Below are 42,955 nucleotides of genomic sequence, written 5' to 3' on the forward strand. Positions count from 1 at the left end.
GAGTGATGGGAGAGAATGTTCAAGAGTGGATTCTAAATGTTCAGATAAAGACATAAAAAAATGAGCGTATTTACATACACTCATTTTTACTACATTTTACTAAAATTTGCTTAACTGACTGGCATTACCCAAATGGGCGGTTTTTATTAACATATGAGAGTTTTATAAGTAAAAATAACATATTGTTTAATAAATAGAATAATGAGGAAATTTGATATTTTGATAAAATTGTACAAATTTTGAAATAATTTAATTAAAATAAATTTGTATACTCGTCATATCCTAACCAAGTCTTTTAGATGCAAAAGCATACAACTCTGAAAAGTTTATAACTTACTGTAAATACTAAGGAATACAGTTTGATGCTTAACATTCCAATCCATTCCAAACTCGGTGGATTCTACTTTTTCTATTATTCAATAGTGGGTACATTCATGCCGTATTGGAGTTTGTATTTAGAGGATCAAGGGTTTAATTATCAAGAAATAGGTGTTTTATCTTCGATTGCAATTGTGACACGTTTTTTTGCGCCATTTATTTGGGGGTGGATTGCAGATAAATCCGGAAAGCGCATGCTTTTAGTTCGAATCGCAACATGGATGGAAGCCTGTATTTGGTTTCTGATTTTTATAATTCCAAACAGTTTTCAGTCTGTTGCATTACTCATGTTGGTATTCAGTTTCTTTCAAAATGCCATTTTAGCTCAGTTTGAAGGGGTAACTTTATTTTGGTTGGCTGAGCGTCGTGCAGAACTTTATGGAAAAGTCAGAAAATGGGGATCAGTTGGTTTCATTGTTGGTGTATTTGGAATAGGGGCTTTGCTAGAAATAATACCTGTTTCAATGCTGCCTATCATGTTGTTATGCATTGCATTTCTCGCATTTATTTGGTCATTTACGATTAAAGAGCCCGCTACTGCACCATCTTCACAGAAAAAACTTGAACCACTTTGGCCTATTTTAAAGCGTCCAGTTGTAGCGAGTTTTTTTATCATTGAATTTTTTCTGCTCTTCTCACATGCGCCTTTTTATAGTTTTTATAGCAATTACCTTAAGCAGGCTGATTTTTCGACGAGCCAAATCGGTTTTTTATGGTCTGTCGGAGTCATTGCAGAAATCATTATGTTTGCCTATGCCAATGTATTTTTTAATCGATATTCTTGGCGAAACTTAGTGCTCATGTGTCTGGGACTAACAGGAATGCGATGGTTGATTGTGGGCTTATATCCGACGGTGTTTATCACTCAATTTGCTGCGCAAACGATTCATGCCTTTAGTTTTGGATTATTCCACTTAATCGCGATGCGAATCATTTTTCAAAATTTCACCGCGAGTCAACAAGGACGTGGTCAAGCGCTATACAGTACCATGTGGGGTTTAGGTGTTGCGAGTGGCAGTATTTTAGCAGGTCGATATTGGGACGTGCTTTCGGGGCCAGTTATTTTTATGATCGCAGGACTGGCTGTTATACCTGCCATGTTTTTGGTTTTGGGCTTGCCTAAGACGATCCAAAAACCAACGTGACACTTAAGTATTTATAAGTCTCAATGGACTAAAATTACCTGATTACGGCCTAACTCTTTGGCTTGATATAAAGCCTGATCAGCTTGATTGATCATACTTTGCAAACTTGGAGATTCGGGCAAAGACTGGTGTATTAGGCCGATACTCACAGTAATATATATTGTATTTTGTTCATCGATACTAATTGGCGTGGTTTCAACGACTTTTCGGATACGTTCAGCGATACCTTGGGCTTCAGATGCTGCAATGTTGGTAAGTAATATACTAAACTCTTCACCACCTATACGTGCAAATAAATCTGTTTCACGCAAATTCTTACGTACAATACCAGAAAATTCCTGTAAAACTTGGTCACCGACATAATGCCCATATTGATCATTCAATTGTTTAAAATGATCAATATCTATCATGATAATGGAAAAATTGAGCTGAATTTGGTTTTGTAGGTAAAGCTCACCTTGCTCGAAAAAATATCGACGATTCATCGCATGCGTTAAACTATCATGATTTGCAAGGTATAAAACTTCTTTATACAGTTCGTGCCGATTGCGGCTAATAATACAAAGAATTAATGGAGCGATTATCAGCATGGCAAGGCCAATGCGTACAGAAATGGCTGTAGACAAGTAGGTGAGTGATGAATCATGTAAATAGAAGGCATTTAAATTGTAATAGGTCGCTAAAATGACTACGGCATTAATCAGAGATAGGGTAAATAATCGATAGGTTAAAGCTGCCCAAATCAGAGCCGCTAAAGGGTAGAGAATTGCGCCCGGACCAGTAGTCACTGTCGTTAAAAATACGCAGAAGATAACCGCAATAGCTGGAAATATCTTGTTGATTTGAAAGCTTTGATTGCGTCGGTCTTTGCAATACAGTTTAAGATCGGCCAGTTTAGGAAATGACAGAATAAGCGGTAAAACAATGAGAGCATTTAATATTTCGGTAATCCACCACATACTAAAATCAATCGATAAACGATTGGTCGACATAAAGGTATTGGGTAAATAAGGCACAGTGAAAATTGCAAAAAGAGCACCTGCAAGGCATCCACCGCAGGCGATGATGGCAATCATGGTCAGAAAGGTGAAACCTTTATTGTAGTTTTGATAGTTCACCTGAAAATATCGCATAAAAAATAGCGATACCATGCTGTTGATTAAATTTGAAAAAGTAAGGAATAGAGTGAGTTGGAAATAATTACCCGTCACTAAATCTGCGAGCATATAACCGGTAAATGCACCTAACCATCCCCCCAGATTACTCAGTTTGGGAAACCTTAAGAATATTGCTAACAATACTGCATTGGCAGGCCAAAAAATCGCTAAATAGCTTAATGGGCGGCTGAAAATACCGACTAAGCAGCAGCAAAAAATAACTGCAGCGACTATGACAAAAGCCATGCTGTGGCGTGTATTAAGCGGAGCAAGACTATTCGAATGCAGTTTCATTAGCTTATGTAAGCCTAAGTTAAATATGGGAGAATTCGTTTTTTTCGTATATTAAACGATAAAAAAGATTTTATATTATTTTATTGTAAATAGTGTGATTTGTTTGGCATTTAGCTGATTTGTAGTTTCGTTAACCGAGATTGATTTTCTGGATAAAGATGAAAAATGATTGTTATGAAAATGTGATAAACCGCGGATTTGTAAAAAAATGTGTTACTTTAAGAGCATGATTTATATGACTGATTAAATGTATGAAAATAGCATATCTTACAGTTTTACTCATGTTGAGTTCATCGTTGGTGATGGCGGCAGATAATAAGAATACAACTCAAAATTCAGAGGCTAAAAATCAAGTTGAAGCGGTGAATAGCTTTAGGGTGACAACACGTTCTGAATTGGTTGGCTTATGGGGCATGGAAATTCCGACCAATAAAAAGTGCGTCGAATATTATAATTTTAAGAGTAATAATGATGTTGTGATCAAAAGCGGTGAAGAGTGGTCATCTGGGGTATATGACTATCAACCTGCGCAAGATCCGAATGTGCAAATTCCAGCACTGATTTTGCAAGTGAAATATGACAATAATCAGATGGATTGTTCGGGCAATATTCAAGATCAAACCGGCGAAATTTCACAGTACTTTGTAAAGTGGAAAAGTCCATCTGTTATTAATTTCTGTGCCAATGATCAGGGTCAACAGTGTTTTGCGACATTGCGTCGAGTTTTACCTTAAGTATGACTATAGATCTTTCTTATGAAAATAAAAAAACCACTCATTTGAGTGGTTTTTTTGACACTGAAGTTTTATTTCTCTTCATGTCCTTCGACTTTCTTTAATAGATGCTTTTCAAGATAGTGAATATCCATTGCTTGTTCGCAGAAATTTGTATCTTGAAGAATCAAATCTTTATGTAGCGGAATATTGGTTTTCACGCCAGTTAAGATAATCTCTTCGAGAGCTTGTTTCATACGCGCAATAGAGGTGTCACGGTCTTTACCATGCGCAATGAGTTTTGCAATCATTGAATCATAGTATGGTGGGATGCTATATCCTTGATAGATATGAGAATCTAGTCGGATACCTGCGCCACCCGGTGCATAGAAATGGTCGATTTTACCCGGTGAAGGCATAAATGTAGATGGATCTTCTGCATTAATACGACATTCAATCGCATGACCTTTAAGTTGAATATCTTCTTGTTGAAGATCCAAACCTAAGCCAGCAGCAATGCGTAATTGTTGCTCGATAATATCTACGCCAGTCACTTGCTCAGTAACAGGATGTTCTACTTGTACACGAGTATTCATTTCAATAAAGAAGAATTCACCTTCTTCAAATAAGAACTCGAATGTACCAGCACCACGGTATTGCATTAATTTACAAGCATTTACACACGCTTCAAGAATATGCGCACGTGCTTCTTCAGGTAAACCCGGTGCAGGCGCTTCTTCAAGCACTTTTTGATGGCGACGTTGCAATGAACAGTCACGATCATAAAGGTGAATTGCATGGCCATTACCATCTGCAAGAACTTGCACTTCGACATGGCGTGGCTTTTGAAGGAAACGTTCCATATAAACGGTGTCGTCACCAAACCACATTTCCGCATCACGTTGAGCAGCTTGTACAGATTCGAGTAGCGTGTCTACACGTTCAACGATACGCATACCACGACCACCACCACCAGAGGCAGCTTTTACGATCAATGGAAATCCAATTTCTTTGGCTTCTGCCAATGCATTGTGAATCGTTACAGCATGGTCACAACCCGGAACAGTCGGTACACCAGCTTTTTTCATCGCAATAATGGCAGAAACTTTGTTCCCCATTAAGCGAATGTGTTCAGGACGCGGACCGATAAAGATAAAACCTGAGTTTTCTACAATTTCTGCAAACTCAGCGTTTTCAGATAAGAAACCATAACCTGGATGGATGGCATCTGCACCGGTGATTTCAGCCGCTGTAATAATGGCAGGGATATTGAGATAACTTTCGCTGCTGGCACCTGGTCCAATGCACACAGCTTCGTCACAGAAGCGTAAGTGCATTAGGTCTTTGTCGGCATCGGAATAAATCCCTACGGTTTTAATTCCTAAAGTTTTGCAAGCGCGGGTGATGCGGAGCGCAATCTCACCACGGTTTGCAATTAAAACTTTTTGCAACATTGTGATTCCCCGTGGTCTTAAGCGCGATAGCGGAATAATGGTTGACCGAATTGGATCACTTCGCCATTTTTAACCAAAATTTCTTCAATTACACCGCTTTGAGTTGCTTCAATTGGGTTCATGATTTTCATTGCTTCGATGATACCGAGTGTTTCACCAGCAGATACAGTTTGACCAACTTTCACAAATGGTGCTTCACCTGGATTTGGCGCAGCATAGAACACACCAACCATAGGAGACGGCTCAACAGCACCACGTGGTGAACGAGGTGCAGCAGGCGCAGCGGCAGGAGCAGCCATAGCAGGCGCAGCGGCAGCAACTACTGGATTGCGACGAGTTAGAGCAATCGATTGATCGCCTTCTTTAACTTCAATCGCCTGTAAGTCAGATTCAATCATCAAATCGATGAGTTTCTTGATTTTACGGATATCCATGAACAGTATTCCTAATTAAGATTGAGAAGTTGGTTGAATTTTTTCGATGGCGAAGTCTAGTGCTGCGGCATAGCCTTTTGCACCTAAACCACAAATAACGCCAACGGCTTTATCAGATAGATAGGAGTGATGTCTAAATGCTTCGCGAGCGTGGACATTTGATAGATGTACTTCGATAAACGGAATGGCTACACCAAGAAGGGCATCACGCACAGCAACCGAAGTATGTGTTAGGGCTGCTGGGTTAATAATGATGAATTGAACGCCTTCTTGTTGCGCTTGATGAATTCGGTCGACGACAGCGCCTTCCCAATTACTTTGGAAAGTGTCGAGAGAAATGGAAGCGTTTTGAGCCTGTGAAATCAGTTTTTGGTTAATATCTTCGAGTGTTAGATAGCCATAAACTTCGGGTTCACGTTTTCCCAGTAAGTTGAGATTCGGTCCATGAATGACCAAAATGGTCGAGCTCATTTAGCCTGCTCCAATAAAAAGTTGCAAATTTACTTTGCAAGATACCTACAAAGTTTGCTCATTATGGCATAAAATTCCACATTTTTTTTATAATTTCTTTGAATTGACGTGAAAAGCATGTGCCGAGAATGGGCTATATAATGCGAACTTTGCAGAGAATTGGCAATGTTAAAAGATTACATTTTTTATCATTATATTGTAGGGCATCATTTTAAACCCAATTGGCTAAAACTGTTGATATCTTTTATGTAAAGGAAACGATGTAAAAAATTTTCAATGATGCGCAATGAATAAATTTGATGTTGGTAGAAAAAGCTGTGCGGTATCGTTTATTTTATATAATTAGCCTTATTTTATCGGTTAGCTAGCAGCCGCTTTTTTCCTGTACCTGAGCGATGTTTAAGAATACTGTTATTTAGAAATGTTTTAAAGCGGATCATTTAAGGAACAAAATAAGCCATTTTTAAACTTTTAATCTTATAAATATTTTATAAAACAATTGGATATGGATTTTGTGTTTTTTGCCTAAGTGTTTTTATTCCTTTGGTGTGTTATTGGGCATATTGGGTTTGGGCTAAATAAAAAGAATAGCGCCATGGTTTTTGATCAGGGATCTTTCTTGTATTTATATACCGTTATTGATTTGTCTAAATGAAAGGATACTTATAATCTAATATTTAGGAAGCAGGGCATAAATACTGATAATTCACGATGATAAACTTTTGTCTAAAGTTCAGCATTGAAGTGAATGACTATTTCTTTCAATTCTGTAGGCAAAATGCGTAATGAAGCTGCACATATGTACAAGCTTATAGTGGCAAAAGTTTTTGAAATAGATTGTAAAGTGAACAATCGTTAAATACAGCCTCAAGACGTGCCTTACACTTAAGCAAGAGATTGTTAGCCAAAAGTGAGCATGCTACTCCAATGATTTTTCGGAACTTATGTTATGCTCAAAACCTGATATGTTTTTATAGATAAAACTTGATAATATCGGGTTTTATGGGATAACAAAGCGCTGGCATGAAAATGTGTTAGCCGTCAAATGGATAATAAGAGAGAGCTTTATGAAAAAATGGTTCATATGCGGTATGGGGTTGGCTGTATCTGCGGTAGTTCTAAGCGGATGTAATACGTTGCAAACGGAGAGCGCAACAGCAGGTTTATTGATTTGCGAACCTAATGAATTATGTCCTGTGGTGACTGTGGCTTGGAATGAACAGTTGAAAGATACAGCCAGTATTTACGTGGCATTAAACAGTGCGAATAAAAATTATGACATTCAAAAAATTTCTCTAAGCAATGCTCAAAAAAATATTGAGTATGCTGCAGTGCAAAAAACTGAATATGATATATTTTTAGGCATGCATCGTTCAAAAAACAGCATAACTGTGCCTAGTAAAATTTTTACAGAATTGAATAGCGGTAAAAATATTTCTCTTACGGTTCATACTGATCAAGGTGCATTAAAACGTTATATCTATAAAGATGGCAAACAGTCTTTGCTGTATCAGCAACTAAAATCAATTGCTCAAAAATAAGCCGAATAGCAATATTGTTTTATAAGCTTTGGACTTGAATTCCTGTGATTTTTTATTATCTATTCTAAGCTTTATTGCGTTGTAACTAGGCTTTGAAAGCCTTAAACTGATTTTGAACTTAACACCCGTAGAATGATTGCAATGGTATTGGACAAAGACTTAATTGAAGAACAGCAGCTTTTGTGTGAAGAGTTTGACTCTGCATATCGCGCTGTAAAAGAGACGGATATCATTGCCATTGCTTTGCATACCTTAAATAAAGAACCGATTGTTGGCTTGCGTAAACTGCCAGATGAAAACAATGTTTCTTGGTTTATCTACGGCGGTGAATTGGATGGAGCTGAGGACTTCTTTGAATTAATCAGCGTTCAGGAATTAGCGAAAGAATTTCCTGAAGCACTGCCATACTTAGCTTTAGACACGGGTTACCGCTTTATGATTGACTCAGATGATTATGAAGATGTTTGGAAAGAGGGTGATGAGGCTTAATTTATGCATTCTCCGATGATGTATAAAATTTATGTCCTTATTTTCTCTGTGTTTATTGCATCTGTAATACATGCAAATGTGAATGAAGCGTTTACTCCACAACTGACTCAAGCTGAATATAATGCTCAGATACAAGCATATACTGAGCAAATTAATTCAACCAAAGCCATTTTGGATGACCCAGCCTCTACAGCAACTGGTCAGCAGCAAACTCAAGCTTTTTGTTTAAGATTGAATGCATATCGACAGATTTTAGAAATCTCTCAACAAAATTCAGCTCTTGAAATGGCCAATCTAATGCAAGTGGCTTCACAGCATTATTTACAACAACAGCAACAAAGTATGCAGTCGTCTGGACTAAACGAAAGTGCGTTTTGTTCGAGTCCTACAAAATAAATTGAGACGTAAACTTTTTCTTCTAAAACTTTTTGGATTCTATTCGGTGATAAATCTAACGTGGATAACCTTTACATGATTCATGATGTAGCATCCGCACACATTTACTCATATACGACATTCTATTCGAGTACGATAATCAAATGATTTAATCACTTTGAATTTTTATCGAGTTTCTCTCAGTATGGTTGATGGATAAATAGACAAATATTGCGAGTATGATAAGATGATTGAACACATTATTTTTGATGTTTGAGGAGTTGTTTACATGACAGCTTATACTTCAGTAATGAAAGCAAGCCAATATGAGGATGATATGATCCCGGGCCTTGCTATACATGCATTTCGCCATGCTTTTGAACAAGCAAGTGCGTCATCCACTGTGGTTTATGTAAAAGGTCTACAACTGGTTCAACGTCTGCAAAATGGTCAAGAAGTACAAATAAAAGATGTTTCAGCCGACTTTGTACAAGTGGATGATCTACCTAAAATTTTAAAACGTAAAAAGAAAATAGAGGAAATTGTTTAATACATGCCTCCACAGCCTCGCATTAGAATGTTCGCGGGTCCAAATGGTTCAGGTAAAAGCACAGTTAAAGAATATTTATTGCCCCATCATATTGGGGCATATTTAAACGCGGATGAACTTGAAGCTCAACTGAAACATTCACACCGGCTCAATTTGTTGGATTATCATCCCGCTTTAAAATCAGAAGCATTAATTAACTTTCTCGATACGAAAAAACGTCCCGCTGATGGAGACTTTATTCCGCTATTAGCACGTAAACCTCAGATATTAGATCCCTGGAAAATTGAATTTCATCCAGATCAGATTGATTCATATCTTTGTGCAAGAATTATTGATTACATCCGTTTGCAGTTTTTAGAGTTAAAAATTAGTTTTACGTTTGAAACGGTGATGTCCCATATTTCAAAGGTGGAATTTCTACGCGAAGCAAAAAGAAAAGGCTTTCGAACCTATCTGTATTATGTTTCCACTATTGATCCTGTTATCAATATTTCACGTGTTCAGTACCGAGTGAAAACGGGTGGACATGGCGTGCCAGAACAAAAAATTCGTGAACGTTATTATCGAAGTATGGATTTGTTAATGCAGGCGGTAGAAGCAACGGATCGAAGTTATTTATTTGATAACTCTGCCGATGGACAGCATGCGTCTTTCATTGCGGAAATTGAACAAGCTGAAATTTTAAAGATGAATTCGGGTATTCAGCGTTTACCGTGGTGGTTTGTAGATAAGGTGCTCAAAGAGTTTGAACCGAAGTAATATCAATCGTAAGTGATATAAAAAACAACAGGATAACTCTATGCAAAATATAGACAATGAATTACAACAACATTCAAACTCATCTCCATTAGATCAAACGGATCTAGATCAAGTCATTGAGCAGCAAGCTGAACAAGAACAGCAAAAAAACAATTCATCATTTGATCCTTTATCTTCTCTAGATTTGACCGACTTAGCTGAAATTGGTTCGAATATTATAGAATTGGGTTCAGATGCTTTAACGTGGGTGAGCGATGCACTCAGCGATATCAGTATTGATCTATAAACTATCTATTATTTCAATTAACTTCATAATAAACAGCCTTTATTGAAAAATCTCCGAGGATATATTTCGTGATTTTTCAAGTTTATAAATTATTTCTAAATAAATTAATCAAACACTCTTGAAACGTTGAATTTTTCAATCAGGAAAAGGCAAGTCAGAACGAATATTTCGGTTGGAGAGCTTGCATCTTTTTTTAAATAACATATTATAAAAACATATATTGTTTTTGTGGCTGATGAATATGCATCCATTTCTAACCGCTTTTCTCGGCGGGACCTTATTGGGCCTAGCCGCAGTTGGCTACCTATACGTACATGGTCGAATCGCCGGTATCAGTGGTTTAATTGCGCAAATGTTGAATCCTCAAACGATTTTAAAAACACCTGCGATATGGTTTTTAGCGGGACTTTTTATTGTGCCTTTTATCTACGGGAAAATGACCTCTGTGACAATTGAACTGGATGCAAGCCCATGGATGATGATCATTGCCGGGGTATTGGTTGGATTCGGAACTCGATTAGGTTCAGGTTGTACTAGCGGTCATGGCATTTGCGGTAATAGTCGTCTTTCTAAGCGTTCATTCGTTGCAACTGCTAGTTTTATGTTGGCAGGGATTATCACAGTTTATGTAATGAGACATGTAATCGGAGCTTAATGATGAAAAATATATTGGCTTTTATTTTTGGTGGAATTTTTTCATTAGGTTTAATGATTTCGGGCATGTCTAATCCAGAAAAGGTCTTAAGTTTCCTTGATATAACAGGGCAGTGGGATGCGAGTTTAGCTTTTGTGATGATGGGAGCCATTGCAGTTGCATTTATTCCATTTCAAATGGTAGTTCGTCAATCAAAACCGACAACCTTTGATGGGACGGCGATTGAATTACCGAGTAATAATCAAATTGATGCAAAACTCATCATGGGGAGTGTTATCTTTGGAATAGGTTGGGGAATTGCAGGAATCTGTCCAGCGCCAGCCTTTACTTTGATTGGACTTGGCTACTATCAAGCAATTTATTTTGTTGTGGCGATGTTTGCAGGCGTCTATCTACATCGAAAATTTGCGGGAGCAAATTAATGTCAAAGCGTGCACAGGTACAACCTTTTTTTGATGAAAATACCAATACATTCAGTTATGTGGTATCTGATCTACAAACAAAACGATGTGCGATTATAGACAGTGTATTGGATTATGATGCTGCTTCTGCAACTACTCAAACGAAGCATGCAGATTTGATTGTTCGCTATATTCAAGAAAATAGCCTAAGCGTAGAATGGATTTTAGAAACGCATGTGCACGCAGATCACTTAACGGCATCACAATATTTAAAACAGGTTCTTGGTGGCAAAATTGCGATGAGCCATAACATCAAGATTGTGCAGGAAACATTCAGTGCCATTTATAATTTTGATGTGAAATATTTTAATTCACATCAGTCTTTTGATTATTTATTTGCAGATCATGAAGCATTTAAAATCGGCGAGTTAAATGCGTATAACATTCCAACGCCTGGACACACACCTGCTTGTCTGAGCTATGTGGTTGGTGATGATGCTGTGTTTGTCGGTGATACCTTATTTATGCCTGATTATGGCACAGCACGCTGTGATTTTCCTAAGGGCAGTGCAGCAGTATTATTCGATTCAGTACAAAAGATTTATCAGTTAGCACCTGAAATGCGCTTGTTTTTATGCCATGACTATTTACCAGAAAATCGGTCAGAATACTGCTGTGAAAGCAGTGTACATGCACAAAAGGAGCAGAATATTCATATTCACGTTGGTACGAAAAAAGAAGATTTTGTCACAATGCGAACTCAGCGTGATGCAAATTTGGCTATGCCAAAACTGATTTTACCTGCAATACAAATCAATATGGATGCAGGTAAATTTCCAAAACCAGAAGGGAATGGTATTCGCTATTTAAAAATTCCTTTTAATCACTTTAAATCTGCAAATTAAAGACAAAAATCCTTTAGGTTGAATGTAGCTCGCTATTTCATTTTATTAAATAGCCTAAGCAAATTAAATAGTTGTTACATAAAATAGCCTAAGTGTGATTAATAAATTTTAACGGTCATTTGATTTCATTCCATCAACTAGGCATCATAATGTCAATTTAACATAGTATTCAGAAATGATCCTAAATTACGAATATCATCAAAAATTAGAAGGCGAAACGCATCCACTAGTCTTTATTCACGGTTTATTTGGCAGCCTGAGCAACTTAGGGATGCTTGCCAGAGCTTTTCAAAATTCACATTCAGTGATTCAGCTCGATTTACGAAATCATGGTAAATCACCTCAAAGTACAGAAATGAATTATCGTGAAATGGCAAACGATGTACTTGAGACATTAGATGTAATTGGCATCGATAAGTTTTCAGTGATTGGCCATTCCATGGGAGGAAAGGTCGCAATGCAATTGGCTTTAATCTCAGAGCGGGTAGTGCAACTTGTTGTACTGGATATCGCGCCCTTTGCATATCAAGAACGTCATCATGATGAAATATTTAAAGCTTTGATCGCTGTACAAAATGCACAAATTCAATCTAGACAACAAGCGGTTGAAATTATGCGTGAGTATATTCATTTCGATATGGTGATACAGTTTCTGCTCAAGTCTTTTAGCAAAGGACAATGGTTGTTTAATGTAGATGCGTTGTATAAACAATATGACCAGATTATTGGTTGGGAAAATATTGAAAATACTTGGCAACAGCCTGTATTGTTCATCAAAGGTGGAGAGTCACCTTATATTTCAAAAGTGGAACATACCAATACGATAGAACAACAATTTCCAAATGCGAAAATTGTAGAGATAGAAGGCGCAGGCCATTGGTTACATGCAGAAAAAACAACTGAAGTAATAGAGCAAATACAAAATTATCTAGAATAATACAATGTGCCTTCAATTATATTTTGAAGGCACAACATCGAAATATTACTCAATTGAAATATTATTGGCTTGAAGCTGACCTTCAGAGGTGAGTAGTGCCGCCATCTCTGCAGTTTTTTTCAGGCCTGGCATACGATATTCTGTATGGCCATAATCTTGAATGGATTTCCAGCGTCCGCCCCATGTTAAACCGACAGACTCAGCGGCTTGACCGTAAAGTTGATAACCACGCATAGCCCAAGGGTCTCGTTCAGTAATGACCACTTTTCCATTGCGTTTAAAGGCGACATCGGCTGCTAAACCAAACTGATGATAACTTTGGAAGCCACGCGCACGAGTGGTATTTTTATTGGTGGCTAAATTATTTTGACGTTCTGGACTACGATAACCTTCAAGCAAAATCATTTCATAGCCATGTTGTTCACGCATGATTTTGAACACCATCAATAAACGCTGCTTATAACGAGGGTTCATTTTATGCCATTTACGATCTGCTGAAGGCACATCCGTAGAGTATGAATGCGTATGGATATCTTGAACTTCTGGATTAAAGCTTGAGGCCATAACAGATGGCTGCTCAATCATTGCAGCTTCTTCTGCAATTGCTTCTTGAACAAGATATTCTTCGACTTCAGGAGGTGCATCTAAAACTTGCCCATCGAGCATCGAGTAAATTTGAGGATCGACTTTGCGTAAATAATCTGCTTCTACTTTACTTGCAGTAATCGGGCGAGTAAAAGCAAATAATAAAATACTGGCAAACAGTAAAAAGCCTGCAAATAAAATCCACCATTGTTGTAAATGCCAGTGTGATTGAATCTGTTGTGGTGCTGCAGCATAGTTCAGTTCATAAGCAAAATTTTTGGCGTGTTGAATTCTTTTTTTACTTTGTGGAATGATTTGAAAGAAAAAATCTTGAACTTTAATTCTTAGCTCATAAGAAAAGCAAAGCACTGTCACCAGTGCTAAGACAAAGAAACAACTAACCAAAAAAATGATCATGGAGAAACTGTAGCGCTCACAGTCGCATTGGCAGTGCTTGTTGCAGCAACCACTTTTGGACGTTTGGTTTCAGAAATTTGCGTTCCGCCCATCGGTTCTTCGAAGTGCTCATCTTCTTTCACTACTTTCGTAGATGGCTCTGTAGGCTTGGTCACCTTGGCCGTTGTTGGCGAAGCTTTTGGTTTCGCTATAGTATTTGGAATATGTGATTTAACGGTTGTTGTAGCAGCTACAACAGGGCGCTGCGGTTGGGTAATTTCAAAAGGTGAACGGTTATTCGCCACAGCTTGAACAGGCTGAGTTGCCTTAGCCGTGTTACCATGATTGAAAGCAGTAGCTAAATCATTCGAATATAAGTCATTATCCGGATCTTTTTCTTCAGTTGCATGAACGGTTTGCTGCGCTTTTTCAGCTGAAGCTTGCTCATTTTCGTTTTGACGAGGTACAGCGGATGCCTCAGTTTCAACTTTATCTTCAGTTGGGGCAGAAGTAGTCATTTCTGCATTTGTAGGCTGATCGTCAGAATTTAGATAAAAATATCCCAGGCCAACAACAATAATCACCGCTGCACCAACAAGAAAGCCGATAGCAGCATGAGCTAAAGGCGGTAAATTATTTTTTTGAGTCGACTGTAAAATTCTAACGTTATTCGATTTTTCGTTTGCCATGGTGTCTAAGTCTTATGGTAAATGAATGGTGATATAAGCCTGTTCCGATGGGGCAGTTATGACGTTTTGATATTGTGATAACGCCTGATTATTTTGGCTAGATAACATATATCTCAGTCCACCAAATGCTAATACAGCAAACAAAGCCCAAAAGATAATGATCCAAAAAAATGGTAATTCACGGTGAATAATGTTTTTAATTTGATCCGGTAATGCCGCGAAAGGCGAAAACGCCTTTTTACCTTTCATATAATCAATTTCATCGCCGACACGTGCAACGAGTGAATTGAGCATTTCAATCGATTCAAGGCGGTATTTACCATGAAAACCAAGGAGCATGCAGTAATGATAAACTTCAAGTGCAGCTAATCGATCTTTATTTTTAGAACGAATTTGCTCTAAATTTTCAAAAAAACGATAACCTGCTAGCTGTGAACCAAAAAGACTTAATTGCAGTGGATTCATCATCCAATTGTTTTGTAAATCAAAAAAGCGTGCATCTTGTTGGGTGACAATGGTTTCATCTAATAAAGCACAATAGGCATATTTTGCGTCCGTGATATCTTCATTGCTGAATTGAAGCTTACGGGCTTGGCTTTCAAATCGGTTTAATAGATCCATAATTTTTGTCCTGAAACTTTCAGGGCTGGATGGAACATATTGATTTTTGAGTAAGAAAACAATGTAAAACCCATCATGCAGTAGATCAACTAAATTGGTTGAACTGTTGATTGTCGGTTCAGCACTTGGTTTTGAAGAGCCTAATCCTATTTGACCGTCGTCAAAAAGTGAAGGGGCATTATTTGAAATATTCATGATTGCTCCTTAACCATTCATCACAGCAATAAGTTCAATCGAGATATCTTGGAAGCCAGCTGGTATGTAAACGCAGATGGATTCAGAATCAAGCATACGTTGATACAAATCATTATTTGGCTCAACTTCAAAATAACTCACACCTGAACGTACCGGAATTGCTGTTGGCACTTGCATCATATGTTGCAATGGCACAGCCGGTAATGCCGCCATGACTCGCTGTTCAACATCGACAGTATTGCCGACTTTAAAGCGCAGCGGTACATAAGAAATAATGTCATGTGTAGGCATCACGCTACTTGAAACAGCTAAATACAGGCGAGAATCACGAGTAATTTTATCACTTTCAAGACTGCCCACCCAGTAGGATTGACGGGTTTCTTTCAAATTAATACTGATATATCGATTTGAAATAATCGTATCGAGCAACTCACGTAAAATCACATCTAATTGAGTAAAACTTTCTTGCAAATTATGATGTTGATACTGTGGAAGCTGATCTACTTCGTAAGCTGTCGAGAAGGTGAGCAAGGAACCTGTCAGACGCAATAATTCAAAATACAAACGTTCAGGATGAATCAGTGGATATTGCAATAAATGATTTAAGGTCGCATGCGCAGTATTTAGCGCATTAACCAACCAAAATGACACGATATCACCTGAACGGAATTCAATTAACTTTTGTTCGTTTTCACGATTATTCGATTGAATGGTTTTAATTTTAGCTTTGATAATATTGAGCGTTCGTTTAAGCCCAGTAATCAGCGAATCACACGAACTAATATGTAATATTGGTGGGATAAATTGATAATCTAAAACAAAATTACCAGAGCTTTGGCGCTTGATGCGGCCTATTGGCATATAAAGAAAACCATCAAGATTGTGCTGTGGTTCTTGGCCTAATTCAAAGATTTTGAACTCTGCACGGCGGCGTAATAAGGTAATTTCAGCAGCCGTTGCATCTGTAAACAAATCATGAGTTTCAGTCAAATGTGAATGATAGCGACTCGATTGGGTATTTTCTTCAAAATTGACGTTTCGTTTATTCGGTTGAACGATTGGTAATGCTAAATAAATTTGCATTTCACCGCGTAAATTTAATGAATCAAGTAGTACAGGCTCAGGTAATAAGTCTTGTGCAGGTGCTTGATAAATCTCGCCATCTTGCCAAATCATTTCAACTTTATTCAAAGCTAATGTGTTGGTACTGAGTTGCGATTCATCAAAAATTAAACTTTGAATACCATAAGCGAACGGTATCGTTGCGCGAACCGTATGGTTTAAACGCTGTTCATGATAAGCATCTTGTAATTGAAAGTGTTGTGGGCGTAAAAATAATCCTTCACCCCATAAAATTTTTTCTGCTTTAAACATTGTTTTTACCAGTCGCTATTCGATTCATTACTTTGTTGCTGAACACCTAACATTTCTTGTACAGCTTCAAGAGGGTTTTCATCCTTAATCACATGAGTTAACCATTCATGCAGTGGCATTTGTGACCATTTAATGGTTTTTTGCAGCATATAACTGACAGGGCTATGCGGCTCATTCACTTGGAAATAGTCAGCAATATCTTGCAAGACTTTCATGGCTTGTTCACGGTTTTCAAGATGATTTTGCACTTGAGGTTTAAATTGCTGTGTATGCTGTTGTTGTATTATTTGCATATCATTTTGCACGGAATTTACAGTGGAAAGTGTCGGGCTTTCAATTGGAGAATTTGATTGAACAGGTTCAGCACTTGATGAATTGATAAAAGCATCTGCTTTATAGATTTTTTTCAAGCTCAAGTGAATCATTTCGATTTGAGAGTCAATACCAGCAAAGCTTGGCGCATCTAACCCCATCAAACCATCAAGAGTCGTTTTTAAGTTTTCCCAATGATTTAAAATATCTAAAAACTGTTGGTAATACTGGTATTGAATTGATTTTGACGTATTGAACAAGGCATGTTCAAACTGTTCCATACCATTAAACGACTCTTCTTGATCATCATCTTCATGGTTAGATTTACGTCTTTGGTTTTGAACATGCAGCAGTCGATCATAGTCGGACAGGGAATACGCTGCCGTACCATGAACGATTGAAACTGATTTAATTAATGTTGGGATTTGATTAATTATCCCTTGTAATAGACCTAGACGTTGATCAAGGTCATCATCCTCAATTTCAGGATGAAGCTGCAGCCAAAAGTCTTGCAAACTTTTTTGTGTAAGTTCAATCCCTTTGGCAATCCCTTCAAAACCATGAATGTGAGTCCACGCTTCAAGCAACCAACCATATAAGCGAATATCTTTAGTTTGTTCGCGAAGTAGATCTGACGATTTTTGGTGCACAAAGCCCCAATCTGCCTGTTTAGGTTCTGCGATCCAGTCGCCTTGATCCAAGAGCGGGTCATCTTGTGTTTTAGCTTTTTTAATTGCATGAAAATCATTTGAAAATGAAAAATCATGACCGCAAGGTAAATCATCCGTAATCGGTTGCAATAAAGCGTCGAGCTCTAAACTCATATTCTACATCGTTCCTAACTTATGCTTCTAAGGTTTTGGTCTTTTTGCTGCTGCGTTTTTTCGCAGGTTTACTTTTAGGATCTAAAACATAAATAATTTCATCGTCTTTGACATCGATTTCAATGATCGATGGAATCTTTTGCTCGCTCATTGCCATGAGTAATTCAGTGGCTAAAGCAGGCAAGACCGTCGCATTTAAAATGTTATCGACATTACGCGCACCACTATCGACCTCAGTACAACGGCTTAATAATAATTCAACTAAATCATCGGTATAACGTGTTTGCGTAGCATATTGTTTTTCAATACGCGCGGTGATTTTTCCTAATTTATGCTGAATAATGCGTACGAGCAGATCATCGTGTAAAGGAAAATACGGCACAATACGCATACGACCTAAAAATGCCGGCTTAAATTGTTTATATAAAGCTGGTTTTAATACATCTAAAAGTTCTTCTGCTGACGGCCATTCTTCTACTGGCTGATTTAAACAGGCCTGCATAATGGCACTAGAGCCTGCATTTGAAGTCAATAAGATCGTAGTATTTTTAAAGTCAATGACACGACCTTCGCCATCTTCCAAAGTACCTTTATCGAATACTTGGTAGAATAGCTCTTGAACATCGCTGTGTGCTTTTTCAATCTCATCGAGTAAAACCACACTATATGGGTTACGGCGAACTGCTTCGGTTAATACGCCGCCTTGGCCATAACCGACATAGCCCGGAGGAGCGCCTTTTAAAGACGAGACGGTATGTGCTTCTTGATACTCAGACATGTTAATGGTGATTAAATGTGACTCACCACCATATAACTCGTTTGCTAACGCGAGTGCAGTTTCGGTTTTACCCACACCACTTGGGCCAACCAGCATGAAAACGCCTTGAGGTTTATTTGGATCTTCCAATTTTGCCTTAGAGGTTTTAATGCCTTGTACCAGTTGATGCAGTGCATAATCTTGACCCATCACACGTTGTTCTAACTGTGCTTCAAGCTTCAAAATTTGCTGAATTTCATCATTCACCATTTTACCAACAGGGATGCCGGTCCAGTCTGAAATGATTTCATTAATAATTTGAGCATTTACACGTTCAAAAACCAGCGGCGTTTGACCTTGTAAAGTTGCCAGTTGGTTACGAATATTGCTTAAAGTTTCAATATTTTCTGGTTTTTGCTCGGACTCTTGTTCAAGCGTTTTAATCTGTTGAACGATTTCGAGTTCTTTTTTCCACTGCGTTTCTGTTGACTGAATCTCCTGTTCAAGCGCGGATATTTGTGTTTTTACACTTTCAATGCGTTCGTGGTGAATCGGAATATTCTTATGTTCATTTTCAAGAATCGCCAATTCAAGCTTCAAATTATGTAATTGAGCTTGAAGTTGATCCAATTTTACTGGTTGTGCATTTTGCGTTAACGCAACACGCGCAGAAGCTGTATCTAAGACACTAATCGCTTTATCAGGCAATTGACGGCCCGTGATATAACGGTGTGATGCATGGACTGCAGTCACGATAGCTTCATCATCAATTTGTAAATTGAAATGTTTTGCCATCACTGGAATCATGGCACGCAGCATATCGATTGCGACTTCCTCAGTTGGTTCATCAACTTGAATCACTTGGAAGCGTCGACTCAATGCGGCATCTTTTTCAAAATACTGCTTATATTCAGCCCATGTCGTTGCGGCAATGGTTCTTAACTCACCACGCGCTAGTGCAGGTTTTAATAGGTTTGCAGCATCATTTTGACCTGCTTGACCACCCGCACCAATCAACGTGTGTGCTTCATCAATAAATAAAATGATTGGATGTGCAGAGGCTTGAACTTCATGAATGACTTGTTTTAAGCGATTTTCAAATTCACCTTTTACACTGGCACCTGCTTGTAGTAAGCCCATATCTAAAGTATGAATGCTGACATTTTTCAAAGCATCTGGAACTTGGCTGGTTGCAATTTTTAATGCAAGACCTTCAACGACAGCAGTTTTACCGACACCTGGTTCACCCGTTAAAATCGGGTTGTTTTGACGGCGACGCATCAAAATGTCCAACATTAAACGAATTTCAAATTCACGACCAATCACTGGGTCTATACCGCCATTTTTGGCTTTTTCCGTTAAATTAATGGTGTACTGGTCTAGAGCTGGTGTTTTAACTAGTGTTGTTGGATTCGTTTGAGCTGTTGATTTTTCATCTGATGATGCAGTTGTTACATCTTCATTTTCAATGCTCTTCAAACAAAGATCTAAAAATTTATGCTTAATCGTATCTATAGGTAATAAATCGAAAAGGGAAGAGGCTCTTGCCGCAATTTGGTATAAATCTGGTGCGGTCAGCAGTGCGACAAGTAAATGACCACTACGAATTTGTGGATTTTGTTCAGCAGAAGCTAATAACCAAGCTTGTTCAAGTAAGCGTACAATAGATTGGGCAAAAATAGGGGTACGCGTATTTCCTTTAGGCAGTTGAGCGATACTTTCTTTGAGGTCATCTGCCAAACCATCTGTAGAAACTTTGTATTTTTCTAAGAGTATTTGAAGGTCATTTTTATTGTTATAGGTTAATAATTCGAGTAAAAAATGTTCAATTTCGATTTCATAATTTTGCTGTGAAATACATGTATTGGCTGACTTTTCGAGTGAAATGCGGGCGTGAGGTGAAAGTTTAGTAATTAAAACTTTTAAATTATTCATAAATAACTCATCAAATTTAGAATCCACAGTACGAAATTTTACAAGTTTGACTGTGATCTCTTTTTTCTTGCTATAAAAATAAAAACTTTAAAATCAACACCTTATATATTATTAGTGTCTTGCTTTAGGCGATATAATACAGACTAAATAAAAAAAGGAAAAAGATTTTTTTATAAAATGAAACAAAAAAAAACAAATAGTCGACAAACTTTGGAGCATTTGGCACATTTTTGTATTGACTCTATGTGCTTATTTTTTGTTAAATCTGCAGCATATTTTTAATTTTGATAAATGAAGAGAAAACCCACGGGAAAATAAGTGGTGATTTCTCCACATAAATTAAGTTTTAGCACGTAGAAATACAGAGGCAATTTTGAATAAATTTAGTGTTTTATTACCTATAATTTTAGCAGCCAGTTTAACACAAACCGTTTTTGCAAAAGATATAGCGGCATCTGTGAAAAAATCCTGTTTAAAGGATTATCCACTGGCAGTAGGTGATACAGATCCAGAGATTATTGGTTTTTATAATCAGTTATGTGACAAAAAAAATAAGAAAAATGAGAACTTAAAAAATGAAATTTTTGTAGATATTGCCAAAAAATATCAAGCTAATGGTTACAATTTAAAAGCATTGCAAGCGGTCAATCTGCTGCGAGAAAAGAACTATCAGTCGCCTGAACTTACTGATGTCACTTTTTTAGCAGGTATCGCTATTTCTTATAATGCGCTGAATCATATGCGGAGTAATGAAAATCGTACTCTAGATGAACAGACCTATTCTCCTGCCAAAGTGTTGTCGGATAATATTCGTTATATTCAGCCGACGATTGATAAATCTACGTCTGCTGCAGCAGATGTTCGTGAAAAAAGTACAGAATCTTCGAGCAATGTGAAATCTAAACAGACAACACCAGCTAAAAAACGAACCAATACAGCGTCTACCAAGTCTAAACAAACGACTACAGCAGCAAGCAAAAAGAAAACTACCACGACAGCAAAAACGCAGACTACAGCGAAAAAACCTGCTGCCAGTGGTTCACCTTTCGATACATTAAAAAATAAATAACAAGGAAAAGCACTCATGGCAAAACGTGAAAGTGTACAGAAAAAACTTCAACGAATTCGTCCTCCTCGTGTTCAATTGACTTACGATGTTGAAGTTGGCGACGGTAAAGAAATTAAAGAATTACCATTCGTTGTAGGGGTGTTAGGTGATTTCTCAGCGGCATCTGAAGTAGAGAAAACCAAATTAAAAGACAAGAAATTCATTAATGTTGATTTAGATAATATTGATGAAGTAATGGAGTCTTTAGCGCCACGTGCTAATTTTCAAGTTGAGAATACCTTGACTGAAGACGGTGGAAAAATGTCGGTAGATCTTACATTTAAGAGCATGGCTGATTTCACTCCAGAGCAAGTTGTACAACAGGTTGATCCATTACAAAAGTTAGTTGCCGCGCGTGAGCGTCTGTCTGACTTGCGTAATAAAATTTCAAATAATGAACGCTTAGAAGATTTACTGGATGAAGTGTTACATAACACTGATCAAATTCGTAAGTTGAGTGTGGAGGCAGAAAATGAGTAATTTTAATACTGCAACTGCTGCAAACCTTGAAGCAACTGAAGAATATTCGCTTTTAGATTCAATTGTCGAACAAAGTCGTATTGCGCGTACAGATCAAGAACATGATCGTGCAAAAAGTCTGATCGGTGAACTTGCCAAAGAAGTCATGGCAGGTACCATCACCGTTTCGGACAATATGACTTTATCAATTGATAAGCGTATTGCTGAAATTGATGCGTTGATTTCATCTCAGTTAAGTAAAATCATGCACCATGCTGAATTTCAAAAAATTGAATCGACATGGCGTGGTTTGTATTATTTCTGCCAAGAAACACCTTCAAATTCTTTAACAAAAATTCGTATGTTAAATACGACGAAAAAAGAATTGATTAAAGATTTCCAAGGTGCGACCGATTTTGACCAAAGCACGTTGTTCAAAAAAATCTATGAAGAAGAATATGGATCATTCGGTGGTGCGCCTTATGCAACATTGATTGGTGACTTTGAGTTTGACCGTACTCCATCTGATATGTATTTGCTTGAGCAAATTTCACATGTCGCTGCGGCTGCACATGCACCGTTTATTTCGGCTGCTAGCCCGAATATGTTGGGACTAGAGTCTTTTACTGATATTGATCGTCCGCGTGATGTATCTAAAATCTTTGAAACAGCAGAATATGTACAATGGCGTTCATTCCGTGAAAGTGACGATGCACGTTATGTTGCGTTGACAATGCCACGTGTATTGGGTCGTTTGCCATATGATCCAAAAGAAGGCATTGCCACTGAAGGCTTTAACTTCGTTGAAGAAGTTTCCGGCGAAAACCACAATGAATATTTATGGATGAACGCGGCTTATGCTTTTGGTACACGTTTAACCAATGCTTTTGATATGCATGGCTGGTGTGCTGCGATTCGTGGTGTAGAAGGTGGTGGTTTAGTTGAAGGCTTGCCTGTCCATACGTTCAAAACCAATGATGGCGAAGTGGTCTTTAAATGCCCAACTGAAATTGCCATTACTGACCGTCGTGAAAAAGAACTGAGTGACCTTGGTTTTATTCCGTTGGTACACTGCAAAAATACGGATTATGCAGCATTTTTCGGTGCGCAATCGACGCAAAAACCTAAAAAATATGACAGCGATTCGGCAAATGCAAACTCTGCATTGTCTAGCCAGATCCAATACATCATGGCAGTTTCACGTATTGCACATTATTTAAAAGCAATGATGCGTGACAAAGTGGGTAGTTTTGCATCAGCTGGTAATGTTGAGACCTTCTTAAATGAATGGTTATCGCAATATGTATTACTCGATGATGGTGCATCTCAAGAAGCTAAAGCTCAGTATCCATTGCGTGAAGCTTCTGTAAAAGTTGTAGAAAATCCAGCTTTGCCTGGTCACTACAAATCTGTGGTTTTCTTAAGACCACATTTCCAGTTGGATGAGTTGTCTGTTTCATTACGACTTGTGACCGAGTTACCTCAGTCCTCAAATTAATTTGGGTCAACACTATAATAACTTTAAATAAATAGGTATTCAGAACAATGAAAGATATATACATTCAATTTCGTGGTAAGTACAAAGTAGACGGCGAATCTCGTGATGCAGAGCACAAGAGTTGGTTAGAAGTTAACTCTTGGACGCATAACATCCGTCAACCTAAATCTGCGACTTCTTCAAGTGTGGGTGGTCATACTGCAGAACGTGTAGAACATTCTGATATGGTGTTTGTTAAAGATTTAGACGCGACAAGCCCTAAACTTTGGGAAGCATGTTCAGCAGGTTATACATTTGATGAAGTTCAAATTGATTTCTACCGTGCGAATGGCGACAAACGTATTAAATATCTTCAAATCAAACTGAAACATGTGTTGGTTTCTAGCGTGACACCAACTGTAAACGATGAAGGTGTTCCACACGAATCATTTGGTTTGAAATATGCTGCAGTAGAGTGGACATATAACCAACAAGATATTAACGGTACTGCGAAAGGTGCTGTTACTAAGAAGTGGTCATTATCTAACAACACTGCTTCATACGCAGCGTAATAGATGGATTCAGATAGAGGCTAACTTGGGTAGCCTCTATTTTCATTTTTTTAAATATTTATAAGAAGATATGAATCTCGATCAGCTTTATCCTTATGGTTTTAGAACGACTTTATTTGACCGCTTATTACCAGCAGATGCTCAGCAGACTCAAGGTCTGTCTTTGCAAGAACTTCGTGAATCTGTTGCTTCCGATTTAGAGGATCTCCTCAATAGTCGTGTGGCAAAGTTAGATGAACTGATTGATGACTTTCCATTAGCAAAAAAATCTATTTTGCAATTTGGCATTATCGATTTTGTGGGCTTATCAACTGCAAATCCATCGGATCGTGACAAAATTTGCCAGTCAATTGAGCAATCGATTGCTGCACATGAACCGCGTTTAAAACAGATTCGAGTCGAAATGCTCATGGATGGCCATAATATGGGGGCACTATGTTTAAGTATTCAGGCATATTTAAATATTCATCCTTTATACGAACCAGTTATTTTTGATGCCTTATTAAAACCAACAACACAACAATATGTTATTTCTCCAAGAGCTTAATGAAGTGGGTTATCTGTGATTGAAGAGCTGTTACCGTATTACGAAAAACAACTACAGGAATTTGGACAACAGTCCCGTGAGTTTGCCAGTAAATACCCCAAAATCGCCCAGCGTTTGTCTTTAAACCAAGAACAAATAGATGACCCGCATATTGAGCGTTTAATTCAAGCCTTTTCTTTAATTTCTGCACGGATTGATAAAAAACTTGCAGATAGTTATGACGTTTTTACCCGATCAATTTTTGAGGTGATGTTTCCTCAATATTTAAAACCATTTCCTGCATGTTCTGTGGTGAGCTTCGAAGATATAAATAAAATTAAGCAATTAACAGATCGACACGTTATTCCAAAGGCGACCAGTCTAAAAGCCAAAAGTACGCGCGGTGTTCAATGTGAATATCAGACGGTACAAGAAGTCACATTATTACCGATTCAATTAAAACAGCTCAATTTCAAAACTCATCCATCGGCACATATGCATTTAAATCAAAATGCTACATTGAGCTTAGGATTTGAAATTTTTTCGAATAAGCACGCTTTACTCAAAAATGAAACTTTGCCGATCTTTTTAGACGCTATTTCTAATTTTCCTTTGCAGGTTTTGGATAGTATTTTTAAATCCACTACAAGTTTTTCGATTCGTGTAGGGCAGCACATTTTTGATATTGCCAATCCATTTGAAATTATGGGCTTTGAAGAAGTTCAAAGTGTTCTACCTATCGATCAACATACGCATCATGCATATCGTTTATTGATGGAATATTTTTGTGTTCCTGAAAAATTCAATTTTTTAAATCTAAATTTAGATTTCATTAAGTTTTTAAGTTTAGAACATAGTGAATTTGAAGTTCAAATGCACTTTAAACTCAATTTAAATGATCAAGCGGCGATTCGAAATTATTCAGAATTAAATGCGGCAAATTTTAAATTGTTTGCTACACCAATTGTTAATCTTTTCAATAAACAAGCAGAGCCGCAAAAGATTAATCATAAGCGAATGGAATATCCATTGGTGACAGATGCACACCATCCTGAATATTTTCAAGCCTATAGCATTTTAAAAATGAATATGGTGCGTGAAAAAAGTAACCAAGATGAAGTGTATTATCCGGTACTGCCTTTTTTTGCAATGAGTCATTATCATCAGGATAAAGTCCAGTTTTTTTATAGTTTAAATCCGCAGCAGATGAAGAATAAACATCAGGAATTAAACTATTCAATCATATCTCGTGCTTTAGACCCACATAGTACTCAGTCCGATTTTATTAGTACTGAACTACTATGTAGTAATCGTGAGTTACCTTACGAAAGTTATAATAAAGATCAGAATGCATTAACTCTGAATGATAGTAATTTGGCCCGTCGTGCTCTGATGCTCAAACGACCGTCGTTACCGTATTATTTTGAGCAAAATAAACAAGAACAGTGGCGGGTCATTTCACATTTATCTTTGAATAATATGTCTTTAATGAAAGGCGATGCGGTCTCTCATATTAAAGAACTTTTGGAATTGTATAATTTACCTAAATCGAAAGAAAACCAAATTATTATCGACTCCATAAAAAATATTCAGTTTTCTACCACACAGAAACTTGTAGATAGTAAACCGTTTCCATTATTTGTCAGAGGTTTAAAAGTACAGCTCGATATCGATGCGGATATATTTAGAGGGCATAGCCTGTATATATTTAGTCAATTGCTAGCCCATATCTTTAATTTAAAAGTCAATATGAACAGCTTTGTCGATGTCTCGGTTTTTGATGCAAATAGTCAACAGGAGTTATACCAATGCGTGCAGAACGTTGGTGGCAAGAAAGCTCTGTAATTGACGGACTTTTCCAAGAACCGAAAGCCTACGAGTTTGTTCAAGCTACTCGTTTGTTAAGACATGCACCTTATGGAGCAGCTCAAGTCCATTGGGCCAATGACTTTGAGTTTAATAGTTCACTTAATTTGAACTTCCCGAACACTGAAATTGAAAGTTTAGAGTTCAACGATGAGAAAGTTGAACTGACAAATTTAATGGTGGGTTTAACGGGTATTCAAGGTGCATTACCTTATAGCTATACCAATAAGATTAAGCTCAGCGGGCGACATCAGCGACACGAAACACAAAAGTTTTTAGGGCTGTTTAATCATAAATTAACAGCACATTATGTTGATGCCAGTTTAAATTATCATTTACCTATTCGTTATGAAATCGAGCAGGATAATCACTATCTTGATATTTTACATGCATTAAATGGTTATATCAGTAGCCAGCATGATCAGCCAGATTTAGATGATTATTTTGCTGAATTCTCAGGTTTAATGCAGGGGCAAAACAATACAGCTTATGCATTAAAAACCATGCTGAATTGTATCTTTAAGCAGAAATTTGATATTCGAGAATTTATCCCTGAAACTTTTGTATTTGAAGAAGATCAGAGAACATGTTTAGGTGGATCTCAGCCGAGCTTATTGGGGCTGAATACTTTTTGTGGTGAGAAGATTCAACAGATTGACGAAAAAATTGAAATCGTGATTGGACCTTTAAATCATGAAGATTATTTAACATTTTTACCGAATCAGGCACGCAGCCTAAAATTAAAACAAATGATTCAAACTTGGTGTAGTCCAACATTAATGGTGGATGTGCGCTTAATTTTACAAAAAGAAGAAATAAAACCGGTGTGTTTAAATTCTTTGAGCGGAATTGGTTTAGCTCAGGGAGCATTTTTACAGCCGAATAAACAGGTCGATAATACAGAAACCTGTTATGCCTTAATGGGGAATTTATAATAATGCTGAAATTAATAATTGGAACCTTTAGTACGCTTTTTGTTTTGTGTACTGCTTTCGTGATTTTTTACTGGCGAGATACAGGCTATGATCCGACGGCTTTCGATTTAGTCACATACTTTTTACTTCTTCCTTTAGCTTTATGTGTAATTATTTTGTCGCCTTATTTGCTTTACAAGGGCATTCAACATCAAAAAGAAAAAAAACTTGAAGCTGAAAAACGTGCAGAAGAACAAGCTGAGCAACAACAACTTGAGGCCATTGAACAAGCAAAACCGAAGCCTATTGATGTACAGCAATTTCGTTTAAATGTTTATTCTTCAGCGGCTTGGCATAGTTTTGGTGAAAACGAACAAATTATCCAAGATATTCAACAATTCAAAAGTCCTGAACTCGATGATAAGTTATTTAATGCATACGGTTTGCCTGTTCTTTCATTTCGAATCAAAGATTTAGATGAACTTACTAGTGAAGAAGCAGATGATGAATTTAGTGCCATCACCATGCGTGAAAAACGAATCCAGTCACTTATTCAGCAACAACTAGAGCAACATGTTGAAAGTCTATTTTTAATTGCTGAGCATCTGAAGCAATCTGCACTCTTTTATGATAGTGAATTGGCATATCAGTACCGTATGCATCCGGGTTGGGTGGATCCAGATTATACGCAAGATGAACATCCAGAACATTTGGCGAACAATGCACAGCAAGTTTCACGTTTAAATCGTTTAAATGTCCATATTTTGCTTGCTGATAATTTGATTCATCAATGGAATGATGATTATGCTCAAATTATTCAGCAGTATCTATCTGACGGATTTTCGATCATTCCCGAACAAATTCATATCGAGCCACATTTTATCGGCACTCAAGTCGCTTATTCAGAATGGTTAAGCATTTTAGAGATGATTTCAAAACAAAAGTTTGAAGTCAGTTTGATTCTCAATGCTGACTCTGAAATCGACCAAGAATGGATTGATGAAAAGATGTGGTTACAAGAAAAATACATTGCTGCAGAGTTTGCATCGAGTTGGTGTTTGGCTGCTTCAGACGTTCAAGTTCGAGGTTTAACTCCAAATAAAGTGCTACAAGTGGTGGCACATGAGCCTGAGTTGAAACGTAATTTAGAGCTTAAAGCACTGAATAATTTAGATCAGTATGATCAAGAACAACCCTTTTTATTGATGTTAGATGATGCAACGGATATGAAAGTGGTGAAAAAATTACAGTATAAATTTAATGAAACCGCGATTGAAACCTATCATTTTTTATATACAAAACAGAATCTTGGAAATACCCAGCAATTGGCAAAAATTTTTGGATTCATGTTGGGTATGCACTTGCCAGAAGAGTTAACTGCCATGATTTATAGCACAGACCAAGAATCGACATTTGCTTTTATTCAAGCATTTTCAGTAGAAGATGAACTTGAACAAGAAACTGTTTAATTAGAATTAAGACGAAATTGAGAACATTGTGAACACACTATTTTATACGATCCTCGGTTATGTTTGGCAGTACGTCACCAATCCTAAAGCGATGGTGGCTTTGTCATTTTTTGTGGCCATTGTGGCTATGCATAATTCGATTCCGCAAAAGACTTTTTACATTGTGGTTGCTGTTTATATTCTCGGATTAATTCTGTGGGGTATATATGAATTAGTACAGCATTATCGTCATAAACAGCAAGGCGAAGAACTTGCTGAGGCGATTGCCAAGGATAATGAAGCTGAATACGGTAAACAAAAAAATAAAGAAGAACTTGCGCTGATCAATCAGCAAATGAAAGACTCGATTCAACTTATCCGTAAATCAAAACTCGGCGACAAAAAGGGGAATGCAGCCCTATATGAATTACCTTGGTACATGGTGATTGGTAACCCAGCAGCGGGTAAAAGTTCAGCGATTTATAATTCTGGTCTTAGATTTCCATTTGAAGAAACTCATCAGAAAATGGTGTCGGCAGGTCTAAGTGGTACTCGTAACTGCGATTGGTTTTTCTCTACAGATGGTGTGTTACTCGATACCGCAGGTCGATATTCAGTTTATGCCGAAGACCATTCAGAATGGTTAGGCTTTTTAAATATTCTAAAGAAAAACCGTTCTAAAGCACCAATTAACGGTTTAATCGTGATTGTTTCTGTGGCGGAGCTTGTTAGTCAAAGTCCTGAAAAATCAATCAAATTAGCCAAAAACTTACGCGCACGTATACAGGATTTGACGGAACGTTTAGAAATTTTTGCGCCAGTGTATATCGTTTTTTCAAAAATGGATTTGATTGCTGGCTTTACAGAATTTTTTGATTGTTATGATAAGGATGAATTTGATCAAGTTTGGGGTGCAACGCTACCTTATGATCCAGACTCATCTGAGCATGCCGTTGAGATGTTCGAAAAGCATTATTCAATTTTATACGATGGTTTGAAGAGCGTCAGTACTACGCACTTAAGTCGTCGTCATTCGCAAAATATTTCTCCAAGTGTAATGACATTTCCACTTGAGTTTAAAAGTTTAAAGCCAGTGTTAAAAACTTTTATTGGTACGTTGTTTCAAGACAACCCTTATCAGTTTAAACCGGTATTCCGTGGGTTCTATTTCACCAGTGCGTTGCAAGAAGGTGTGATTGAAAGTCCAATGACGGAGCAAATCGCTGAAGATTTTCATTTGGTGAAAAGTACGGATAGTGAGTTTGGCATTCCTACGAATTCTGTTTCGCAAGACCATGGTTATTTCTTAAAAGGACTCTTTTCAACCGTCATTTTAAAAGATAAAAATCTAGTTAAACAACATATCAATCCTGCACGTAAACGTCAGCGCTTTATGGCATTTATTGTTGCATTGTTATTGGTTGCTGTGGTGCTTGGGTTGTGGGTTTGGTCGTATCGTAATAACCAACAACTCGTGGCGGAAGTTCAGGCAGACCTTGACAAAGTTGTGCAAATGGAAAGCCGTAGCGGAAGTGAGCTTTCGACTCAATTGGATGCTTTGCTGATATTACAAGGGCATTTACAGCAGCTCGATCATTTTGATGAAGATCGTCCATTGAAATACAGCTTTGGTTTATACCAAGGGAATAAAATCCGTGAAAAACTTAAAGTTGAGTATTTACGTGGTATTCAACAAATTGTATTGGCACCATCTCAGCAAAATATGGCGCAGTACTTACAACGCGTTAAAGCCAATGAAGCGACGTTGAAAGAAAATCACGTCAATGTGCAAATCACTCAAGCTGTGAAATCAAATCAGCCCTATTTAGAACCATCGGATACTAATCCTCAGGATGCATATAATGCACTGAAGGCGTATTTGATGATGAGCAATCATAAATATATGGAATCGAGCCATTTGAGTGACCAAGTTACTCGTTTCTGGCGTTCATGGTTAGATTCAAATCGCGGTCAAATGCCACGTGGGGAAATGATTCAAAAAGCTGAACAAGTTTTATCTTATGCGATGACTTTAGCTGCCGATCCTGCGTTCCCGCAAATGGAATCTGATCCTTTATTGGTTGATCAAACACGTCAATTATTAACAGCTGTTACCATGGGTATTCCTGCACGTGACCGCGTTTATAATGAAATTAAAATGCGTGGTTCGGTACGTTTCCCAGCAGTAACTGTGAAGCAAATTTTAGGTGAAACAGGCCAAAACAGCATGTTAGGTAGTTATGCCTTGCCAGGTATTTTTACTTACCAAGCATGGAATGATTATGTAAAAGATGCGATTAACCAAGCTGCGAATAATCCGACGGATACTCAAGATTGGGTACTCAATACCAATCGTTCTGATGACCTGACGTTTAGTGGTAGTCCAGATCAGATCAGTAAACAGTTAACCGAACTTTATAAGCAGGAATATATCGCTGAATGGCGTAAATTCTTAAATGCTGTGCATTATGGCAAAGGCGCAGATGTCGCTCAGCAGTCACGTTTTATTGATATTTTAGGTGAACCTGAAAACTCGCCAATTCGTAAAGTGGTCGACCGTATTGCCAAAGAAACCAGTTGGGATAATCCAATTGTTCAAGCAGAACTGGCTGCGCCTCAGAAAGGTTTTATTGCGTGGTTTAAACGTAAAGTCCTCAGCCGTGATGATGCGCAGCAGGCACAGCAAGTTGCTTCTAAAGCCGGTCAAGGTGTTATTGCAAAAGAATTTGATGTGTTCTATCAATTGGTTCGTAAGCGTGATGATCAGCAAAACAAATCTATTTTAGATGAATACATGCTTTCTTTGAGTCAAGTACGTAGTAAGTTCAATGATTTGAAGAGTGGCGGTGACATGGGGCCTGCAAGCATGACATTGGTGAAACAAACCATCAATGATCAAAGCTCTGTCTTTAATAGCACGCAAAAATTTGTGGATGAAAAAATGTCTGTGGGTCTGAATGAATTAGATCAACAGTTGATTCAAAAACTCTTTATGCAGCCGGTGACTCAGTCATTTGAAGTTCTTTTGATTCCAGCTCAAAACGAAATTAATAAGTTGTGGGCAATGCAGGCGTATCAACCATTTACAACCAATCTTGCACCTAAATATCCATTTAATAGCAATGCTACTTTACAAGCGACCAGTAATGAAATTAGCCAAATTTTTGGTGAAAACGGAAGTATCGCTCGCTTTGTAAAAGAATATTTAGATCCATTGGTGATTCGTCGTGGCTATACCTTAACCACGAAAACATGGAAAGATTTGGGCATTGGTTTAAATCCACAATTCGTAGCGAATTTCCAACGCTATGTTGCGCCAAGTAATGGCGTTGCTACAGGGGAATTGAGTCAAGCAGCACCTGCGGCAACCAATCAATCGAACTTCCAGTTCTTCCCATTAGAAAACACACAGTTGCTTTCATATACCATTGATATTGATGGTCAGCGTATGGTGTATGAAAACGGTGTTCAGCAATGGGTGAACTTCGTTTGGCCAAATAAAGGGGCAATTCCGGGTGCACGTATTACTGCAATTGACTTGGAAGGTCAAACGCATACGATTTTTGATGAGCCGGGTGAATATGGTATTAACCGATTGGTTGAAGGCGCTCAGCGTACACAAAATGGTAATTCATTTGAAATGGTGTGGCGTAGCAAACAAAATCCAAAAGTGTTTGTAAAAGTGAACTTCCGTTTAATTAGTGGTAACGCATCTGGCCCAACTACAGGTTCAGGCTATTCAGGTATGACTCTTGTTGATCAAGTGGTGACGAATAAAGGTGTTCGTGTCGTCGCAGCGCAAACGATGCCTGCAGGACAAGCGCCTGTAGCGCCACCAGCGACTTCACCGATGAGTGTTGTACAAGGAACAGCAACACCATGATGATGAATTTAAAAATGAGAGCGGTGGCATTCGTGCAAAAGAACAAGGAGTGTGACGATGTATGAAGTGAGAACGACACCGCTGTATTATGGAAAATGTCCAGCTCGTGGTGACTTCTTAAAGAGCCGTGAACAATATTCACTGATTCAGTTAATCGATCAGTGGATCACGGAGGCGCTTGAGTTCGCTATGCGTTCAGACAATTTTAATGCAGCGTATAACTCACTGCCTTCATTAGATTTCTTTATTGCCAGTCCAAAAGATAAGCGTTTTTTGGTTGCCAATTTGATTAGTAGTGAAGACAGTTCAAAGCGTCAATTTCCAATGGTGCTCGCTCATCTGCTAGAAATCGATGATCCTTTCGATAATATTTTGTATGCACCATATCGTTATAAACAGACCTTAATTGACTTATATCAGCGTAACCGAGTGATGCGTTCTATTCGCGATCCCGATATTTTGCTCGATAAATTAGGTAAATTAAATAACGAAATCCAAGTGTTCGGAACAGAAGAAACCTCTTCTTTTTATGAGCACCATACGTTGCATTCATTTGCACGTTTATTGAATTTTACGCCTTATCAGTTGGCGCAAAGCATGATTGGTCTCGGTTTGCTGCTACAACCGATTATTCATCAGGGCACGTCTCGGTTGAATAAAGTGTTGATCTTACCGATCAATAATATTAGTTACTGCTATGAAATCGCGGCTTTTTGGGTCAATTTAATTAGTCGTTTTGTCGAAAACCAAGATGCTGAGTTACTCATTGGCATCCTACACAGTGATTCACCTGTTTTACTATTTGGTTTTCAAGGTGCTGATATTACTGCACTCAATGATGTTTTTACCCAAAATATGCAAAGTGATCATTGGGTTTCCTTGATTGATGCCAGTTGGATTGATCCTTATCTTGAACAAAATGCAGGCTTAGCCGTATTGGAACAGTCTTTGAGTGAGCGTCAGATCAGCCTTATTCATGGCATTAAACTTTTTAGACAGACTTTTATAGAAGAATAATGATGCAAAGAATCTTACCAATGTTGCCCAAATTTCTTGCGAGTGTGTGCATTTTAGGTTGTTCGACTTTGCTTTGGGCAGAGCCTATTGTGATTGAAGGCGCTGTACCGAATGAAGCAACCAAGCAAGAAATATTAAATAAAGCCTATTTGACCTATGGTCAGGCAAATGTGGTTGATAAAATTCAGGTTCGAGCGGTTACTGCACCCAATGGTTGGGGCAATAGCGTAAGCCAAATGATTAATGATGACTTAAAAAAAGTAAAACAGGGAAAACTCTCTGTTCGCGGAACGCAAGTCGATTTAAGTGGCAAGATGTCGAATCAAAACGATATCCAACCCACGACCACCAAGTTTCAGTCTTTGGTCACAGCACCTTTTCGTTTCAATGCACAGCTTTCTGTCAATCAGGCTGAACAGGCAATTATTAATGCGGCTTTACGTAATCGTATTATTGAATTTGAATCGGGCAGTGCTATTTTAGCGCCATCTGGGGTACAGATCTTAGATGAAATGGTTGTCGCACTGAATCGCGTCGGTGGGAAAAAAGTACGAATTATTGGTCACACAGACAGCTCGGGGAATCCTGAGAAAAACTTAAGTTTAAGCCAAGATCGTGCTAATGCAGTTAAAAACTACCTGATTTCAAAAAATATTGCAGCGGCGAACTTAAGTACTGAAGGGATGGGCTCAAATAAGCCTGTAGCAGACAATGCTACGCCTGAAGGTCGTAAGAAAAACCGTCGTATTGAGTTTGAAGTGCTGTAACTATTTCAACTTAACTACAACGGCTAATGCGTCGAACCCAGTGTATCTAGACTGGGTTTTTTTTATGCCAATTGATTCAGTCAATTATTTGATAACTGAAATCGACATTTTTTAAAGCAACAGAGCGGAAACAAAATAGGAACATATTTTGAATTGGGATGATGCTATTAATTTTTGCATTATATACCACTAAAGCATTCATATTTTGAGCAATAAAACAGTGGATTCTAAAATCAATTAAGGTTAAAACATAAGAATCAGTTTTGGATATGCGTTTCATATCTACTGCTTTAACCTTGTCGATAAAGAACAATCACTTTTGACATGGTGCAAAGTTTTAAAAAATCTGCAGGACAGTGTGGAAAAACAACAACTCAATATGGATGAATGTGGGAGCAAAGAATGCTTGGTAATATGATGTTTAAACCGCTTTTGATTAGTAGCATGATTGAACATGCGGGTCGCTATCATGCGGATAGTTTAGTGATTTCAAAAAATACAGACACAACGATTACGAAAACCACTTGGGGTGATGTTCATAAAAATTCAAAACGATTTGCTAATGTTCTTGCTTCACTCGGTTTAAATTTAGGGGATCGTGTTGCGACCATCGCTTGGAATAACCATCGTCATTTAGAGTCTTGGTATGCTATTTCAGGTAGTGGTTATGTATGTCACACCATTAATCCGCGTTTATTTCCAGAACAATTAATTTTTATCATCAATGATGCCGCTGACCGCGTGATGTTATTTGATAAAACCTTTTTGCCTTTAATCAAAGCAGTAAAACCACTATTAAAATCTGTTGAACATTTTATTTGTTTAGATGCACCAGATGCAGCAATTGTCGAAGCGGTGCCAGATGTTAAATTTTATGATGAACTTATTGCGGGACAATCTGCAGGCTATACATGGCCAGAATTAGATGAATTATCGGCTAGTTCTTTATGTTATACCTCGGGTACCACAGGCAATCCGAAAGGCGTGTTGTATAGCCATCGTTCAACAGTCTTACACAGTTATGCGATTTGTATGCCGGATTCATTAAATATCTCAGCGCGAGATATTATGATGCCTGTTGTGCCGATGTTCCATGTCAATGCATGGGGTACGCCATATGCTGCGGCTATGGTAGGTTGCACTTTAGTGCTACCAGGCCCAGGTTTAGATGGTGCGAGCCTGACGCAAATGATTGATGATTATAAAGTATCTGTTGCATTGGGTGTTCCAACGATTTGGCAGGGATTAATCAATGCTGCGCAGCAAGCGGGTAGTCAGCTCCAAAGTTTAGTGCGTAATGTGGTTGGTGGATCTGCTTGCCCACCTGCGATGTTAAAAGTGTTTAAAGAACAATTTAACTGCGAAACGATTCATGCTTGGGGAATGACCGAAACCAGTCCATTAGGTTCTTCAAACCAGTTTAAAGCCAAACATTTGTTATTATCTGAAGAAGAACAATTACAAGTACGATTGTCACAAGGTCGTCCGCCATTCGGGGTCGATTTACGTATTACCGATGAAGAAAACGGTACACACGAAGTTGCACGTGATGGCGAAACGACGGGTAATTTACAGATCCAAGGGCATTGGATTATTGGCAATTACTTTGGCAAAACAGAGTCTGCATTAACCTCAGATGGTTGGTTTGATACAGGGGATATTGCAACTCTTAACGAAGACGGTTTCTTAAAAATTAGTGACCGTTCAAAAGATTTGATTAAATCGGGCGGTGAATGGATTTCTTCTGTTGAGTTAGAAAATTTAGCTATGGGACATCCTAAAATTGCAATGGCGGCAGTGATTGCAGCGACCCATCCGAAATGGGATGAGCGTCCTGTATTGATTGCGATTAAAAAGCCAGATGTCGATTTATCTGATACAGAAATTTTGGATTACTATGCAAATAAAGTCGCTAAATGGCAGGTGCCAGATAAAGTGATTTTCGTGGATGCTATTCCTTTGAGTGGAACAGGTAAAATGCTGAAAAAAGATCTACGTGAGCAATTTGGTGCTGTACTACTTGAAAGCTAACTTAACGTAAGTCGCTAACTAAATGTTGGTAAAGTGCAAAATGCAAAGGTGATATGCCTTTGCATTTTTTTATAAAAACTTACCTTTCGATACATACCAAGTTCTTAATATCAGGTTTTTAAATAAATTTTTTTCAACGAATCTATAACCAAGTTCAATGAATAATCTAGCCGTGTTGGGTCGCATTCAATTCAATAAAAGCGTAAATTGATGAGGCATCCACCGTTAAACCACCTTTCTTATGTTTCCAGTTTGGATCTTATTCACTTTAATGGCTGCTTTTATGCAGTCATGGCGCAATGCATTTCAAAAACAACTCAGTACCACTGTTGATGTGTATGGTGTCACCCTTGCACGGTTTATTTTTGGGCTCCCATTTGCCTGCATTTATTTGTTCGTGTTGTACCAACAACAGCCTGTGACTCAGGTAACCACATTTACACCTATGTTTTGGGTTTATGTGGTGATTGCAGGACTAAGTCAAATTTTAGCGACGATTTTGATGGTCTTGCTTTTTAAACAAAAGAATTATGCCATTGGTGTCGGTTTAGCGAAAAGTGAAGCCATCTTTGCGGCCATAGTGGGGGTGATTTTCTTAAGTGAACATTTAACTTTATTTGGTTGGATTGGTGTTTTGGTTGGTAGTGTTGCCGTTTTTCTTTTAAGCAAAGGTTCTCAACGACAAAAATTATCTCTGCCAACTTTATTCATCGGTGTAGGAAGTGGATTAAGTTTTGCAATTACCTCTTTATTGGTTCGTGAAGCCAGTTTAGAGCTAAGTGATTTACCGACTTTGCATCGTGCGGCGTGGGTACTGTTGAGTGTAATTGGCTTTCAATGTGTGATTATGCTGCTGTACCTCAGTCTATTTAGCCGCAAAACGCTCATTGCCATGTGGGATAGAGTCGGTCTAACCTTTCGCGTTAGTGTCTGTAGCTTTCTAGCATCCTTGGGCTGGTTTACTGCTATGAGTATGCAAACGGTTGCGATTGTCAAAACCCTAGGTCAAATCGAAATCTTATTTAGCCTCTTAATCTCTGCATATTTCTTTAAGGAAAAACTCGCAAGAACCGATCATTGGGGATTAGCCCTTGTGGTGATTGCGGCCATTATGGTGATTTGGGCTTAATGTGTGCTTTAAACAGTCATGAAAGCAAATTAAGGCCAAATTTAAGTTAGTTTTTCGAATATATTTTTAATTAAATATGAGAAATATTTGATGTCCACTAGGATATTTATCATGGAATTGTTTATGATTTAAAGGGTGAATAAACTTTAAACATGATTGAAAATGCTCAAGTTGTTCAATTTATATATTTATTTTTTGAATTTTAGCGTTAATTTTTTTTAATTATTTTTTATTTATATTGCCAATATAAACAATGTATTGATGGGAGGGCTTAAATTTGGAAATACTCATACAAACATTATCCTTCCCAGCATTGTTAACTATTTTAGCTTCGGCTTTAGGCTGTGGATTGCTCATCGGTTTGGAGCGTCAACGTAACAACAATTTGGACAGTGAACAGAGTTTTGCTGGTTTACGCTCATTTACCATTTGTGCGTTGTTTGGAGCATTGTGTTTTTTAATCCATTTAGCTGTTGGTGCGATCGGTGCAATTGTCGTCAGTATGTTTAGCTATTATGGATTAAGTCAACAAAAACAAGATATTGGAATAACCACAGAACTTGCTTTTGTTATGACCTATTTAATCGGCGCTGCTTGTGTATTTAATATTCCATTGGCTGCGTGTTTGGCTGTGGTGCTGACCCTCATACTAGTTGGAAAAAAAGGCTTACATCATTTTGCAGCGCATTGGATCAAAGACTATGAGTTAAGAGATGGAGTCTTTTTACTGGCATTGATCCTAATTGCCTTACCTTTAACGCCGAATCAGGCCTATTGGGGTTCTGTATTAAATCCCTATGTGATTTTAAAATTACTGATATTGATCTTGGTGGTGCAGTCATTAGCGCACATCGCCAAGCGGCTTCTATCTTCTGATAAAGCGATTATCTTATCGGCCTTGGCATCAGGTTTTGTGTCGAGCACAGCAACAATCGCAAGCTTAGGCATGGAAGTACGAGCAGGAAAAGCCAGTGCCAAAAGTAATGCAGGGGCAGGACTTTTTTCATGTGTTGCGACATTGGTTCAACTTTTGATCATTGTCCTTGGGGTGAGTTTTGCCTGGTTTAAAATATTAGTTATACCAAGTATCGTCGGAATATTGATATTGGTCCTTGCTGCGCTATATCTGATTTATGGCTCATCTAAAGTTCACCTTAATAATGACTCCAAACCGGAAATGCTTCGTGTAGAGGCAAATGAACCAGTGCCGTTAGAAAATACCGATAGTCGAATGTTTAGCTTAAAACAGGCGGCAATCATTGCCATCACGCTTACTTTGATCCAAGCACTTGTTTATGGATTAAATCTCGCTTTAGGTGATAAAGGTTTAATTTTAGGGACATTATTTGCATCACTCTTTGAAGTCCATGCAGCTATGGCAACCGTTGTGATGCAAGGTAATATCGATAATTTGACACTGGTTTATGCTGTGGTGATTGGATTATCAGCCCATGCAATTTCAAAATGTGTGAATGCATTTCTCACAGGTGGCTGGAAATATTTTCTATATTTTGCACCAATACAGTTACTTCATATGCTGTGCCTAATCGCGGTTTTGTTATTCAGTTTAAGATAAATGAGCCAAGTGACTGCTTCATATTATTCATGGCGCAATTGCATTAATTTGGCTTTTATTTGTGGCCAGCTGGTTGAAATCCAACATACAAGCGAACCTAACGTCACCAAAATGGCACCATGCCAAAAACTTAAACTCAGTGGCGTCTGTAAAATAAACATTGAAATAACCGAAGAAAAAATCGGACTAAAATACGATAAAGTCACCAATATCGTAATATTGCCTCTAATAATACCTACATTCCAAGCCGCATAGCCCAATGCAGTCACGATGGACACGATTAACATATACATACCGGTATGTAAGTCTACGGTAGGCATTCGCGGAATACCGTGAAATATCAACATTTTTAGCCATAGCATAATCGTGATCACGACGAAAAAGAATGAAATAGGGTTATGTCCAAGACTGTATTTACGTGTAATCACACAGTAGAGTGACCATAAACTCGCGCCCATAAAAGCAAGAAAATAGCTTAATGGATTGGACTGAATGTTGGTAAAGACTGTAGACCAGTTAAAACTTCCGTTAACAGTTTGGATTAAAATAATGCCGCCCAAACTAATGGCTAAACCAATGATTACGAAAAAGTTAAATTTTAATTCTTTAAATAATATTAACGCGGCAATTGTCAGACTCGGCCATAAATAATTGACTAAACTGATTTCAATCGCTTGTTGAGCAGTTTGAGCCAAAGCAATGGCATACGAAAAACACAACTCATAAATCACAAATAGAATAGTGGCGTATATCAAAAATTGGCGGGGAACCAGTTTAAGGTTTGGAATTTTAAATAAGAGCAATAGAATAATTGCACTCAATGTATACATAAAGAGCACTGCAAGATCAGGGCCAATACTGAAACTAATTTTCTTAAGTAAACCAACAATAGAAGACCATTGTAAGATTGCACTGAATCCAATCAGCGTTGCAAGATTTTTGGACATGATTGCTCGAAGATTTCGCAAATGGCGAATGAATTTTTAATTTTTATTATAGTCTTTATTCAGTCGTTTAGTATAAGCGTGAAATTATCAAACTCTATTTAATTAAAAAGATTTAGAGCTCGTCGTACGTCAAGAGCAGCATGGCGATGAACTAGGTTTAGGTTCTGGCTTATTAACACACGATTTAAAACTTGGACAATGTATTCATGCCTATATTCGTGCGAATCCAAATTTTCACTTAGCAGAGGGCGTTAAGTCGGCAATTATGATTGGCAATGGCTCAGGAATGGCGGGTTTGCTTTCACATCTTAAGCAACGTGTCGAAAAGAGCACTATCAAAACTGGTTAATTTATGGTGAGCATCAACAAGATTTCGATGCAATTTTTGCTGATGAACTGCATGAATTACAAAACCAAGGTAAAATTTCAGAAATCGATCGGGTATTTTCTCGTGATGGATTTGCTGAAAAGTATGTGCAAGATGTCCTAGTTGTAAAAAAAGCTGAATTGTTTGATTGGCTAGAGCAAGGGGCTTGTCTCTATATCTGCGGCAGTTTGAATATGGCCAAAGCGGTAGATGCCACTTTGCAAGAGATACTGGGCATTGAACAACTGCATACACTGCGTAAAGCAGGTCGTTACCGCCGTGATGTGTATTAAATAATTGATGTCTACTGAAGAAGTAAATAATGATGCAGTTCGTAATGAGATGGATCGATAGTTTAAAAAGGAACAATAATGGATAAATTTGTAATTAGAGTTTATCACGATTATAAAAGGCTAATTATAGCTATTTTTTTTATTATTGAGTTTTTGATTTTTTTAATAAAGTATTACTTTTTTGGGATAGGTTTCTGGAGTTTTATTGGTGCAGTAGTTTTTTTTATTATCTTTGTTGATCTAATTTATAATGGGAGTTATTTGTTGATCGGGAAGATAAAAAAAGAAAGTGAAGTTTATGAATATTATATTAGGTTTATCTATATTTTTGTAATTTATTTATTTTCAATATATTGCATTGTTGAGTGAAGAGTAAAATTTAAAAATTATGAGTAAATATTTTTTTTAATATTTTGTAGAGTTTTGCTCGTTTATGGCTCTATTGCATAAAGATTCTTAAGACAGACCACCATAAGTCACTAAAACTTATGTAACTTACTTGGATGTGAGGTGGGCCTAATCAAAATCTTTTGTCTTCTCCAAAGCGTGGATTAATCAATTGCTAGCCAATCTTATTGTTTGAATCTTTTATTTGGAACTGAGTGAAAAATGACTTATGAATATAAATTAATTTTCAGAGTTAAGTGTGTTGATTTTACAAAGATATTTGATCATGATGCTTTAAATTTATGTATATTTAAGTATAGTTATACCATTAAAAAATCAATGAGAATGCATATTTTTTTAAATTCCTTACTTACGATGTATTGTTCAATTTCAATATTTATGGTCATTTTTATATATTTTTTATCTAATTGGCAAATATGGGAAAAACATTTTACATCCATCGGCTTAATATCATTTTTAATACTGGCAATTTGTTTTTACTTTAAATGTAACGAAAAATTGAATGATGATGATATTTTGTTCAAGAAGTTACCAATGAAAGTACGGTTGCCAATAAGAACTTCAACTATATTATTTTTAAACCTAAATTTTGGTTTTATCTTGTTTATATTGGCAGTGCTTACAATAGTAATTACTACTTATATCTGGTTTATTACACTTTGTATTTTTATTATTTGGAATGCAATAATTTATCATCCTCATATTTGGTTTGTAGATTCTATTGATTTAAAACAAGATATAAAAAATAAAACAAATGAATTTGAGAGTGTAAGACAGGATAAAGGTGATTTTGAATATTTTAATGATGGTTTCACATACACTATAACTGGGCCTGAAATAAGCACTAAAACTATATTATGGAAAGATATTCAAAGTAAGTTGACAAAAATAACTAATCATGCGAAAAAGTTTTTTTAGTTAACAGATGTTCACACATGCCTCGAATTGTTTCTGTACCACTTAGTTTAGAACAGCGAGAACGACTCATTTTTCTGGCCAAGCATGCAAAACATTGGCGTGAAAGACAACGTGCCCAAACTATTCTCTGGCTTTCTGAAGGTAAAAGTGTTGCGGAAGTTGCCACTCTACAAGAACGTATCCCAGAAACCATAAGGCTACAACGCCGACGTTGGGAATTGTATGAGTTTGAATCGATTAAAGAAGGTCATCGCTCAGGTCGGCCCAATACATTGATCTCAGACTATCAGGCGAAAATCCTAGATTGGGTCAATACAAGTCCACTCAATGCAGAACAAATCCGAGTCAAACTACATGAAGAATACGAAGTGTCCGTGTCTGTTGAAACCATTCGTAAGTTTTTACGTGATTCAGGTATGGTTTTCAAGCGTACCCGTCATAGCTTGAAAAAAAAGAGATCCGATTGCATTTGAACAAGCAACACAGCAGATTGAAAAATTACGAGAGCAAGCGGCACGTGGTGAAATTATATTAGGTTATGTTGATGAAACAGGGTTTTCAGCTACTCCTGATAACCGCTATGCGTGGACAAAGATAGGTGATGTTCATGCGGTTGA

At 37.6% G+C, this 42,955-nt stretch carries 39 protein-coding genes and 1 pseudogene; 29 read left to right on the plus strand and 11 right to left on the minus strand.

Annotated elements, in window-relative coordinates; genetic code table 11:
• The first annotated feature begins 362 nt into the window (after positions 1-362).
• Positions 363-1,523, plus strand: coding sequence for an MFS transporter (locus FTT85_RS11500; RefSeq protein WP_180183596.1), 1,161 nt, complete (start codon positions 363-365; stop codon positions 1,521-1,523).
• 20 nt (positions 1,524-1,543) lie between these two features.
• On the opposite strand, the gene FTT85_RS11505 is transcribed toward FTT85_RS11500, so the two are convergent.
• Positions 1,544-2,926: a sensor domain-containing diguanylate cyclase gene (locus FTT85_RS11505; RefSeq protein WP_257232154.1), complete on the minus strand. Its 1,383-nt coding sequence runs from the start codon at positions 2,924-2,926 to the stop codon at positions 1,544-1,546.
• Between the two features lie 299 nt (positions 2,927-3,225).
• On the opposite strand from FTT85_RS11505, the gene FTT85_RS11510 reads away from it, so the two are divergent.
• Positions 3,226-3,708 (plus strand): hypothetical protein, encoded by a 483-nt coding sequence (locus tag FTT85_RS11510; RefSeq protein WP_180064171.1) that lies wholly within the window; start codon positions 3,226-3,228, stop codon positions 3,706-3,708.
• A 71-nt stretch (positions 3,709-3,779) separates the two neighbouring features.
• Here FTT85_RS11510 and accC read toward each other — a convergent pair whose 3' ends face one another.
• From accC to aroQ, 3 genes are read right to left on the minus strand one after another with little or no spacing between them, the layout of a single operon-like run.
• Positions 3,780-5,141: an acetyl-CoA carboxylase biotin carboxylase subunit gene (gene accC, locus FTT85_RS11515; RefSeq protein WP_180183598.1), complete on the minus strand. Its 1,362-nt coding sequence runs from the start codon at positions 5,139-5,141 to the stop codon at positions 3,780-3,782.
• 17 nt (positions 5,142-5,158) lie between these two features.
• Positions 5,159-5,575 (minus strand): acetyl-CoA carboxylase biotin carboxyl carrier protein, encoded by a 417-nt coding sequence (gene accB / locus FTT85_RS11520; protein WP_078190790.1) that lies wholly within the window; start codon positions 5,573-5,575, stop codon positions 5,159-5,161.
• Between the two features lie 15 nt (positions 5,576-5,590).
• Positions 5,591-6,046, minus strand: a complete 456-nt coding sequence (aroQ, locus tag FTT85_RS11525) for a type II 3-dehydroquinate dehydratase (protein ID WP_078190789.1) — start codon at positions 6,044-6,046, stop codon at positions 5,591-5,593.
• 1,031 nt (positions 6,047-7,077) lie between these two features.
• Here aroQ and FTT85_RS11530 point away from each other — a divergent pair.
• The 10 genes from FTT85_RS11530 to FTT85_RS11575 all read left to right on the plus strand — a co-directional run bounded on the left by FTT85_RS11530 (position 7,078) and on the right by FTT85_RS11575 (position 12,944).
• Entirely contained in the window at positions 7,078-7,587 is a 510-nt protein-coding gene (locus FTT85_RS11530) for a hypothetical protein (RefSeq protein ID WP_180064170.1), read from the plus strand.
• Between the two features lie 132 nt (positions 7,588-7,719).
• Entirely contained in the window at positions 7,720-8,076 is a 357-nt protein-coding gene (locus FTT85_RS11535) for a hypothetical protein (protein ID WP_228200225.1), read from the plus strand.
• Positions 8,077-8,079: 3 nt separating this feature from the next.
• Positions 8,080-8,472, plus strand: a complete 393-nt coding sequence (locus FTT85_RS11540; RefSeq protein ID WP_257224352.1) for a hypothetical protein — start codon at positions 8,080-8,082, stop codon at positions 8,470-8,472.
• A gap of 268 nt (positions 8,473-8,740) precedes the next feature.
• Positions 8,741-9,001 carry a hypothetical protein gene (locus FTT85_RS11545; RefSeq protein ID WP_180064169.1) on the plus strand — a complete coding sequence of 87 codons (261 nt, stop codon included), beginning with the start codon at positions 8,741-8,743 and terminating at the stop codon, positions 8,999-9,001.
• A gap of 3 nt (positions 9,002-9,004) precedes the next feature.
• Entirely contained in the window at positions 9,005-9,760 is a 756-nt protein-coding gene (locus FTT85_RS11550) for a zeta toxin (RefSeq protein WP_257225714.1), read from the plus strand.
• A 40-nt stretch (positions 9,761-9,800) separates the two neighbouring features.
• Positions 9,801-10,046 (plus strand): hypothetical protein, encoded by a 246-nt coding sequence (locus tag FTT85_RS11555; protein WP_180008109.1) that lies wholly within the window; start codon positions 9,801-9,803, stop codon positions 10,044-10,046.
• A 241-nt stretch (positions 10,047-10,287) separates the two neighbouring features.
• The gene (locus FTT85_RS11560) at positions 10,288-10,701 is read left to right on the plus strand and encodes a YeeE/YedE family protein (protein WP_180183599.1); all 414 of its coding nucleotides are present in this window, start codon (positions 10,288-10,290) and stop codon (positions 10,699-10,701) included.
• 2 nt (positions 10,702-10,703) lie between these two features.
• Positions 10,704-11,123: a DUF6691 family protein gene (locus tag FTT85_RS11565; protein ID WP_180183600.1), complete on the plus strand. Its 420-nt coding sequence runs from the start codon at positions 10,704-10,706 to the stop codon at positions 11,121-11,123.
• The gene (locus FTT85_RS11570) at positions 11,123-12,007 is read left to right on the plus strand and encodes an MBL fold metallo-hydrolase (RefSeq protein WP_180008110.1); all 885 of its coding nucleotides are present in this window, start codon (positions 11,123-11,125) and stop codon (positions 12,005-12,007) included. The genes FTT85_RS11565 and FTT85_RS11570 overlap by 1 nt, the downstream gene beginning before the upstream one ends.
• A gap of 175 nt (positions 12,008-12,182) precedes the next feature.
• A complete protein-coding gene (locus tag FTT85_RS11575) occupies positions 12,183-12,944 on the plus strand; it encodes an alpha/beta fold hydrolase (protein ID WP_168379488.1) in 762 nt (253 codons plus the stop codon).
• Positions 12,945-12,989: 45 nt separating this feature from the next.
• Here the strand turns inward: FTT85_RS11575 and FTT85_RS11580 are convergent, their stop codons facing one another.
• From FTT85_RS11580 to tssH, 6 genes are read right to left on the minus strand one after another with little or no spacing between them, the layout of a single operon-like run.
• Positions 12,990-13,946: a M15 family metallopeptidase gene (locus tag FTT85_RS11580; protein ID WP_180005377.1), complete on the minus strand. Its 957-nt coding sequence runs from the start codon at positions 13,944-13,946 to the stop codon at positions 12,990-12,992.
• Positions 13,943-14,614, minus strand: coding sequence for a hypothetical protein (locus FTT85_RS11585; RefSeq protein ID WP_180005376.1), 672 nt, complete (start codon positions 14,612-14,614; stop codon positions 13,943-13,945). The genes FTT85_RS11580 and FTT85_RS11585 overlap by 4 nt, the downstream gene beginning before the upstream one ends.
• Before the next feature lie 12 nt (positions 14,615-14,626).
• On the minus strand, positions 14,627-15,430 hold the full coding sequence (gene icmH / locus FTT85_RS11590) for a type IVB secretion system protein IcmH/DotU (RefSeq protein WP_168379485.1): 804 nt from the start codon (positions 15,428-15,430) through the stop codon (positions 14,627-14,629).
• Between the two features lie 9 nt (positions 15,431-15,439).
• The gene (gene tssK, locus FTT85_RS11595) at positions 15,440-16,804 is read right to left on the minus strand and encodes a type VI secretion system baseplate subunit TssK (RefSeq protein ID WP_168379484.1); all 1,365 of its coding nucleotides are present in this window, start codon (positions 16,802-16,804) and stop codon (positions 15,440-15,442) included.
• A 5-nt stretch (positions 16,805-16,809) separates the two neighbouring features.
• Positions 16,810-17,940 carry a type VI secretion system protein TssA gene (gene tssA, locus FTT85_RS11600; RefSeq protein ID WP_168379483.1) on the minus strand — a complete coding sequence of 377 codons (1,131 nt, stop codon included), beginning with the start codon at positions 17,938-17,940 and terminating at the stop codon, positions 16,810-16,812.
• A gap of 19 nt (positions 17,941-17,959) precedes the next feature.
• Positions 17,960-20,632, minus strand: coding sequence for a type VI secretion system ATPase TssH (gene tssH, locus FTT85_RS11605; RefSeq protein ID WP_180183601.1), 2,673 nt, complete (start codon positions 20,630-20,632; stop codon positions 17,960-17,962).
• A gap of 457 nt (positions 20,633-21,089) precedes the next feature.
• On the opposite strand from tssH, the gene FTT85_RS11610 reads away from it, so the two are divergent.
• The 14 genes from FTT85_RS11610 (at position 21,090) to FTT85_RS11675 (ending at position 39,405) form a co-directional block, all read left to right on the plus strand.
• Complete coding sequence (locus FTT85_RS11610; RefSeq protein ID WP_180023731.1) at positions 21,090-21,701, plus strand: hypothetical protein; 612 nt, start codon at positions 21,090-21,092, stop codon at positions 21,699-21,701.
• A 15-nt stretch (positions 21,702-21,716) separates the two neighbouring features.
• The gene (tssB, locus tag FTT85_RS11615) at positions 21,717-22,220 is read left to right on the plus strand and encodes a type VI secretion system contractile sheath small subunit (RefSeq protein ID WP_078193364.1); all 504 of its coding nucleotides are present in this window, start codon (positions 21,717-21,719) and stop codon (positions 22,218-22,220) included.
• Positions 22,213-23,697 (plus strand): type VI secretion system contractile sheath large subunit, encoded by a 1,485-nt coding sequence (gene tssC, locus FTT85_RS11620; RefSeq protein WP_180178474.1) that lies wholly within the window; start codon positions 22,213-22,215, stop codon positions 23,695-23,697. Before tssB ends, tssC begins: the two co-directional genes overlap by 8 nt.
• Before the next feature lie 47 nt (positions 23,698-23,744).
• Positions 23,745-24,248 carry a type VI secretion system tube protein Hcp gene (locus FTT85_RS11625; RefSeq protein WP_078190771.1) on the plus strand — a complete coding sequence of 168 codons (504 nt, stop codon included), beginning with the start codon at positions 23,745-23,747 and terminating at the stop codon, positions 24,246-24,248.
• Between the two features lie 70 nt (positions 24,249-24,318).
• Positions 24,319-24,795 (plus strand): type VI secretion system baseplate subunit TssE, encoded by a 477-nt coding sequence (gene tssE / locus FTT85_RS11630; RefSeq protein WP_078190770.1) that lies wholly within the window; start codon positions 24,319-24,321, stop codon positions 24,793-24,795.
• Positions 24,796-24,810: 15 nt separating this feature from the next.
• Complete coding sequence (gene tssF, locus FTT85_RS11635; RefSeq protein ID WP_180183602.1) at positions 24,811-26,619, plus strand: type VI secretion system baseplate subunit TssF; 1,809 nt, start codon at positions 24,811-24,813, stop codon at positions 26,617-26,619.
• Positions 26,583-27,575, plus strand: a complete 993-nt coding sequence (gene tssG / locus FTT85_RS11640) for a type VI secretion system baseplate subunit TssG (protein WP_180041440.1) — start codon at positions 26,583-26,585, stop codon at positions 27,573-27,575. Before tssF ends, tssG begins: the two co-directional genes overlap by 37 nt.
• A gap of 2 nt (positions 27,576-27,577) precedes the next feature.
• The gene (locus FTT85_RS11645; RefSeq protein ID WP_180183603.1) at positions 27,578-29,023 is read left to right on the plus strand and encodes a hypothetical protein; all 1,446 of its coding nucleotides are present in this window, start codon (positions 27,578-27,580) and stop codon (positions 29,021-29,023) included.
• Between the two features lie 28 nt (positions 29,024-29,051).
• A complete protein-coding gene (tssM, locus tag FTT85_RS11650) occupies positions 29,052-32,885 on the plus strand; it encodes a type VI secretion system membrane subunit TssM (protein ID WP_180183604.1) in 3,834 nt (1,277 codons plus the stop codon).
• Between the two features lie 57 nt (positions 32,886-32,942).
• Positions 32,943-33,902, plus strand: a complete 960-nt coding sequence (gene tagF, locus FTT85_RS11655) for a type VI secretion system-associated protein TagF (protein ID WP_168379476.1) — start codon at positions 32,943-32,945, stop codon at positions 33,900-33,902.
• Positions 33,903-33,922: 20 nt separating this feature from the next.
• Positions 33,923-34,669: an OmpA family protein gene (locus tag FTT85_RS11660; protein WP_257221031.1), complete on the plus strand. Its 747-nt coding sequence runs from the start codon at positions 33,923-33,925 to the stop codon at positions 34,667-34,669.
• A 402-nt stretch (positions 34,670-35,071) separates the two neighbouring features.
• The gene (locus FTT85_RS11665) at positions 35,072-36,700 is read left to right on the plus strand and encodes a long-chain-fatty-acid--CoA ligase (protein ID WP_180183605.1); all 1,629 of its coding nucleotides are present in this window, start codon (positions 35,072-35,074) and stop codon (positions 36,698-36,700) included.
• A 241-nt stretch (positions 36,701-36,941) separates the two neighbouring features.
• On the plus strand, positions 36,942-37,829 hold the full coding sequence (locus tag FTT85_RS11670) for a DMT family transporter (RefSeq protein ID WP_180183606.1): 888 nt from the start codon (positions 36,942-36,944) through the stop codon (positions 37,827-37,829).
• A 277-nt stretch (positions 37,830-38,106) separates the two neighbouring features.
• On the plus strand, positions 38,107-39,405 hold the full coding sequence (locus tag FTT85_RS11675; protein WP_180183607.1) for an MgtC/SapB family protein: 1,299 nt from the start codon (positions 38,107-38,109) through the stop codon (positions 39,403-39,405).
• Positions 39,406-39,428: 23 nt separating this feature from the next.
• Here the strand turns inward: FTT85_RS11675 and yddG are convergent, their stop codons facing one another.
• Entirely contained in the window at positions 39,429-40,352 is a 924-nt protein-coding gene (gene yddG / locus FTT85_RS11680; protein WP_180183608.1) for an aromatic amino acid DMT transporter YddG, read from the minus strand.
• Between the two features lie 336 nt (positions 40,353-40,688).
• Between yddG and FTT85_RS11685 the strand changes: the two are divergent.
• From FTT85_RS11685 to FTT85_RS11695, 3 genes and pseudogenes are all read left to right on the plus strand, one after another.
• Positions 40,689-41,012, plus strand: a pseudogene (locus tag FTT85_RS11685) (hypothetical protein); the annotation flags it as partial.
• A gap of 609 nt (positions 41,013-41,621) precedes the next feature.
• Complete coding sequence (locus FTT85_RS11690; protein ID WP_180183609.1) at positions 41,622-42,338, plus strand: hypothetical protein; 717 nt, start codon at positions 41,622-41,624, stop codon at positions 42,336-42,338.
• 17 nt (positions 42,339-42,355) lie between these two features.
• Positions 42,356-42,811 (plus strand): helix-turn-helix domain-containing protein, encoded by a 456-nt coding sequence (locus FTT85_RS11695; protein WP_004973749.1) that lies wholly within the window; start codon positions 42,356-42,358, stop codon positions 42,809-42,811.
• Positions 42,812-42,955: the final 144 nt, after the last annotated feature.

This window comes from Acinetobacter sp. YH01020 (genome assembly GCF_013420275.1).
GTDB classification, from domain to species: domain Bacteria; phylum Pseudomonadota; class Gammaproteobacteria; order Pseudomonadales; family Moraxellaceae; genus Acinetobacter; species Acinetobacter amyesii.

Bases quoted from the DNA above. Each gene is read 5' to 3' on its own strand.
- FTT85_RS11500 (WP_180183596.1), top strand. From the start codon at position 363: ATGCTTAACATTCCAATCCATTCCAAACTCGGTGGATTCTACTTTTTC.
- FTT85_RS11505 (WP_257232154.1), bottom strand. From the start codon at position 2,926: ATGGCTTTTGTCATAGTCGCTGCAGTTATTTTTTGCTGCTGCTTAGTC.
- FTT85_RS11510 (WP_180064171.1), top strand. From the start codon at position 3,226: ATGAAAATAGCATATCTTACAGTTTTACTCATGTTGAGTTCATCGTTG.
- accC (WP_180183598.1), bottom strand. From the start codon at position 5,141: ATGTTGCAAAAAGTTTTAATTGCAAACCGTGGTGAGATTGCGCTCCGC.
- accB (WP_078190790.1), bottom strand. From the start codon at position 5,575: ATGGATATCCGTAAAATCAAGAAACTCATCGATTTGATGATTGAATCT.
- aroQ (WP_078190789.1), bottom strand. From the start codon at position 6,046: ATGAGCTCGACCATTTTGGTCATTCATGGACCGAATCTCAACTTACTG.
- FTT85_RS11535 (WP_228200225.1), top strand. From the start codon at position 7,720: ATGATTGCAATGGTATTGGACAAAGACTTAATTGAAGAACAGCAGCTT.
- FTT85_RS11540 (WP_257224352.1), top strand. From the start codon at position 8,080: ATGCATTCTCCGATGATGTATAAAATTTATGTCCTTATTTTCTCTGTG.
- FTT85_RS11545 (WP_180064169.1), top strand. From the start codon at position 8,741: ATGACAGCTTATACTTCAGTAATGAAAGCAAGCCAATATGAGGATGAT.
- FTT85_RS11550 (WP_257225714.1), top strand. From the start codon at position 9,005: ATGCCTCCACAGCCTCGCATTAGAATGTTCGCGGGTCCAAATGGTTCA.
- FTT85_RS11555 (WP_180008109.1), top strand. From the start codon at position 9,801: ATGCAAAATATAGACAATGAATTACAACAACATTCAAACTCATCTCCA.
- FTT85_RS11560 (WP_180183599.1), top strand. From the start codon at position 10,288: ATGCATCCATTTCTAACCGCTTTTCTCGGCGGGACCTTATTGGGCCTA.
- FTT85_RS11565 (WP_180183600.1), top strand. From the start codon at position 10,704: ATGAAAAATATATTGGCTTTTATTTTTGGTGGAATTTTTTCATTAGGT.
- FTT85_RS11570 (WP_180008110.1), top strand. From the start codon at position 11,123: ATGTCAAAGCGTGCACAGGTACAACCTTTTTTTGATGAAAATACCAAT.
- FTT85_RS11575 (WP_168379488.1), top strand. From the start codon at position 12,183: ATGATCCTAAATTACGAATATCATCAAAAATTAGAAGGCGAAACGCAT.
- FTT85_RS11580 (WP_180005377.1), bottom strand. From the start codon at position 13,946: ATGATCATTTTTTTGGTTAGTTGTTTCTTTGTCTTAGCACTGGTGACA.
- FTT85_RS11585 (WP_180005376.1), bottom strand. From the start codon at position 14,614: ATGGCAAACGAAAAATCGAATAACGTTAGAATTTTACAGTCGACTCAA.
- icmH (WP_168379485.1), bottom strand. From the start codon at position 15,430: ATGAATATTTCAAATAATGCCCCTTCACTTTTTGACGACGGTCAAATA.
- tssK (WP_168379484.1), bottom strand. From the start codon at position 16,804: ATGTTTAAAGCAGAAAAAATTTTATGGGGTGAAGGATTATTTTTACGC.
- tssA (WP_168379483.1), bottom strand. From the start codon at position 17,940: ATGAGTTTAGAGCTCGACGCTTTATTGCAACCGATTACGGATGATTTA.
- tssH (WP_180183601.1), bottom strand. From the start codon at position 20,632: ATGAATAATTTAAAAGTTTTAATTACTAAACTTTCACCTCACGCCCGC.
- tssB (WP_078193364.1), top strand. From the start codon at position 21,717: ATGGCAAAACGTGAAAGTGTACAGAAAAAACTTCAACGAATTCGTCCT.
- tssC (WP_180178474.1), top strand. From the start codon at position 22,213: ATGAGTAATTTTAATACTGCAACTGCTGCAAACCTTGAAGCAACTGAA.
- FTT85_RS11625 (WP_078190771.1), top strand. From the start codon at position 23,745: ATGAAAGATATATACATTCAATTTCGTGGTAAGTACAAAGTAGACGGC.
- tssE (WP_078190770.1), top strand. From the start codon at position 24,319: ATGAATCTCGATCAGCTTTATCCTTATGGTTTTAGAACGACTTTATTT.
- tssG (WP_180041440.1), top strand. From the start codon at position 26,583: ATGCGTGCAGAACGTTGGTGGCAAGAAAGCTCTGTAATTGACGGACTT.
- FTT85_RS11645 (WP_180183603.1), top strand. From the start codon at position 27,578: ATGCTGAAATTAATAATTGGAACCTTTAGTACGCTTTTTGTTTTGTGT.
- tagF (WP_168379476.1), top strand. From the start codon at position 32,943: ATGTATGAAGTGAGAACGACACCGCTGTATTATGGAAAATGTCCAGCT.
- FTT85_RS11660 (WP_257221031.1), top strand. From the start codon at position 33,923: ATGTTGCCCAAATTTCTTGCGAGTGTGTGCATTTTAGGTTGTTCGACT.
- FTT85_RS11665 (WP_180183605.1), top strand. From the start codon at position 35,072: ATGCTTGGTAATATGATGTTTAAACCGCTTTTGATTAGTAGCATGATT.
- FTT85_RS11670 (WP_180183606.1), top strand. From the start codon at position 36,942: ATGTTTCCAGTTTGGATCTTATTCACTTTAATGGCTGCTTTTATGCAG.
- yddG (WP_180183608.1), bottom strand. From the start codon at position 40,352: ATGTCCAAAAATCTTGCAACGCTGATTGGATTCAGTGCAATCTTACAA.
- FTT85_RS11690 (WP_180183609.1), top strand. From the start codon at position 41,622: ATGACTTATGAATATAAATTAATTTTCAGAGTTAAGTGTGTTGATTTT.
- FTT85_RS11695 (WP_004973749.1), top strand. From the start codon at position 42,356: ATGCCTCGAATTGTTTCTGTACCACTTAGTTTAGAACAGCGAGAACGA.